Origin of the sequence: Streptomyces sp. NPDC001828 (assembly GCF_042892175.1) — a bacterium.
Lineage (GTDB): Bacteria > Actinomycetota > Actinomycetes > Streptomycetales > Streptomycetaceae > Streptomyces.
Window position 1 is genome coordinate 280,736 of the sequence record NZ_JBIATV010000010.1, and the last position, 56,176, is coordinate 336,911.

The window sequence follows — 56,176 nt, forward strand, 5'->3', positions numbered from 1 at the left end:
TGCCGGAGCGGCCGCCGCGCGCGACCCACCGCTTGTTGCCGTACCAGACGGCGACGAAGACACCGATGATGATGCAGAAGGCGTAGCCGCGCAGCGGGATCGGTCCGAGGTGGATCACGCCGGTCGACGGGCTGGGGATGAAGGCAAGTTCCATGGCAGGGACGACGCTACCGTGCCGGGCGGGCGCAGCGGCAACCCGCCCGGCAACTTATGAGTAACGAGAGGCCCCGGACCTCAGGAGGCCGGGCTCGCCTTCCCGGCCGGCTTGCCCTTGTTCGCCGCGGCCACCCACTTCTTCAGGTTGGCCGGAGTAATCTGCTCGGTGCCCTTGGCGGGGAAGACCGCCTCGCCGTTGAGCTGCACGGTCGGCGTGCCGTTGAACTTGCCCGCCTGGAACGCCTCGTTGGACTTCACGACCCAGCTGTTGTGCGTGCCGTTCTCCACGCAGGAGCGGAAGGCGGGCGTGTCCAGGCCCGGCACCTTCTTGGCCAGATCCAGCAGCTTGGCGTTGTCCGCGTACGCGTCGTCCATCTCGTCGGGCTGGTTGGTGTAGAGCACGTCGTGGTACGCGGAGAACTTCCCCGCGTCCTGCGCGCAGCCCGCCGCGTTGGCCGCGTGGAGCGAGCCGCTGCCACGGGTCTTGTCGTCGATGAGGGTGGCCAGGTGGTACTGGACGCGGATCTGGCCGCTGTTCTCCAGCTCGTGGATGGTCGAGCGGAAGCCGTTCTCGAACGCGGCGCAGGCCGGGCAGCGGAAGTCCTCCCACACCGTGAGGGTGGACGGGGCGTCGGCGGCGCCGACCGGGATGGCCAGCTTGTCCTTGTCGTCGGCGCCGGTGGGCGCCACGACCGGGCCGCTGGTGGCGGAGCTCTTGGCGCTGTCGCCACCGCCCGCGTTGGCCGCGATCACGCCGATCACGGCGGCCAGGGCCAGGACGCCCACCACGGCGCCGGCCACGATCAGCTGCCGTCGGCGGCGCTCGCCCGCCTTGTGCTGCTCACGTTCTTGGACGAGCCGGTCGCGCGCGGCCCTTTTCGCATCGGGGTTCTTGTCACTCACACCCGCAGCAACGAACCGGGGAGGCACGCCCGTGCCTCCCCGGTCCCACTTCCACCCGTACGGGTTAGCTGTGCGAAGCCCGCGCTACGGCGCCCTGCGAACGCCTTCGGCCAGCTCGGCCGCCAGTTCCCGTACGGCGGTGAGGCCCGCCGCGTGGTCAGAGGCGTCCAGCATGCGCTTGACGAAGGCCGAGCCGACGATCACGCCGTCGGCGAAGGCCGCGACCTCCTTGGCCTGGGCGGCGTTCGAGACGCCGAGGCCCACGCAGACCGGGAGTTCGGTGGTGGCCCTGGTCCGGGCGACCAGGTCCTCGGCCGAGGCGCCGACCGACGCCCGGGTGCCCGTGACACCCATCAGCGAGGCCGCGTACACGAAGCCGGAGCCGGCCGCCGTGATCGTGGCGAGGCGCTCGTCGCGGCTGCTGGGGGCGACCACGAACACCGTGCCGAGGCCGTGCTTGTCCGCGTGCTCGCGCCACACCCCGGACTCCTGGACCGGCAGGTCGGGCAGGATGCAGCCGGCGCCGCCCGCATCGGCGAGCTCGGCGGTGAAGCGCTCCACGCCGTAACGGTCGATGGGGTTCCAGTACGTCATGACCAGGACCGGCTTGCCGCTGGCCGCGTGGGCCTCGCGGACCGTGCGCAGCACGTCGGCGATCTTCACGCCGCCCTTGAGGGCGATGTCGTCGGCGGTCTGGATGACCGGGCCGTCCAGAACCGGGTCGCTGTGCGGCAGACCCACCTCGACGATGTCGGCGCCGCCGTCGAAGACGGCCCTGGCCGCCTCGATGCCGCCGTCGACGGTCGGGAACCCGGCGGGCAGATAGGCGATGAGCGCGGCCCGGCCCTCGGCCTTCGCCTTGGCGAGCGTCTCGCTCAACAGCTGTACGTTCCCGCTCACTTGGCGTCTCCCTCGATCTCGGCGAAGCCCGCCGCGTCGGCGGCGACCTCGGTGTCGGCGTCGCTGCCGTACAGGCCGAAGTAGCGCGCGGCCGTGTCCATGTCCTTGTCGCCGCGGCCGGACAGGTTGATCACGATCAGCCCGTCCTTGCCGAGCTCCTTGCCGACGTCGAGCGCGCCCGCGAGCGCGTGCGCCGACTCGATCGCCGGAATGATGCCCTCGGTGCGCGAGAGCAGCCGCAGGGCCTGCATCGCCGCGTCGTCGGTGACCGCCCGGTACTCGCCGCGGCCGATGTCCTTGAGGTAGGAGTGCTCGGGGCCGATGCCCGGGTAGTCGAGGCCCGCCGAGATCGAGTAGGGCTCGGTGATCTGGCCCTCCTCGTCCTGGAGGACGTAACTGCGCGAGCCGTGCAGGATGCCCGGCTCGCCCGCGGTCAGGGTCGCCGCGTGCTCGCCGGTCTCGACGCCGTGGCCCGCGGGCTCACAGCCGATGAGGCGGACGGAGGCGTCCGGGATGAAGGCGTGGAACAGACCGATCGCGTTGGAGCCGCCGCCCACGCAGGCCACGGCCGCGTCCGGCAGGCGTCCGGCGCGCTCCAGGATCTGGCGGCGGGCCTCGACGCCGATGACGCGGTGGAAGTCGCGGACCATCGCGGGGAAGGGGTGGGGGCCCGCGACCGTGCCGAAGAGGTAGTGGGTGCGGTCCACGTTGGCGACCCAGTCGCGGAACGCCTCGTTGATGGCGTCCTTGAGGGTGCGGCTGCCGGAGGCGACCGGGATGACCTCGGCGCCGAGCATCCGCATCCGGGCCACGTTCAGGGCCTGGCGCTGGGTGTCGATCTCGCCCATGTAGATGGTGCATTCGAGGCCGAACAGGGCGCAGGCGGTGGCGGTGGCGACGCCGTGCTGGCCGGCGCCGGTCTCGGCGATGACGCGGGTCTTGCCCATGCGCTTGGTGAGCAGGGCCTGGCCGAGCACGTTGTTGATCTTGTGCGAGCCGGTGTGGTTGAGGTCCTCGCGCTTGAGGAACACGCGGGCGCCGCCCGCGTGTTCGGCGAAGCGCGGCACCTCGGTCAGGGCGCTGGGCCGGCCGGTGTAGTTGACCATCAGGTCGTTGAGCTCGGCGGCGAAGGCGGGGTCGTGCTTGGCCTTGTCGTACTCGACGGCCACCTCGTCCACGGCGGCGACCAGCGCCTCGGGGATGAATTTGCCGCCGTAGGCGCCGAAGTACCCTTCGGCGCTGGGGACTTGACCCTCGGGGTCGGGTACGAAGAACTCGTTCTCGGGCATGCGGATACCTCGCGGGGGCAGTGGTGCCCCGGTCCTGGGTTGGCTGGTTGGCGGGATGTGCCCAGGCGGCGCAGGTGATCGGGGAAGCGCGCGACTACAGCCCGTACGGGGCTGCTCGCGCCCGTGCGACGGAGTCGCACATGTCGCTCTTCCTCGCGCCCCGGTGGGGCGCGGACTCACGCGGCGCTCGGGCCGCCGCGCCATCGCATGCCGTTGACCTGGCCCGGCTCCGAGCCGATCACATAGCGCACGCGCCGTCCGTGCACCCGGCGCGCCGGAGCGCGGCAGCCGCGCGGGCGGCAGCCGGGTGCGAGGCGGACGGAGATGGCCATGGGTCAGCCGCGCCCGTGACGCAGGGCGGGGTGGGCGCCCGCGGCGACCAGGTCGGCGACGGCCGCGCGGGGGTCCTTGCCGGTGACCAGGGACTCGCCGACCAGGACGGCGTCGGCGCCGGCGTTGGCGTACGCGATGAGGTCGTGCGGGCCGCGGACGCCGGATTCGGCGATCTTCACGATGTGGTTCGGGATCTCCGGGGCGACCCGCTCGAAGGTGGTGCGGTCGACCTTGAGGTCCTTCAGGTTGCGCGCGTTGACGCCGATGATCTTGGCGCCCGCCTCCACGGCCCGGTCGACCTCGTCCTCGTCGTGCACCTCGACCAGCGGGGTGAGCCCGATCGACTCGGCGCGCTCGATCAGCGACTCAAGGGCCGGCTGGTCCAGGGCCGCGACGATGAGCAGCGCCAGGTCGGCGCCGTGCGCACGGGCCTCCCACAGCTGGTAGGCGGTGACGATGAAGTCCTTGCGCAGGACCGGGATGTCGACCTTGGCCCGGACGGCCTCCAGGTCGGCGAGCGAGCCGCCGAAGCGGCGCTGCTCGGTGAGCACGGAGATGACGGACGCGCCGCCCGCCTCGTAGTCGGCGGCGAGGGCCGCGGGGTCGGCGATGGCGGCGAGCGCACCCTTGGAGGGGCTGGAGCGCTTGACCTCGCAGATGACCTTCACGCCGTCGCCGCGCAGGGCCGCGACGCCGTCACGGGCCGCGGGCGCCTTGGCGGCGCGCTCCTTGAGCTCGTCGAGGCTGACGCGCGCCTGCCGCTCTGCGAGGTCGGCGCGGACGCCTTCGATGATCTCGTCGAGCACACTCACGCGAGCGGCCCCCTTCCGGGACGGTGATGTCGGTCAGAACGAGGGTGACCCCGGGTAGCGGTCACGATCAGCCATGACGATGGTATCCGCCTCGGGCCGAAGGGGTCGCATCCGGTTGCACGGCGTCCCAATAATTGGGACGTCACCTGCGGTTTTATCAGTCAGTCATGGCGCGAGTACGGAGCCGAACGGCAGGTTCCGGACCACCGAGAAGATCAGTACGGCGGATCCGATCAGCCACCACTGGCGGTCGCTCGGCGCGATCCGCAGGGGCAGGCCGCGGGCCGAGCGGACGGCCCACAGGACCCAGAGCACACCGAAGAGCAGATAGCCGGCGACGGCGAGCGCGTTGGAGTGGACCGCCGCCGCGAAGTGCCCGGTGATGAAGTCGTGGGCGCTGCGCAGCCCGCCGCAGCCCGGGCAGTAGACGCCGGTGAGCCGGAACAGCGGGCAGACCGGGTAGTGGCCGGGCTCGTTGGGGTCCACCAGGCCCACGTACGCGAAGGCGGAGCCCACCGCCGCGAGCGTGCCGAGCGGCACCAGGAGCCTGCGGATCGGGGCGTCGGCGGCCGGGGCGGCCGGGAGGGCCGGGGCGCCGGGGGGCGCAGGGCGGGCCGGGGCGGGGTTCGGCTGGGCTGGGTCCACTGGGCGATTGTGCCCGTTCAACTGGAAAGGCGCAGCCCTTGGCGGGCTGCGCCTCGCGCGGTGGCCTTCGGGTCAGCCGACCTGGGCCTCGAGGCGGGCGCGCACCTTGGCGGCCGCGTCCTCGCGCATGCGCTGGATCTCGGGCGTGTCCTTCGGGGTGCCGAGGCCGGCCATCTTCATGATCCCGCCGACGACGGCGGAGATGCCGAGGAGTGCGATGCCGGCCCAGAAGCCCACCGGGTTGGCGGCCACTATGAAGACGCAGGTCACGCAGAATCCGATGAAGGCAATGATGACACCGGTCCAGGCTGCCGGGGTGTGGCCGTGGCCGCTCTTCGCCATGGGGGTTGCTCCTCGTAGGTGTTTCCGTGTTGCCGTCGTTGTCGTCGTAGCTGTCGGCGCTGTCGGCGTTGTCACCGGCTCGGTTTCGGCGACGTGTCGCTTCGGCAACGGTCGTCGAACCCGACGCTCGCTGCCATTGTCCCGCACCGGGGAGGGTGGCTGAGTGCGGGGGTCAGCTCTCGCGCGTCGGGTCCTCGCCGCAGTCGAGCGCCTTCCAGAGTTCCTCGGGGCGCTCCGGGTCGGGCGCGGTGCGCGGCTTGCGCGGGCGGGGGGTGCCGTCGCGCTCGTAGCGGCCGCCCATCGCGGGCCAGGCCGCGCCGAAGCGGAGCGCGAGGAGCCCGGCGAGCAGCAGCAGGACACCGCCCACGACGGCGACGTACGGCCAGCCGGTGTGGGTGATCGTGCCGACGGTGGCGGCGGCGTCGCCGCTGACCTTGGCCGCCCGCTCGTTCAGGGCCGCGCTGTCGTCGATGCCGAGCCAGGCGGTCGCGGCCGCGCCGACGCCGCTGAGCGTGAGCAGCGCGGAGACCACGACGCGGCCGGCCCGGCGCACCGCGAAGACCGCGACCAGGGCCGCCAGCCCGACGATCGCGAGGGCGGAGGGCACTCCGGTGATGTCGCCGCCGGAGGCGACCAGCGGCAGCGCGCCACCGCCGACGGAGGCGTTGCCGCGGACCCACGTCTGCCCGGAGGCCAGGAGGACGACGGCGGCGCCGACGGCTCCGGCGAACAGTGCGGCGGCCAGGCTGCGGTGGCCGCCGCCACGGGCGGACGGCGCGGCGGCTTCGGCACGGGGCTGGGGTACGGATGCGGCACTCACGTACTCCACTATCGCCTGCGCGCGGCCCGGAGTGTCACCCGGGGCCCACCTCCCGGCCGCCTCACGGCCCCGGGGAGGCGGGCTCCGAGGGGGCGGACGGGAGGCGCCGGGGAACCAAGGGCGGGCAAGCGCTCGGCCATCGAACACCCATCGGGCACCCCCGAACTGTTCCCGAACGGCCCGCGAAGGCAAAGCGGCGATAGAGATTCCGGCGCGCTTCTTGTTGGCATGGCCCAGTCAGCCTAGGTTCACCGCCGGTCCGGGTCGCGCACCACGCGGCGCGGCCGGCCCAGCGCACCCGCACGACTCCTGGTTCACCCACCACACGGAGGCAGTAAGTTGCGCAGATCCCTTTCCCCCACCGCCCTGGCCGCCACGTTGGCCGCGGCAGCGCTCGCCCTGGCCACTCCCCTCGCCCAGGCAGCGACCCCTTCCACCGACGCGCACGTCACCACCGTGCGCTCCTGTGCGGCCCCGACGCGACTGGACGTCATGGCCTGCAAGGCGCTGAAGGTGACCGGCGGCACGGTGAAGTCAGCCGACGCCGAACGCGCCCTCACGGGCGCCGCCGCACCGTCGGGCTTCGGCCCCTCGTCGCTCCAGTCCGCGTACAAGTTGCCGTCCTCGACAGCCGGTTCGGGCCGTACGGTGGCGATCGTCGACGCCTACGACGACCCCAACGCGGCGGCCGACCTCGCCAAGTACCGCTCCCAGTACGGACTTCCGGCCTGCACCGTGGCCAACGGCTGCTTCAAGAAGGTCGGTCAGACCGGCACGTCGACGCTGCCGGGCGCGGACGCCGGCTGGGCCGAGGAGATATCCCTCGACCTCGACATGGTCAGCGCGGCCTGCCCCAACTGCAAGATCCTGCTCGTCGAGGCCAAGTCGGCGTCGATGGCGAACCTCGGCACGGCCGTCAACACGGCGGTCTCGCTCGGCGCGAAGTACGTCTCCAACAGCTACGGCGGCGGCGAGTCGTCCTCCGACACGTCGTACGACAGCCAGTACTTCAACCACCCGGGCGTCGCCATCACGGTGAGCTCGGGTGACGGGGGCTACGGCACCGAGTACCCGGCGGCCTCCCGCTATGTCACCGCGGTCGGCGGCACCTCGCTCAAGTCGGCCTCGAACAGCCGGGGTTGGACCGAGAGCGTGTGGAGCGGCGCCGGTTCCGGCTGCTCGGCGTACGACGCGAAGCCGAGCTGGCAGAAGGACACCGGCTGCTCGAGGCGGACCGTCGCGGACGTCTCGGCGGTCGCCGACCCGGCCACGGGTGTCGCGGTGTACGACACCTACGGCGGCGACCCGGGCTGGGAGGTGTTCGGCGGCACCAGCGCCTCCTCGCCGCTGATCGCCGCGGTGTACGCGCTGGCGGGAGTCCCCTCCTCGGGCTCCACGCCGGCCTCGTTCCCGTACGCCCACACCGGTTCGCTCAACGATGTGACGAGCGGCTCGAACGGCAGCTGCTCGCCGGCCTACCTGTGCAAGGGAGGCAGCGGCTACGACGGCCCGTCGGGGCTCGGCACCCCGAACGGGACCGCCGCGTTCACCGGCTGAGCCGGTTGGCCGTGTTGACCGCGCGCAGGACGGCGGCCGCCTTGTTGCGGCACTCGTCGTCCTCCGCCACCGGGTCGGAGTCGGCGACCACGCCGGCTCCGGCCTGCACGTAGGCGGTGCCGTCCCGCAGCAGTGCGGTGCGGATCGCGATCGCGGTGTCGGAGTCCCCGGCGAAGTCGAGGTAGCCGACACAGCCGCCGTAGAGCCCGCGGCGGCTGGGCTCCAGCTCCTCGATGATCTGCATCGCGCGGGGCTTGGGGGCACCGGAGAGCGTGCCGGCCGGGAAGCAGGCCGTCAGGACGTCGAACGCGGTGCGTCCCTCGGCGACCCGGCCGGTCACCGTCGACACGATGTGCATCACGTGGGAGTACCGCTCGATCGACATGAAGTCCACGACCTCCACCGAACCCGGCTCGCACACGCGGCCCAGGTCGTTGCGGCCGAGGTCGACGAGCATGAGGTGCTCGGCGCGCTCCTTGGGATCGGCCAGGAGCTCGTCGGCGAGCGCCTGGTCGCGCTGCGGGGTGGCGCCGCGCGGCCGGGTCCCGGCGATCGGATGCAGCATGGCCCGGCCGTCCTCCACCTTGACGAGGGCCTCGGGGCTGGAGCCGACGACGTCGAAGCCGTCGAAGCGGAACAGGTACATGTACGGCGACGGGTTGGTGGCCCGCAGCACCCGGTAGACGTCCAACGCGCTTGCGCGGCAAGGGGTTTCGAAGCGCTGCGAGGGAACGACCTGGAAGGCCTCGCCGGCCCGGATGCGCTCCTTGATGTCCTCGACGGCGTCCTGGTAGGCCGCCCCGCCCCACAGCGCGGTGTACTCGGGCAGTTCCGAGGCGGGCAGGGCGACCGGCGCGTACTCGGCGGGCTTCGCGAGGTCGGCCTCCATCGCGTCGAGCCGGGCCACGGCGTCCTCGTAGGCCTCGTCCACCCCGGTGTCGAGGTCGTTGTGGTTGATCGCGTTGGCGATGAGCAGGACCGAGCCGTCCCAGTGGTCGAGCACCGCGAGGTCGGAGGTGAGCAGCATGGTCAGCTCGGGCAGCCGGAGGTCGTCGCCCCCGTGCTCGCCGATCTTCTCCAGGCGCCGCACGATGTCGTAGCCGAGGTAGCCGACCATCCCGCCGGTGAAGGGCGGCATTCCGGCGACCAGGTCGCGCGGCGTGTGCAGGGCCTCGACGGTGGCCTTCAGGGCCGCCAGAGGATCACCCGAAGTGGGGACCCCGACCGGCGGCGTGCCGAGCCAGTGCGCCTCCCCGTCGCGCACGGTGAGGGTCGCGTCCGACCGCACGCCGACGAACGAGTACCGCGACCAGGACCGGCCGTTCTCGGCCGATTCGAGCAGGAAGGTGCCGGGCCGCTCGGCGGCGAGCTTGCGGTACAGGCCGACCGGGGTGTCGCCGTCCGCGAGGAGGCGGCGGTGGACCGGGATGACGCGGCGGTCGACGGCGAGCTTGCGGAAGGTGTCGAGGTCCATGACTACTTCCCGAGGTCGAGTACGTCGGCGTCGAAGCAGGTGCGGTCCCCGGTGTGGCAGGCCGCTCCCACCTGGTCCACCTTGACCAGGACGGTGTCCGCGTCGCAGTCCAGGGCGACCGACTTCACGTGCTGGACGTGGCCCGAGGTGTCCCCCTTGACCCAGTACTCCTGACGGCTGCGCGACCAGTACGTGCAGCGGCCGGTGGTCAGGGTGCGGTGCAGGGCCTCGTCGTCCATCCAGCCGAGCATGAGCACCTCGCCGGTGTCGTACTGCTGGGCGATGGCCGGGACCAGACCATCCGCGCCGCGCTTGAGGCGGGCGGCGATGGCGGGGTCGAGATTGCTGGTCATGCCCCCATTCTGCCGTGGTCGCGAGGGCTTCCGGGCGGTGCGTCCACTGTCCGGACGACCCCGGCGGCCGTACGCTGGCGGACATGTCGACCCATGCAAAGCGTGAACGGCTTCTGCTCGCCGACCTGTTGGAGGCGGCGGGCCCCGAGGCGCCGACCCTCTGCGAGGGCTGGACGGCTCGCGAACTCGCGGCCCACGTGGTGGTGCGCGAGCGCCGCCTGGACGCCGCGGGCGGGATCCTGATCGGCGCGCTCAGGAACCGCCTCGACCGGGTGCAGGCGGAATTCGCCGCCAAGCCGTACGAGGAACTGATCCAGCTGATCCGCACCGGCCCGCCGAAGTTCTCCCCGTACAGCCTCAAGCAGGTCGACGAGGGCGCCAACGCGGTGGAGTTCTACGTGCACGCCGAGGACGTCCGCCGGGCTCAGCCGGACTGGACGCCCCGCGAGCTCGACCCGGTGTTCTCGGACGCGCTGTGGTCCCGCTTGGAGAAGGCGGCCCGGCTGATGGGCCGCAAGTCGCCGGTGGGCATCGTGCTGCGCCGCCCGGACGGCCAGACGGCGGTGGCGCACAAGGGCACCCCGGTGGTCACGGTCACCGGCGAGCCGGGCGAGCTGACGCTGTTCGCCTACGGGCGCCAGGAGGCGGCCCAGGTCGAGATCGAGGGCGAGAAGGAGGCCTCGACGCGGGCTCTGGAGGCGAAGCTCGGGCTCTAGGGTCGGTCCGGCGGATCAGGTCGCCGTCGAGATGCCTCGGCCTTGCGGTCCTGGTGGGCGTGCCAGGCCCCCGCGTCCCAGACAGGATCCGCCGGACAGGCCCTGGCCCGCGAGGGGTCTCAGCGCGGGAGTTCGGCGCGGCGCAGGTGGCCGGAGGCGAGTCCGGTCAGGGCGCCCGTCGCGCACACGCCCGCGCTGGCCAGGAACACCGGTGTGGTGCCCCACAGGCCGATGGCCGTGCCCGCCAGCGGATAGCCGAGCGGCGCGATGCCCATGGTGAACAGGGAGGCCACCGCGGTGACCCGGCCCAGGTAGGCGGGGTCCGTGGCGGTCTGCACCAGGGCCCCGCACAGGGCGCCGCTCAGGCCGGCGAGCAGGCCGATGAAGACCCCGGCGACGGCGGCGAGCGCCACCGAGGGGGCGTACGCGAGGCCCGCGATGGCCGTCGTGCCGCCGATCAGGGACACCGGCAGGACGAGTCCCGCGCGCGGCACCCGGCCGCGTACGGAGAGCAGCAGTGAGGCGGCTCCGGCGCCCGCCCCGAACGCCGCGACGATCCAGCCCATCCCGGCCGCGCCCCAGCCCCGCTCCTTGGCGAGCAGGGTGAGCCCGATGTTGAGCGGGGCGGCGAAGCCGAGCTCGCCGACGGCTATGACGAGCATCAGCGGGGCCAGCAGGCGGTGGCGGCGGATGTAGCGCAGGCCGTCGGTGAGCTCGCGCAGCGGGGGCTCCTTCGCCCGGTGGCCGTCGCCGTCGAGCCGGGCCATGCGGACCCGGACGAGCAGGGCGGTCGACAGCGCGAACAGGGCGCCCGCCGCGGCGAAGGTGGCCGCGGTCCCGCCGAGCGCCACGGCGAGCCCGCCGAGCGGGGCCCCGGCGATGTTGGCGATCCGCCCCGCGAGCCCCTTGAGCCCCTGCACCCGGGCGAGTTCGCCGGGTCCGGTGATCCTGGGCGGCAGGGCGCCGAGCGCGGGAAGCAGCACCGCGTCCACGGCGCCGAACACGAGGGCCAGCACGATCAGGAGCCACAGGTGCGGGCCCGTGAGGAGCAGGGCCGCGGCCATGCCCAGGATGATCAGGCTGCGGGCGGCGTCGCTGCCGATGACGACCCGGCGCGGCCCGAACCGGTCGGCCACGACTCCCCCGCCGAGCATGAGCAGCGCCCGGGGCACCGCGCCGACCGCGAGCACGAGCCCGGCCTGCCCAGCGCTCCCCGACCGGGCCGCGGCCCAGGCCAGCGCCATGTAGTACACGCTGTCGCCGACGAGCGAGGAGGTGTACGCGGCGAGCCACCGCAGGACGTTGCCGTCCCGGTGGGCGGGGCGGGCGGAGGCCGGCGGGGCGAGGGCTGTGGTGGACATGGCGGGGCCTCTCGGACGCGGAAAGGGGGTCAGACGCGGAAGGGGAAGCCGTACAGGTGGACCGCGGCGTTCTCCCTGCCTTCGGTGTCGCCGGCCTTGACCGCCGCCTCGCCGCGCTCCTTGAACTTCCCGAGCACGGCGTCCAACTCGGCCTCCATCTCCCGCACTTCGGCCGGCGTGAGGTGGAGGGCGTACTCGCTGCTGAAGGCGGCACCGGTCCACTCGGCGCTCCAGCCGGACAGCTCGTCGAGGAAGGCGCGGTACAGCTCCATCCGCTGCTCGACCAGGAGCCGGGTCACCGAGGTGTGGGCGGCCACCTTCTCGGGGGCGTCCTTGAAGTCCTCGTGCCGGTAGCTCACCCCCTCCGAGGCCGGCTGCCACCACCGCTCCCGGCCGTCCTTGCCCTGCGCCTCGGCCTCCTCGATGAGGCCGTGGTCGGCGAGCTTGCGCAGGTGGTAGCTGACGAGGGAGACGGCCTCGTCCACCTGGTCGGCGAGCTGCGAGGCGGTGGCGGTGCGGGCGATGTAGAGCGCGCGGTAGAGCTTCATGCGCAGGGGGTGGCCGAACGCCTTGAGCGTGTCGAGGTCGGTGATTCTGCGGTTGCCCTGGGGTGCCATGCCATCCACGGTAGTCAGGAAAGAAATCTTGCGCAATAAAAGTTGCGCAATAAAAGCTGCGGATTACGGGACGAAGAAGGGCCCGGGGCCGCGCCCCGGGCCCTTCTCGCAGGTCAGCGAACCGGGTGGCCCGCCTTGGCCAGCGCGTCCTTGACCTCGGCGATGCGCAGGTCGCCGAAGTGGAAGACCGAGGCGGCCAGGACCGCGTCCGCGCCCGCCGCGATCGCCGGCGGGAAGTGCTCGAGGCGGCCCGCGCCGCCGGAGGCGATCACCGGCACGGTGACATGGCGGCGGACCGCCGCGATCATCTCCGTGTCGTAGCCGTCCTTCGTGCCGTCCGCGTCCATGGAGTTGAGCAGGATCTCCCCCGCCCCCAACTCCGCGGCCCGGTGCGCCCATTCGACCGCGTCGATGCCGGTGCCCTTACGGCCGCCGTGCGTCGTCACCTCGAAGGAGCCGGAGGCCGTACGCCGTGCGTCGACCGAGAGGACCAGCACCTGGCGGCCGAAGCGCTCGGCGATCTCGCGGATCAGGTCGGGGCGGGCGATGGCGGCCGTGTTCACGCCCACCTTGTCCGCGCCCGCCCGCAGCAGCTTGTCCACGTCGTCGGCGCTGCGAACGCCGCCGCCGACGGTGAGCGGGATGAAGACCTGCTCCGCCGTGCGGCGCACCACGTCGTACGTGGTCTCGCGGTTGCCGGAGGACGCCGTGATGTCGAGGAACGTCAGCTCGTCCGCGCCCTCGGCGTCGTACAGCTTGGCCATCTCGACCGGGTCACCGGCGTCGCGCAGGTTCTGGAAGTTGACACCCTTGACGACCCGGCCGTTGTCCACGTCCAGGCAGGGGATCACCCGTACCGCGAGGGTCATGACGCGGCCGCCGTCCGCCGGTAGGCCTCGACCTCGACCTCGACCACCAGGCTGGGGTCGACGAAGCCGGACACGATCAGCATCGTGGCCACCGGGCGTACGTCGTCGAACAGCTCCTTGTGGGCGCGGCCCACATCGTCGACGTCCCGGGCATGGGTGATGTACATACGGGTGCGGACCACGTCCTCGCGCCCGAGGCCCAGGGACTCCAGTGCCTTGATGGCGACGCCGAAGGCGGTGACCGCCTGCTCGTAGGGGCCGCCCTCGTCGATGCGGCCGTTGACCGTCGACGTACAGCCCGCCACCAGGACGAGACCGCCCGGGAGCTCCACCGCGCGGGAGTAGCCGAAGCGCTCCTCCCAGGGGGCGCCGGAGGAGATCTTGCGGACCTCGTCGCTCATGCCGAGACCGCCTTGAGCGCCTCTTCCAGCGTGAAGGCCTTCGCGTACAGCGCCTTGCCGACGATCGCGCCCTCGACGCCGAGCGGGACGAGCTCGGCGATGGCCCGCAGGTCGTCCAGGGAGGAGACGCCGCCCGAGGCGACGACCGGCTTGTCCGTGGCCGCGCAGACGTTCTTCAGGAGCTCCAGGTTGGGGCCCTGGAGCGTGCCGTCCTTGGCGATGTCGGTGACGACGTACCGCGCGCAGCCCTCGGAGTCCAGGCGGGCGAGCGTCTCGTACAGGTCGCCGCCGTCGCGGGTCCAGCCGCGGCCGCGCAGCGTGGTGCCGCGCACGTCGAGGCCGACCGCGATCTTGTCGCCGTGCTCGGCGATGACCTTGGCGACCCACTCGGGGGTCTCCAGGGCGGCGGTGCCGAGGTTGACGCGGGTGCAGCCGGTGGCGAGGGCGGCCGCCAGGGAGGCGTCGTCGCGGATGCCGCCGGACAGCTCGACCTTGATGTCCATGGCGCCCGCGACCTCGGCGATCAGGGCGCGGTTGTCGCCGGTGCCGAAGGCCGCGTCCAGGTCGACCAGGTGCAGCCACTCGGCGCCCGAGCGCTGCCAGGCCAGGGCCGCCTCCAGGGGCGAGCCGTAGGAGGTCTCGGAGCCGGACTCGCCGTGGACGAGACGCACGGCCTGGCCGTCGCGGACGTCGACGGCGGGGAGGAGTTCGAGCTTGGGGGCCATCACAGGGTTCCGATCCAGTTGGTGAGCAGCTGGGCTCCGGCGTCGCCGGACTTCTCGGGGTGGAACTGGGTGGCCCACAGGGCACCGTTCTCCACCGCGGCGACGAACGGCTCGCCGTGGGTGGCCCAACTGACCCTGGGGGCACGGATCTTGGGGTTGGTGACTTCGAGGCTCCAGTCGTGCACGGCGTAGGAGTGCACGAAGTAGTAGCGGGCCCCGGCGTCCAGGCCCGCGAACAGGTCGCTGCCCTCGGGCGCCTCGACGGTGTTCCAGCCCATGTGCGGCACGACCGGGGCCTTGAGCGGCGAGACGACGCCGGGCCACTCGTCGAGGCCCTCGGTCTCCACGCCGTGCTCGATGCCGCGCTCGAAGAGGATCTGCATGCCGACGCAGATGCCCATGACCGGGCGGCCGCCGGAGAGCCTGCGCCCCACGATCCAGTCGCCCCGGGCGTCGCGCAGCCCCTTCATGCAGGCGGAGAACGCGCCGACGCCGGGCACGAGCAGCCCGTCCGCGTTCATGGCCCGGTCGTAGTCGCGGGTGATCTCCACGTCGGCGCCGACGTGGGCCAGGGCCCGCTCGGCGGAGCGGACGTTGCCGAATCCGTAGTCGAAGACGACGACCTTCTTGGCGGGTGCGCTCATGACCAGACGTCCAGTCGCAGAATGCCGGCGGCCAGGCACATCACGGCGCCGAACGACAGGAGGATGATCAGGCTCTTCGGCATCCCCTGCTTGACGAAGGAGATGATTCCGCCGATCAGGAAGAGGCCGAGCACGATCAGGATGGTGTTGAGACCGTTCATGCTTTACAGGGCACCCTTGGTGGAAGGAAGGATTCCGGCAGCGCGCGGGTCACGCTCGGAGGCATAGCGCAGGGCCCGGGCGAGCGCCTTGAACTGGCACTCCACGATGTGGTGCGCGTTGCGTCCGTACGGTACGTGGATGTGCAGCGCGACCTGCGCCTGGGCCACGAAGGACTCGAAGATGTGCCGGGTCATCGTCGTGTCGTACTCGCCGATCATCGGCGCCATGTTCTCGGGCTCGGTGTGCACGAGGTAGGGGCGGCCCGACAGGTCGACGGTCACCTGGGCGAGCGACTCGTCCAGCGGGACGGTGCAGTTGCCGAAGCGGTAGATGCCGACCTTGTCGCCGAGGGCCTGCTTGAAGGCGGCGCCGAGCGCGAGGGCGGTGTCCTCGATGGTGTGGTGGGTGTCGATGTGCAGATCGCCGTCGGTCTTGACCGTGAGGTCGAAGAGGCCGTGCCGGCCGAGCTGGTCGAGCATGTGGTCGTAGAAGCCGACGCCCGTCGACACATCGACCTTTCCGCTGCCGTCGAGGTCGATCTCGACGAGGACGGACGTCTCCTTGGTGGTGCGTTCCACCCTGCCAACGCGGCTCATGCGCTCTGCTCCTTCTTGAGTTGACGGACCGCGTCGAGGAACGCGTCGTTCTCGGCCGGGGTGCCCGCGGTGACCCGCAGCCAGCCCGGTACCCCGTTGTCCCGGACCAGGACGCCCCGGTCGAGCATCCGCTGCCACGTGGCGTGGCTGTCGTCGAAGCGGCCGAACTGGACGAAGTTGGCGTCCGACTCGGTCACCTCGTAGCCGATCGCCCGCAGTTCGTCGACCAGCCGGTCCCGCTCGGTCTTGAGCTGCTCGACATAGCCGAGCAGGGTGTCCGTGTGCTCCAGGGCCGCGAGCGCGGTCGCCTGGGTGACGGCGGACAGGTGGTAGGGAAGGCGGACCAGCTGCACCGCGTCGACCACCGCGGGGTGCGCGGCGAGGTAGCCAAGGCGCAGTCCCGCCGCGCCGAAGGCCTTCGACATGGTCCGCGAGACCACCAGGTTCGGGCGGCCCTCGATCAGCGGGAGCAGCGAGTCGCGGTGGCTGAACTCGACGTACGCCTCGTCCACGATCACCATCGAGGGGCCGGCGGCCTGGGCCGCCTCGTACAGAGCGAGGACCGTCTCGGCGGCGACCGCGGTGCCCGTCGGGTTGTTGGGCGAGGTGATGAAGACGACGTCCGGCGTGTGCTCGGCGATGGCCCGCTCGGCCGCCGCGAGGTCGATGGTGAAGTCCTCGCGGCGGGGGCCCGAGATCCAGCCGGTGCCGGTGCCGCGGGCGATCAGGGCGTGCATCGAGTACGAGGGCTCGAAGCCGATCGCGGTGCGGCCGGGGCCGCCGAAGGTCTGGAGCAGCTGCTGGATGACCTCGTTGGACCCGTTGGCCGCCCACACGTTCTCGGCCGCGACCGGGTGCTTGCCGGTGCGGGTGAGGTACCGGGCCAGCTCGGTGCGCAGCTCCACCGCGTCGCGGTCCGGGTAGCGGTTGAGACCCCGGGCCGCCTCGGCGACCCGCTCGGCGATCCGCTCGACCAGCGGCTCGGGCAGCGGGTAGGGGTTCTCGTTGGTGTTCAGCTGGACGGGGGTGTCCAACTGGGGCGCTCCGTAAGGGGACTTGCCGCGCAGCTCGTCCCGTACGGGGAGGTCGTCGATGGTCGTCGCGCGATCGGCGACCTGCGTCTGCTCCGCGTCCGTCATGCTTTCGGCGTTCGTCATGCGTTCGGCACCTTCCATCCGAAGCGTGCCTTCAGGGCCGCACCGTGTGCCGGCAGGTCCTCGGCCTCGGCGAGGGTCACCACGTGGTGGGCGACCTCGGCGAGCGCGTCGCGGGTGTAGTCGACGATGTGGATGCCGCGCAGGAAGGACTGCACGGACAGGCCCGAGGAGTGGCAGGCGCAGCCGCCGGTGGGCAGGACGTGGTTGGAGCCCGCGCAGTAGTCGCCGAGCGAGACCGGGGCCCAGGGCCCGACGAAGACCGCGCCCGCGTTGCGCACCCGGTCGGCCACGGCGGCGGCGTCCTCGGTCTGGATCTCCAGGTGCTCGGCGCCGTACGCGTCGACGACCTTGAGGCCGTCCTCCAGGGAGTCGACGAGGACGATCGCGGACTGCCGTCCGGCGAGCGCCGGCTTGATCCGGTCCTCGATGTGCTTGGTGGCCGCGACCTGCGGCTCCAGCTCCTTCTCGACCGCCTCGGCGAGCGCGAGCGAGTCGGTGACCAGGACGGCGGCGGCCAGCGGGTCGTGCTCGGCCTGGCTGATCAGGTCGGCGGCCACGTGCACCGGGTCGGCGGTGTCGTCCGCGAGGACGGCGATCTCGGTCGGGCCCGCCTCGGTGTCGATGCCGATGCGGCCCGTGAAGTAGCGCTTGGCGGCGGCGACCCAGATGTTGCCGGGGCCGGTCACCATGTTGGCGGGCGGGCATCCGTCGGGGCCCGAGGTCCCGTACGCGAACATCGCGACGGCCTGGGCACCGCCGGCCGCGTACACCTCGTCGACGCCGAGCAGCGCGCAGGCCGCCAGGATCGTGGGGTGCGGAAGGCCGTCGAACTCCGCCTGCGGCGGCGAGGCGAGCGCGATGGAGCCGACGCCGGCCTCCTGCGCCGGGACCACGTTCATGATCACGGAGGACGGGTAGACCGAGCGGCCGCCGGGCGCGTACAGGCCCACGCGCTCGACCGGCACCCACTTCTCGGTGACCGAACCGCCGCGCACGACCTGGGTGGTGCGGGTGGTGCGGCGCTGGGCGCGGTGGACGATCCTGGCCCGCCGGATCGACTCATCCAGGGCGTCCCTGACCTGCGGGTCGAGCTGGTCGAGCGCGTCCCTGAGCGCCTTGGCGGGCACCCGCACCCGCTCCAGCTTCACTCCGTCGAACTTCTCCGCGTACTCGATCAGCGCCGCCGTGCCGCGATGATGCACGTCCTCGCAGATGGGCCGCACCTTCTCCAGGGCGGCTTCCACGTCGAACTCGGCACGGGGCAGCAGGTCGCGCAGGGCGCCACCCTCGGGGAGGGTGTTGCCGCGCAGATCGATTCGGGAGATCACGTATCCAATTCTCTCAGACGCCTCCGGAGCACTGGACGCCTGTATCAGTGGCTGATACGCAACACGGGCGTCACCCCCTGTCACCCAGGGCCACTAGCGTTCCTCCTGTCAGGGTGGACGGCGAGGGGGACGGCATTGACCGAGGCGCCCGATCTGGGTGAGGCACCGGACTGGCTCAGTCCGGCGGAGCTGGGCATGTGGCAGGCCTTCCGCAACGGCAGTACCTACGATCTGCGCACCCGCAATCCGGTGCGCGACGACCCGTTCGCCGCCCGCCCCTGGGGCCCCGAGCGCAGCGTGCGGGCCCGGGTGGTGGCGCTGCTCCTGCTCAGCGGGCCGCCCGCGCTGCCGGGCCGGGTCGCGGCCCTGAAGCTGAACGGCGTGCAGATCACCGGGACGCTCAATCTGTCCGGCGGCACGGTCACGCCGTACGTCGAGCTGAACAACTGCCGGTTCGAGAACGAAGTCCTGCTCCCCGAGGCCCACTTCACGACCGTACGCATGGTGAGCTGCGCGATTCCGCGGCTGGAGGCGGCCCGGCTGACCACCGAGGGCGACCTGCATCTGCCGCGCTGCCGGGTCGCGGGCGGCATCCGGCTCACCGACGCGCACATCGGCACCGACCTGCTGCTCAGCCAGGTCGTGGTGCACGCCGACCGCAACGGCCGCTCGATCGCGGCCGACGGGCTCTCGGTCGCGCAGGACCTCCAGGCCGACCTCATCGAGTCGTACGGGGAGCTGAGCCTGCGGGCCGCGAAGGTGGGGGTGACGCTGAGCCTGCGCGGCAGCCGGCTGATCAACCCGGACGGCCAGCGCGCGCTCAACGCCCCGCAGCTGACCGTCGAGCGCACCCTGTACCTGACCTCGGCGGCGGTCTACCCCGGCGGCAACCAGGAGGGCACCACTCCCCCGTACGGGACGAACTACACCAACACGCCCGTGCGGGGCACCCTGATCCAGCCGTTCGAATGCCGGGGCGGGCTGCGTCTGGACGACGGGCGGTTCGGGGACGCGGTGGACCTGGCGCAGTCCCGGGTGGTGATGACCGACACCCAGGAGCTGTCGCTGCGCCGCATCCAGACGCCGGAGCTGCGCTTCACCGGGCAGCGCCCCGAGCGCGGCAAGGTCGTGCTCTCCGGGGCGCGGGTGGTCAACCTGGTGGACATGGCGGCCAGTTGGCCCGGCCCCGGGCACCTCACGATGAACGGCTTCGCCTACGAGAACCTCATCCCGATCGGCACCTTCACCCTGGCCGAGCGCCTGGGCTGGGTGACCGCGGCGACCCCCGAGTACGCGCCCGAGCCGTACGAGCGGCTCGCCGCCGTGCTGCGGGGCAGCGGCGAGGACGCGGACGCCCGGGAGGTACTGCTCGCCAAGCAGCGCAGACGCCGCGAGACGCTGCCGCTGGCCGCGAAGGCGTGGGGCGTGCTCCAGGACCTGACGGTGGCGTACGGCTACCGGCCGGGCCGGGCCGCGCTGTGGATGGCGGTCCTGTGGGCGGCGGGCACGCTCGCCTTCTCGCACTACGACCCTCAGCCCATCAAGGCCGACGAACACCCGGACTGGAACGCGGCGCTCTACGCGCTCGACCTCCTCATCCCGGTGGTCAACCTGGGCCAGGACGGCTACTGGAAGCTCTCCGGCGCCTGGCAGTGGGCGGCCGCCCTGCTGATCATGCTGGGCTGGATCCTGGCGACGACCGTGGCGGCGGGTGCCTCCCGGCTGCTGCGCCGGGGCTGACCCGCCGGAGGGCGGATCCCCAGGGGTCGCGGCCGGGCCTCGCTCCGAGGGTGTCTCCGGGGCCCGGACGGGGTGTTTTCGCGAGCTCCGCGCGAGTTCTTCACGGGCTCCTCGCGAGGCGCCGACGGCTGAATTTGCCGGGCCTTGACCCCGGGTCGTACAACCCTCACCACCGATACAGAAGCTTCACAGTGGACCCCCTGGCGCCGCCCCCACCTGCGGATTTCAATGGTCCACACCATGACATTCGTATCCGCGCTGATCCGCACCGCACGGCGGGCCAGGCATACGCCGCTTCTCGCCACGGGGCTGCCCGATGGCCGAGAAGTGCTGTTGGATGCCCCCGACGCCCGGCTCGCCCCCGCGCTGGTCTCGGCCGCGCTCGGCGAGTACGGGGTGGCGGCGAAACTGCTCGCCACCACCCGCGAGCTGGCCGAGTGGGAGAACCGCGACCGCTACACGGTCCGCCTCGCCGCCTTCGCGGTGAGCAGACCCGAGTGGCTCGCCAACTGGCTGGCCGCGTCCCCACGCGACCCGGACGCGCTGCTCGTCAAGGCCGAGCTGGCGATCGTCCGGGCCTGGGGCTCGCCGGCCCGGGCCGAGCGGCTGCGCGAGGTGGCCCCGCTGATCCACTCGGCGGCCGAGGGCGACCCGGCCGACCCGGTGCCCTGGCGGATCGCCCTCGATCACGCCCGTGGCACCCATGCGCCGCACACCGTTTTCGAGGAGTTGTGGGGCGAGGCCATACACCGCTCCTCACACCACTACGGCTGCCATGTGGCCGCACTCCAGTACCTCTCGGCGCAGTGGTACGGATCGCACCGCGAGTGCTTCGACTTCGCCGAACGGGCCGCCGAGGACTCCCTGCCGGGCTCCCTGATCCGGGCGCTCCCGGCCCGCGCGGCCTTCGCGTATCTGGTGGGCGGCGGCGGCCACACCATCCCGTACGAGCGGATCGACGCGGCGGCCGACCTCGGCATCGAGCTGTCCGCCGCCTACGAACCGGGCGACCCCTGGCCGGCCGAGGTGCGCAATCTGCTCGCCTACGTCCTCGTCGTGCGCCGGCGCTGGCCCGAGACGCTGGAGGAATTCCGGCGTATCGGGCCGTACGCCACATCCTTCCCGTGGCTGCATCTGGCCGCCGATCCCCTGGGCCAGTACCTCGAACTGCGCGAGTTCGTACGAACCGAGGTCGCCGCGGGCACGCCCTGGGGGCGCGACCGCCCCAAGCCAGGACGAGCCCGCTCCGGCGGCCATTACGCTTGAGCGTTGTGACCACCGCACGCCTCCCACTCTTCCCGCTCAACTCGGTCCTGTTCCCCGGCCTCGTCCTGCCGCTGAACATCTTCGAGGAGCGCTATCGCGCCATGATGCGCGATCTGCTGAAGACCGGCACCGACGCGTCAGGCCCCTCCGGCTCCGAGGGCGAGGACGACGACGAGCCGCGCCGCTTCGCCGTCGTGGCCATCCGGGACGGGCGGGAAGTCGCGCCGACCTCGCCCGGCCTGCCCGACCCGACCGCCACGGCCGAGAAGGGGCCCGCGGCGGGCTTCGGCGCCGACCCCATCCAGGCCTTCCACCGGGTGGGCTGCATCGCGGACGCGGCCACGATCCGGGAGCGCTCGGACGGCAGCTTCGAGGTGCTCGCCACCGGCACCACCCGGATCCGCATCCTGTCGGTGGACGCGAGCGGGCCGTATCTGACGGCCGAGGTCGAGGAGCTCCCGGAGGAGCCGGGCGAGGAGGCGGGCGCGCTCGCCGAGGGCGTCCTGCGCGCGTTCCGCTCGTACCAGAAGCGGCTCGCGGGTGCCCGGGAGCGCTCGCTCGCCGGCACCGCGGACCTGCCGGACGAGCCCTCGGTGGTGTCCTACCTGGTCGCGGCGGCGGCGGTCCTGGACGTCCCGGCCAAGCAGCGGCTGCTCCAGGCCCCGGACACGGCGACCCGGCTGCGCGAGGAACTGCAGCTGCTGCGCGCGGAGACCGCGGTCATCCGTCATCTGCCGTCGCTGCCCGCGGTGGATCTGACGCGCTCCCCGACCAGCCCCAACTGACCGACCGGAGGGCCGCCTTGGCCAAGAAGAAGCAGCAGAGCGGGGGCACCCCGGCGACGGTGGCCCTGACGGCGGCGGGCACCGCCTTCACCGTGCACGCCTACGAGCACGACCCGGCCTCCGCCTCGTACGGCGAGGAGGCCGCGCAGGCCCTCGGGGTGAGCGCGGAGCGGGTGTTCAAGACGCTGGTCGCCGATGTGGACGGCGAGCTGACGGTGGCGGTGGTCCCGGTGGCCGGCTCGCTCGACCTCAAGGCGCTGGCGTCGGCGGTCGGCGGCAAGCGGGCCGCGATGGCCGACCCGGCGGCCGCCGAGCGCACCACCGGCTATGTGCGGGGCGGCATCTCTCCGCTGGGCCAGCGCAAGAGGCTGCGTACGGTCCTGGACGACTCGGCGTCCGCGCACCCCACGATCTGCGTATCGGCGGGCCGCCGGGGCCTGGAGGTCGAGCTCGCCCCCGCCGATCTGGCGGCCCTCACCGGGGCGCTGCTCGCCCCGATCGGGCGCGTTTAGCACCTCGACGTACCTCCCGTCCTCGGCTAGAACCCGAGGACGGGAGGTACGCCCATGTCGAAGCGGACCCGCAAGCGGAAGTGGCGCGTCAAGAAGGGCCGGGCCAACCACGGGAGGCGCCCGGCCTGAGCGGACCTAGAGGCCGGATCGTGAGGCGCCCGGCCCGAGCCGCTCCGGAGGCCGGTACGTGAGGCGTCCGGCCCGAGCGGACCTAGAGGCCGGAGGAGTCCGGCCTTCCCGGTCCCGGGTCCATGGCGGGTACCTGCCACACCGGATCCGGGTCCCGGGGGCCGAACAGGGCCGTGAGGCCCAGGTGGACGGCCATGGCGGCGATCGGCCAGGCGAGCAGCGCTCCCTTGGCGTCGAGCTTCAGCGGCGCGTCGAAGGTGACGCCCTGCCCGGCCGCCTTCGCCGCGGCCACCACGTCCTGGTTCGGGCCGAGCCAGATGCCCAGGCGCCAGGCCAGGACCGAACCGAGCAGGCTGCCGGCCGCGAGGCCGACGACCAGGGCGATGCCGCCCTTGCGGCGGAACAGGAAGACCGCGGCCGCGCTCAGCGCGCCGAGCCCGAGCGCCAGCAAGATGAACGTTCCGTCACCGCCGATCGCCTCCTCCCCCTCGGTGTCCTTGAGGAAGACGGCCTTGTCGTCGGCGATCAGCGGCACGCGCGGGGCGAGCCACAGCCACAGCAGTCCGAGCGCCACCCCGGCCACCGTCACCGCGACGGCGACGATCACCGCGTCCCGCAGGTCCTTCTTCATGGCGGGCGCCTCCTCGACGGTTCCGGGCGTTGCGCCCCCGGCGTGCGTCTGCCACGGGTCGTTGCCCGAGGGCTGCTGATGGGGCGGTGTCAGAGGTGCGGTCACCCTGACATCGTGCCAGGCGTGTCTGTGCGCTGCCTCACCGGACCGCCGCCCGGCGGTAGGCCCACGCCGCTACGGCGAGCGAGACGACGCCGACGGCCGCGCACACACCGAGGTCGAGCCCGATCAGGGCCCAGTCGGGGTGCGCGTCGAAGCTCCGCGCGAAGGCCTCCACGCCGTAGGTGGAGGGCAGCAGATCACGTGCGTACGCGATCGGCCCCGGCATCCTGGACGCCGGGAGCACGCCGAGCAGCAGCGCCGCCGACATCCCCAACTGGCCGAACAGCGTGGCGAGTTCCTGCCGGGGGGCGAGGAGCCCGAGGGCGGCGCCGAGTCCGGAGAGCGCGGCCCCGGCGAGCGGGATCACCGCCGCCAGGATCCACAGGTGCGCCATCGGAAGCCCGAACAGGACGCAGCCGAGGACGGCGGTCACAAACGTGCCGGGCACGGTGAAGGAGGCGTACGCGGCGGCCGTGCCGAGGACCACGGAGGCGGGCGGTACGGGCAGTGTCGCGTAGTGGTCGAGGCCGCCGCCGGCCCGGAGCTGGCCGAAGTACTGGGCGAGCAGGTTGAGCGCGACGAAGGCCACGACGAGCACGCTCGACCCGGCCACCACCGCACGGGCCTCGCTGCCGCCGTCCACCACGCCCCGCATCAGGATCATGATGCCGACGGACTGGAAGGTCGCGACGAAGAGCAGCGGGATCCGGGCCACCCGGGCCCGCGAGAGCTGGGCGCGGTAGACCGCGGCGAGCGCGGGCAGCAGCCGGGCGCGGGGGGCCAGCGGGGCGGCGTGCGAGGCGTCGGGGCGCTGGGTGGCACCGCTCGCCGGGGCCCGCCCGGGCACGGCCTCCACGCTGCTCTCCAGCGGAATGGCGCTCACGCCTTCACCAGCCCTTCCGTGCGACCGCCGAGGGCGAGGTAGACGTCTTCGAGGCTCGGCGTGGCCAGGGTGAAGTCGTCGAGGGCGGCGAATGCGGGGCCGCCGGTGACGGTGGCGACGGCGGCCCGGGCCCGCTCGGGGCTGAGCCGCAGCGTCCAGCGCCGGCCGGCCTCCTGGGCCTCGGCGCGCAGCGCGGCGACCTCGGGCACCTCGACGGGGGCGCGGTCGCGCCACACGAGGTCGACCCGCACCTCGTCGGCTACGCGGGCCTTGAGACCCGCGGGGGTGTCGCAGGCGATGACCCGGCCGCGTTCGACGACGGCGACCCGGTCGAGCACGGTCTCGGCCTCGATGACGTTGTGGGTGACGAGCAGGACGGTCGCGCCGCGCTCGGCGCGCCGCCGGTCGACGGCCGCCCAGACCGCACGCCGGGCCACCGGGTCCATGCCGGTGGTGGGCTCGTCCAGGACGAGGACGGGACGCTCCCCGACGAGGGCGGTGGCGAAGCAGGCCAGGCGCCGCTGGCCACCGGAGAGCTTCTTGAGCGGGCGTCCGGCGATCTCGTCGAGGCCGAGTTCGCCGAGGACGGCGTCGCGTTCGGCCCGGGCCTCGCGCAGGGTGAGTCCGCGCAGGCGGCCGGTGGTCTCGGCGGCGAGCGAGACGGTGAGCTCGTCGAGCGCGGTGGACTCCTGGCCGAGGTAGGCGATCAGGCGGGCCGCGCGTTCGGGGTGGCGGACCAGGTCGTGCCCGAGGACGTCGACGGAGCCGGCGTCGGGCCGCATGAGCCCGGTCAGCTGGCGCACGAGCGTGGACTTGCCGGCGCCGTTGGGCCCGAGCAGCCCGAAGATCTCGCCGCGGTGCACATCGAGGCTGATCCCGTCGGTGGCCCGCACCTCGGGCGTACCGGGCGCACCGCGCCTGCCCCGGGTCGCGGGGTACGTCTTGACCAGGCCCCGCACCGCGCAAACGGTGCCGGCCCGCGCCGCTGCTGTGCCGGTACTCACGGAGAACGAGCCTAAGGGGTCGAAGGACCCACCCGGCCCCGGGGGCGGCTTAGCGGAACTCCTCGCGCCGCCCCCGCCGCCGCGCTATTCGCCGGCCGGCTGGCGCTCGGCGGCGGCGCGTACGTCGATCTCGCGCCAGAAGCCGGCCCGGATCGCGTACCGGTCGTGCTCGTCGATCTGGTCGTCCTTGTGCGCGAGGAGGCCGAACCGGGCCGCGTAGCGCAGGAGTTCACCGTCGATGCGGTGCGGGATGCGCGGGTACATGGTGGACAGCTTCTGTACGTGCGAGGGCTCTGGCAGGCGTTCCATCCAGCGCCGCGCGAAGACCTGGCCCACCTCGTAGGGGTCGCCGCCGACCGTGGTGATGTCCTCCTCGCGGTCGGCCCAGCGCTGCTCGGCGCTGGTGAGCTGGGCCAGCGTCGGCAGCGAGGCGGTCTCGGGGGACTCGCCGAGCGCGGAGCCGGGCCGCTCCACCCAGCCCTTGTCGGAGGACCAGCGCAGGGTGGCGGAGGCGGGCGGCGCGGGGGCGGCCGGGGCGCTGCCGGGGCCGCGCAGGGACGCCAGGTCCTTGGGGGTGGGTACGCCCTTGGCGCCGGTCGGGGCGGGCACGGAAGCCCCGTTCTCGCCGGGGGCCTCCGGCGGCGCGGTGCCGTTGCGCACGGCGGCGGCCTGGGCCTCGGCGGCCCGCTCGGCGGAGGCGGCGAGCGCGGACTCGGGCAGCGGCGCGGAGAGGATCGCGGCGATCTCGGGCCGGGGCGCGGGGGCGGGGGCGCAGATTCCGGTGAGGTCGCGGGCGCGGACGGCCTGGGTGATCCAGGCGCGGTCGAGGACGCGGCGCTCGTCCGCCTCGGCGACCAGGTCCTCGGACTGGTTGTAGTCGCCGTCGGCGGCCTGGACGGCCCACAGGTGGACGGCCACGCCGTGCTCCTTGGCGGACATCAGGCCCGGCAGCAGGTCGCCGTCGCCGGTCACCAGGACGACGTCCGAGCAGGCGCGGTTGCGGGCCAGTTCGGTCAGCTCGGCGTGCATGGCGGCGTCCACGCCCTTCTGTGCCCAGCGGCCGTCGCTGCGGGTCAGGGCGCCCAGGCGGACCGTGACCCTGGGCATCACGCGCAGCCGCCGGTGTTCGGGCTGGGGCACGCGGTCGGGGGCGCCGTCGAACCAGTAGATGCGCAGGAGCGGCTGCTGGGTGTCGGCCTCAGCCCGCTCGCGGAGCCCCTGGATCAGGGCGGCGTGGTCGACGGTGATGCGGGAACGGGCCGGTTCTCCGGCGAGCAGACTCGCGGCGGCACCGAGCAGGTAGCCGGCGTCCACCAGGACGACGCAGCGGTCCATGCGTTCCACCCTCTTTCGGGAACGGAAAAGCCGAAGAAACAAAGAAATCAGGAGCGGGGTGCGGGAGATCGCCGAATGAACTTCGGGTTTCCTTCGAGTCTGCCCGACCGCGCAAGGGTTGAGCACCGGAACTCGATCATCGGCGTGGCGGATTGGGGCGTCACGGCCCGCTCACGCACGGTAATGATCCGAAATGCGACCTTTGTCCATCTGTGTGAGTCTGACAGCGGCCCTGGCCCCGAGTTCCCCCACAGGAGGCAGCACCATGGCCAAGAACAAGAACCGCAAGTCCGGCAGTCAGCAGGAGCGTTCCGAGGCCGCCGAGCGCGGCCAGGAGCAGTCGAAGTCGACCGCCTTCGAGTCCCAGGCCATGCCCCAGTCGCAGGCCCAGGGCAGCCCGGCGGATGTTGCCCGTAAGCACCAGCGTCGCTTCGGTCATAACTAGCCGTCATTGAGAGAAGAGGGGCGCACCCCATGGGTGCGCCCCTTTCTCGTGCGATGCCGTACCGGAAAGGACTCCGCGCGGCTCAGCCGGCCAGGCAGGACGGGCCGAGCAGCACCTTCAGGTCGCCGAAGAGGGCCGGATCCGGCTGGACCCGGTGCCGGTCGAGCCGCAGCACCGTGGTCGAGCGCGGCCCCTGGAGCTTGATCCGCACCTCGGTGTTGCCCCGGTGGTGCCCCAGGATCTCGCCGAGCCTGCTGACCATGGGCGGGGTGACCTTCACGGTGGGGATGGTCAGGACGACCGGCGCGTTGGTGCCCGCCGAGGAGAGGTCGGGGACCATCAGCTCCATCGCGACCAGACGCGGGACGTCCTCGCGCTTGTCGAGGCGGCCCTTGACGAACACCACGGCATCCTCGACGAGCTGCGTCGACACCAGCTGGTAAGTCGCCGGGAAGAACATGCACTCGATGGAGCCGGCCAGGTCCTCGACGGTGGCGATCGCCCACGCGTTGCCCTGCTTGGTCATCTTGCGCTGGAGGCCCGAGATGATGCCGCCGATGGTGACGATCGAGCCGTCCGAGTAGTCCCCGCCGGTGAGCTGGCCGATGCCCGCGTCCGCCTTGTCGGACAGGACGTGCTCCAGGCCGAAGAGCGGGTGGTCGGAGACGTACAGGCCGAGCATCTCGCGCTCCTGGGCGAGCAGGTAGGACTTCTCCCACTCCACGTCACCGAACTCGACGTCGAGACCGAAGCCCGGCTCGCTGCTGTCCTCGTCCATGCCGCCGAAGAGGTCGAACTGGCCCTCGGCCTCCTTGCGCTTGACCTGCACCACGTTGTCGATCATGGGCTCGAACTGGGCGGTCAGGCCCTTGCGGGTGTGGCCCATCGTGTCGAAGGCGCCCGCCTTGATCAGCGACTCCGTGGTGCGCTTGTTGCAGGCGGCGGCCTCGACCTTGTCGAGGTAGTCGGGGAAGGAGGCGAACTTACCCTTGGCCTTGCGGGAGCGGATGATCGAATCCACCACGTTGGTGCCGACGTTGCGGACGGCCTCCAGGCCGAACAGGATCACGTCGTCGCCCTGGGCGGCGAAGTTGTGCACCGACTCGTTGACGTTCGGCGGCAGCACCTTGATGCGCATCCGCCGGCACTCGTTGAGGTAGATGGCCGACTTGTCCTTGTCGTCCTTCACCGAGGTGAGCAGCGCCGCCATGTACTCGGCCGGGTAGTTGGCCTTGAGGTACGCGGTCCAGTAGGTGACCAGGCCGTACGCCGAGGAGTGCGCCTTGTTGAACGCGTATCCGGCGAACGGGACCAGCACGTCCCACAGGGCCTGGATCGCCGCGTCCGAGTAGCCCTTCTCCTTGGCGCCGCCCTGGAAGAGAACGAAGTTCTTCGCCAGCTCCTCGGGCTTCTTCTTGCCCATCACGCGGCGCAGGATGTCGGCCTCGCCCAGCGAGTAGCCCGCGATGATCTGGGCGGCCTTCTGCACCTGCTCCTGGTACACGATGAGGCCGTAGGTGAGGCCCAGGGTCTCCTTGAGCGGCTCCTCCAGCTCCGGGTGGATCGGAGTGATCTCCTGGCGGCCGTTCTTGCGCTCGGCGTAGTTCGTGTGCGAATTCATGCCCATCGGGCCCGGCCGGTACAGGGCCGAGACGGCGGAAATGTCCTCGAAGTTGTCGGGCTGCATCTGGCGCAGCAGCGAGCGCATCGGGCCGCCGTCGAACTGGAAGACGCCGAGGGTGTCACCGCGGCAGAGCAGTTCGAAGGTCTTCGGGTCGTCGAGCGGGAGCGAGAGCATCTCCAGGTCGATGCCCTTGTTGGCCTTCACCATCTTGACGGCGTCGTCCATGATGGTCAGGTTTCGCAGACCCAGGAAGTCCATCTTCAGCAGGCCGAGCGACTCGCACTGCGGGTAGTCCCACTGCGTGATGGTGACGCCGTCGGTGTGCCGGACCCAGATCGGCGCGTGGTCGACGATCGGCTCGCTGGACATGATGACGCCGGCCGCGTGCACGCCCATCTGCCGGACCAGGCCCTCGACGCCCTTGGCGGTGTCGATGACCTTCTTCACGTCCGGCTCGTTCTCGTACATCCCCCGGATCTCGCCCGCCTCGCTGTAGCGCGGGTGCTTGGGGTCGGTGATGCCGGAGAGGTCGATGCCCTTGCCGAGGACGTCGGCGGGCATCGCCTTGGTGAGGCGGTCGCCCATCGCGTACGGGTAGCCGAGGACGCGCGCGGAGTCCTTGATGGCGTTCTTCGCCTTGATCTTTCCGTAGGTGCCGATCATGGCGACCTTGTCGGAGCCGTACTTCTCCGTCACGTACCGGATCACCTCGACGCGCCTGCGCTCGTCGAAGTCGATGTCGACATCGGGCATGGAGACGCGCTCGGGGTTGAGGAACCGCTCGAAGATCAGGCCGTGCGTGATCGGGTCGAGGTCGGTGATGCCCATCGCGTACGCCACGATCGAGCCGGCCGCCGAACCACGGCCGGGGCCGACCGCGATGCCGTTGTTCTTGGCCCACATGATGAAGTCGGCGACGACCAGGAAGTATCCCGGGAACCCCATCTGGATGATGATGTCCATCTCGTACTCCGCCTGCTTCTGGCGGTCGTCGGGGACACCTCCCGGATAGCGGCGCTCCATGCCGACCCGGACTTCCTCCTGGAACCAGGTGACCTCGGTGTAGCCGTCGGGGATCTCGAACTTCGGCATGAGGTTCTTGGCCTCGAACATGCCGCTCGTGTCGATCTGCTCCGCGACGAGCAGGGTGTTGCGGCAGCCCTCCTGCCAGGCGTCCGAGGAGTCCACCGCGTACATCTCGTCGGTCGACTTCAGGTAGTAGCCGGTGCCGTCGAAGCGGAAGCGGTCCGGGTCCGAGAGGTTCTTGCCGGTCTGGATGCAGAGCAGGGCGTCGTGCGCGGTCGCCTCGTGGGCGTAGGTGTAGTGCGAGTCGTTGGTGACGAGCGGCGGGATGCCGAGCTTCTTGCCGATCTCCAACAGGCCGTCGCGCACCCGGCGTTCGATCTCGATGCCGTGGTCCATCAGCTCCAGGAAGTACTTGCCCTCGCCGAAGATGTCCTTGTAGTCGGAGGCCGCCTGCACCGCCTCGTCGAACTGGCCGAGCCGCAGCCGGGTCTGGACCTCGCCGGAGGGGCAGCCGGTGGAGGCGATGAGCCCCTCCGACCACTGCGAGATCGTCTCCTTGTCCATCCGCGGCCACTTCTGCAGCCAGCCCTCGGCGTAGGCGTCGGAGGAGAGCCGGAAGAGGTTGTGCAGACCGGTCTTGTTGTGCGCCCAGATCGTCTTGTGCGTGTAACCACCCGAACCGGACACGTCGTCGCGCTTCTGGTGCGGCTGGCCCCACTGGATCTTGCGCTTGTTGCGCCGCGACTCGGGGGCCACGTACGCCTCGATGCCGATGATCGGCGTGACGCCCGCCTTCTTCGCCGAATGGAAGAAGTCGTAGGCACCGTGGAGGTTGCCGTGGTCGGACATCGCGATGTGCGACATGCCCATTTCATTGCAGGCGTCGAACATGTCCTTGAGCCGCGCGGCACCGTCCAGCAGCGAGTACTGGGTGTGGACGTGAAGGTGCGTGAACGGTGTCTTGGACGTGCCAGTCACGGCTGTGGCCTCCAGCGGCAGGGGGGTTCGCAGAGCGAGGGGGGACAGCCTTGGAGTCTACGTCGCCCCACTGACAGCCGACGGGGGAACCCGCGGCGCGAGGCACCCCGGCGGGGCGCGACGGGCGGGACGGCGGGCAGGGCGGCGGGCGGGCACTCCGGGGTACGGTCGCGCGTTGGAAGGGGCATACCCTGCCCCGATCGTGACGCAGGCAGTACGCACCAGGAGGCACCCAGCGATGTCGGCTCAGCAGCCCAGCGCCCAGACGCGCGGCGACGAGATACTCGCCGTTTTCGACACGGCGTTCGGCCAGCTCCTGGCCGCCGACCCGGCCGCCTTCCGGGTCAAGTTCCGCAAGATGGCGGCCTCCGCGTTCGCCTTCTACCGGGGCACGGCCTGCCTGTTCTACTCGGACCTGGAGAAGGAGCGGCACGGCGGTCCCTACCTGGACGAGCGCACCGGCCGGGTCTGGATCCACGGCGACCTGCACGCCGAGAACTTCGGCACCTACATGGACGCCAACGGCCGCCTGATCTTCAACGTCAACGACTTCGACGAGGCGTACGTCGGCCCCTTCACCTGGGACCTGAAGCGGCTCGCCGCCTCGCTCGCGCTGATCGGCTACACCAAGGCGTTCAGCGACGAGCAGATCAGCGCCCTGGTGCGCACCTACGCGGCCGCCTACCGGGAGCGGATCCACGCGCTCGCCTCCGGCGCCAAGGACGACGAGGTGCCGCCCTTCACCCTGGACACGGCCGAGGGCCCGCTGCTCGGCGCGCTGCGCGACGCCCGCGCCCGCACCCGGTTCGCGCTGCTCGACTCGATGACCGAGATCCGCGAGCACGAGCGCCGGTTCACCGAGGGCGACGGCTCGATCGAGCTGGACGCCGCGACGCGGTACAAGGTGCTGGCGGCCTTCGACGGCTATCTGGAGACGCTGCCCGAGGAGAGCCTGGTGCGGCCGGACTCCTACCGCGTGAAGGACGTGGTCGGGCGGCGCGGCATCGGGATCGGCTCGGCCGGTCTGCCCTCGTACAACATCCTCCTTGAGGGGCACAGCGACGCCCTGGAGAACGATGTGGTGATCTACATCAAGCAGGCGCAGACCCCGGCGGTGTCCCGGCACATCACGGACCCGGCGGTGCGCGGCTACTTCGAGCACGAGGGGCACCGCACGGTGATCTCGCAGCGGGCGCTGCAGGCCGCCGCCGACCCGTGGCTTGGCTGGACCGAGCTGGACGGGGCGGGCCAACTGGTCGCCGAGGTCTCGCCGTACGCGGTGGACCTGGACTGGTCGGACATCGACGACCCGGAGGAGATCGCGGCGGTCGTCGCCGACCTGGGCCGGGCCACCGCCGCGATGCACGCGGCGGCGGACGACGAGAGCGGCCACTCGGAGCTGGTGCCCTTCTCGACCGAGCGCGCCATCGACGCGGCGATCGCCGGCGACGAGGAGGGCTTCGCCACCCTGCTCGTCGACTTCGCCCACTCCTACGGCGCGCGGGCCCGGGCCGACCACCAGATCTTCGTCGACCTGTTCCGTAACGGTCGGATTCCAGGTCTTCAGAACCAGCCGATCTCACCGAACCTTTAGGCACGCCGGACAGCCGGACATGGCACACTCACCCGCGATGGACATATCGGGGACGCAGCTCAGGGCGGCACGCGCGGCGCTTTTCACAGCGCTCGTCGTGACGCTCTCGGCCGCGTCCCACGTGCTGCTCTCGCAGGTCCCGCTCCCGCTCCCGCTCGTGGCCGCCGCGGCCGGCGCGGTGTTCGTCATCGCGTACGCCCTGGCCGGGCGCGAGCGCGGGTTCTGGGCGATCGCGGGGGCGCTCGTCCCGCTCGAACTGGCCGCCGACACGCTGTTCACCACCGGCCAGCACGTCTGCTACGGACCGGCCGGGGGACCCGTCGCGGGCGCCCTGCGCGCGGTCGGCTTCGACCTGCTGTGCGGCGGCGGCACGCTGGGCGCCGTGCACACCCCGGCCGGCGCGGCCACGCTGCTCACCCACCCGGGCCCGGCCGTGCCCTGGCTGCTGCTCGGCGCCCATCTGACCGTCGGGCTGCTGGCCGCCCTGTGGCTGCGCCGCGGCGAGGCGGCCCTGGCCCGGCTGCTGCGCGCGGTCGGGGCGTTCGCCTTCCGGCCGCTGCTCGTCGCGGTCGCCGTGGTGCGGGCCACCGCCGACCGCACCCGCACGCCCGCGCGCCCGGCGCACCCCGGGCCCGGCGTCTCGCGCACGCGCCTGCTGGTGCACTCCGTGGCACGAAGGGGACCGCCCCGCCCGGCGCTCGGGCTCCGCTGAGCCCCGGGCACCCGCGGTCCCCCTCACATTCCCCACCTGCCATCCGGAGTAAAAAGATCATGAGTTCCCGCAACAGCCAGGCCAACAAGGCGGCCGCCCGCGAGCGGCTGCGAGCGGAGCGCGAGCGCGAGGCCAAGAAGGCCAAGACCCGGCGCCAGATCATCGTGGCCGCGTCCATCGTCGCCGTCCTCGCCGTGGCCGGCGGTGCGAGCTACGGGATCATGCAGGCCATGAAGCCCACCGCGTGGGACGCCGCCAAGGACAAGGCCCTGGTGAAGCCCGCCAACTCGGGCAGCGACGGCACCACCGTCGTCATCGGCAAGGCGGACGCGAAGAAGACCCTCGAAATGTACGAGGACCCGCGCTGCCCGATCTGCTCGCAGTTCGAGCAGGCCGTCGGGCCGACGATCAAGAAGGACGTCGACGCGGGCAAGTACAAGATCCAGTTCATCGGCGCCACCTTCATCGACAAGGGCAGCCCGGGCACCGGCTCCAAGACCGCGCTGAGCGCCCTCGGCGCGGCCCTGAACGTCAGCCCCGAGGCCTTCCTCGACTACAAGTCGGCGCTCTACTCGGCGAAGTACCACCCCGAGGAGACCACCGACAAGTTCAAGGACCGCGACTACCTGATCGAGATCGCGGACACCGTCCCGGCGCTCAAGGGCAACGCGGCCTTCGACAAGGCGGTCAAGGACGGCACCTACGACAAGTGGGCGCTCGTCATGTCGGACAAGTTCGACAAGAGCGGCGTCCAGGGCACGCCGACGCTGAAGATGGACGGCAAGAAGATCACCGCGGAGGGCTCGGACAACGCCCCGTCGGACCCGGCCTCCTTCACGGCCGCACTCGACAAGGCGCTCAAGGGCTGATCCCCGACGCCCGTGGACGGGCGGTCCTGACCCCCGGGTCAGGACCGCCCGTCCGGCGTCGCGGGGCCTATTCCTCGGCGTCGAGCCCGTCGAGGAATCCCAGGGCGGTGCGCCAGGTCAGCTCCGCCGACGCCTCGTCGTAGTCCGGCAGCCCCGGGTCGGTGTAGAGGTGCCCGGCGCCCGGGTAGCGGTAGATCTCCACGTCCGCGCCGGCCCGCCGCATCTGCAGGTACCAGGAGTTGAGCCAGTCCCCCGACTCGAACGGGTCCGGGTCGGCGACGTGCAGCTGGACCGGGAGCTCGTCAACGGACGTGTTCTCCGCCATGTCCGAGGTGCCGTGGAACAGCAGCAGACCGCGCGCCTTGCTGTCGCCGAGCGCCAGGTTCTGCGCGATGGAGCCGCCGAGGGAGAACCCGGCGTAGACGAGACCGCGCTCCGAGTACGGGGCGGCGGCGAGGATGGCTCGTTTCAGGAGCTCGTCGGCGCCGATCTCGTCCTTGACCTCGCTGCCCTCCTCGACGGTCTCCGCGGTGCGACCCTCGTACAGGTCGGGGACGTGCACCTCGTGTCCGGCGGCCCGCAGCCGCTCGGCCGCCTTCTGTACGGCGGGACGCAGACCGTAGACCGAATGGAAAAGCATGATGTTCATGGGGCCATCGTGCCAGTTGCGGCCGAGGGTGCCCTGCCGGTTACGGTCGGGGGCATGGAGAACGTACTGCGTCCGTTGATCGTCATCGGCGGCTCGGTCGTGCTCACGCTCGTAGTGGGGTGGCTGGCCGACCGACTGCTGCGCCGAGCCGACGCACGCCAACACGACACCCCGCTGTGGGGTCTGCTGCGCCGATGCCGCGTCCCGCTGAACCTCGTGCTGCTCACCGCGATACTGCGCGGCTCCTTCGACGAGATCAAATGGAAGCCGGTCCAGGACCACGAGGCGGGGCTGGCCCAGACCCTGACGCTGGTCCTGATCGGCGCGAGTTCCTGGCTGGTGGTGCGGATCGCGACGGCCGTCGTGGAGTCCTCGTACACCCGCTACGCCGCCTCGACGCGCGATCCCGCCCGGGTCCGCCGGGTCCGTACCCAGGTCACGCTCATCCAGCGGGTGGTGAGCGCGATCGTCATCGTGGTGGCGGTCGCCGCGATGCTGCTCACCTTCCCCGCGATGCGGGCGGCGGGCGCGTCCCTGCTGGCCTCGGCGGGCATCGTGGGCATCGTCGCCGGTGTGGCGGCCCAGTCCACGCTCGGGAACCTCTTCGCCGGGCTCCAGATCGCCTTCGGCGACATGGTGCGGATCGGCGACACGGTGGTCGTGGACGGCGAGTGGGGCGTCGTCGAGGAGATCACGCTCACCTTCCTCGCGGTGCGCACCTGGGACGAGCGCCGCCTGACCATGCCGGTGTCGTACTTCACCAGCAAGCCCTTCCAGAACTGGTCGCGCGGCGGCGCGCAGATGACCGGCACGGTCTTCTTCCACCTGGACCACTCGGCGCCGCTCCCCCTGATGCGCGAGCGGCTCGCCATGATCCTCAAGGAGTGCCCGGCCTGGGACGGCCGCGCCTTCTCGCTCGCGGTCACCGACACGACCCCGTCCACGATCCAGGTGCGGGCGGTCGTCACGGCCAAGGACGCGGACGACATCTGGACGGTCCGGGTGACGGTCCGCGAACAACTGGTGGCCTGGCTGTACGAGGAGCATCCCCACGCCCTGCCGAGGGTCACCACCACACAGGCCGAACCGCCAACTCCCCCTGTCAGCCCGGCCGTTGAGGACGAGCGCCGCATCAAGGACGAGCACCGCATCGAGGGCGACCGCCACTGAGGCGCGCGGGGCCGGGGCGGGCGGGGCCGGGGCGGGCGGTCACCGCAGGCTGCGTACGTCCAGCTGGCGCAGCACCCGGTCCACGATCTCCGGGTCGGCGCCGGGCTCGCTGCGCGCGGAGAGCACCTCGTGCCGGGCGGCGGACATCATCTCGCGCTGGATGCGCTGCACCGCCCGGATCCGCTCCACCCGCTTCGCATAGGACTCCCGGCGCTCCTCGTCGACCATGTCGGGGCTGATCCGCGCGCCCACGTCGTAGGCCCGCCGGTGCAGCTGCTCCATGACGTCCTCGGGCAGCTCCTCGACGTCCTCGATCTCCTTGAGGCGTCGCTTGGCGGCCTTGGCGGCCCGGATCGCGAGCGCCCGCTCCAGGTCGCGTTCGGCGTCCGTGTCCGCCCGTACGCCCAGCTTCTTGACCAGCCAGGGCAGGGTGAGGCCCTGGAAGACCAGGGTGGTCATGATCACGGCGAAGGCGATGAAGACGATCTCCTCGCGGCCGGGGAAGGGCGCGCCGTCGTCCGTCTTCAGCGGGATGGCGAGCGCGAGGGCCACCGAGGCCACGCCGCGCATCCCGGCCCACCACATGACGATGGTCTCCCGCCAGGACGTCGGGATCTCCTCGTCGTAGTCGCGCTTGGTGTGCAGCCGTTTGGCGAGCCAGGTCGCCGGGAGCAGCCACAGCAGCCGTACGCCCACGACCACGCCGACCACGGCCGCCGCCCAGCCGAACATGTGCGCCTCGCGGCCGGACGCGGTGCCGAAGACGTGGTGGAGTTCGAGCCCGATGAGGCCGAACGCGACCCCGGTGACCAGGGTGTCGACGATCTGCCAGAACGTGTCCCCGGCGAGGCGGCCCTGTACGTCGTCGGCGTCCATCATGTGCTCGGCGAGGAACAGCGCCACGGTCAGTACGGCGAGAACGCCCGAGCCGTGGAACTCCTCGGCCAGGACGTAGCTCACGAAGGGCACGAGGAGGGTGAGGCCGATCTGGAGGGTGGGGTCGCCGAGCAGGCTCATCAGCTTGTTGGCGGCCCAGCCGAGCGCGACGCCGACCGCGACGGCGACGACGGCCGACAGCACCAGCTGACCGGCCGCCTCGGCCCACGAGAAGGTGCCGCTCACGGCCGCGGCGATCGCCACGTGGTAGAGCACGATCGCGGTGACGTCGTTGAACAGGCCCTCGCCCTCCAGGATCGACACCAGGCGGCGCGGAAGACCGAGCGAGCCCGCCACGGCGGTGGCCGCGACCGGGTCGGGCGGGGCGACGAGTGCGCCGAGCGCGACGGCGGCGGCGATCGGCAGACCCGGCACGAGGGAGTTGGCGACGGCCGCGACGGCGGCCGTCGTCACGAAGACGAGCGCGACCGCGAGCAGGAAGATCGGCCGGACGTTGGCCGTGAACTGCCGCCAGGAGGTGCGCTGCACGGAGGCGTAGAGCAGCGGCGGCAGCACCAGCGGCAGGATCAGCTCCGGCTCGATGTCCACGTTGGGCACGAACGGCAGCAGCGCCATCACGATCCCGCCGAGCGTCATGAGCACCGGCGCGGGCAGCCCGAGCCGCTCCCCCAACGGGACCGTCACCACCGCCCCGAGCAGGAGCACGAGCAACAGGGCGAGCTGGTCCACGGGATGCCCTCCGGGCGGTGCGGGCCTGGACGGCCTTGACGATCAAGACCTCAAGCGTGCCACGCAACCGGCCCCAACCGCCCATCGGGGGGCAAAACGGTTCAGGAAGAAATGCCGGGGTACCCGGCCACGGGATCCTGGGCGAGCGCCCTTCGCATCGCCCGGTGCGCGATCCCCGCGTCCGGGAACTCCGGGCCGTACGCCGCGTACCCGAGGCGCTCGTAGAAACCCAGGGCATGGGTCTGCGCGTGCAGGTCGACCGCGCTCAGACCGCGCGCACGCGCGGCGTCCTCGATCGCGCGCACCAGGGCCGCGCCGACGCCGAGCCCGCGGGCCGCCGGGGTGACCGCGAGCCGGCCGAGCGAGCCGATGTCCTCGCCCCCGGTCCTGGCCAGCGCCTCGGGGCCGTACAGGAGCCGCCCGGTGCCGAGCGGTCCTTCGGCGCCGACGGCCAGCACATGCAGGGCGCCCGCGTCGTACGCGTCGTACTCGATCTCCTCGGGCACCCGCTGCTCGACCACGAACACCTGCCGGCGCACGGCGAAGCAGGCCTCCCGGTCGGCCTCGCCCTCGGCGACGCGGACCTGGAACTCCGTCATTCGCTCTCGGCCCGGATGACGTCGAGGGCGCGCTGGAGGTCGGCCGGGTAGGTGCTCTCGAACTCGACCCACTGGCCGTCGGAGGGGTGCTCGAAGCCGAGCCTCACCGCGTGCAGCCACTGGCGGGTCAGGCCCAGGCGCTTGGCGATGGTGGGGTCGGCGCCGTAGGTGAGGTCGCCGACGCAGGGGTGGCGGTGGGCCGACATGTGGACGCGGATCTGGTGGGTGCGCCCGGTCTCCAGCTTGATGTCGAGCAGCGAGGCGGCGCGGAACGCCTCGATCAGGTCGTAGTGCGTGACCGACGGCTTGCCCTCGGCGGTCACGGCCCACTTGTAGTCGTGGTTGGGGTGGCGCCCGATCGGGGCGTCGATGGTGCCGCTCATCGGGTCCGGGTGGCCCTGGACCAGGGCGTTGTAGCGCTTGTCGACGACGCGCTCGCGGAACTGCTGCTTGAGCGAGGTGTAGGCGCGCTCGGACTTGGCGACGACCATCAGGCCGGAGGTGCCGACGTCGAGGCGGTGCACGATGCCCTGGCGCTCGGCGGCACCCGAGGTGGAGATGCGGTAGCCGGCCGCGGCGAGGCCGCCGATGACCGTGGTGCCGGTCCAGCCGGGGCTCGGGTGGGCGGCGACGCCCACCGGCTTCATGATCACGACAATGTCGTCGTCGTCGTGCACGATCTCCATGCCCTCGACGGGCTCGGGGACGATCTGCACCGGCGACGCCGCCGCGGGCATCTCGACCTCCAGCCAGGCCCCGCCGTGCACCCGCTCGGACTTGCCGACCACGGCGCCGTCGACCTGGACCTTCCCCGCCGCCGCGAGCTCGGCCGCCTTGGTACGGGAAAACCCGAACATGCGGGAGATGGCGGCGTCGACGCGCTCGCCTTCGAGGCCGTCGGGAACGGGCAGGGTGCGGATCTCGGGAATCGTGCTCACCCGTCGAGTATGCCTTGCCCCACCGACATCGCCCGCCGCGCGTCCGGCGGGCGGACCCCGGCGGACCCCGTGGCGGGCTCGGTCCTCAGTGGTGGCGGGCTCAGTCCTTGTGGACGGTGCCGTCCGGGTCGAGGCCGCGGAAGGACAGGATCACGATCAGGATGCCGCCGCAGACGATCGCCGAGTCCGCGAGGTTGAAGACCGCGAAGCCCTTGGGGGCGATGAAGTCGACGACCGCGCCCTCGAAGATCCCGGGCGAGCGGAAGACGCGGTCGGTGAGGTTGCCGAGCGCCCCGCCGAGCAGCAGGCCGAGCGCGATCGCCCACGGCAGGCTGTAGAGCTTGCGCGCGAGCCGCGCGATGACCACGATCACGGTCGCCGCGATGATCGTGAAGATCACCGTGAAGGCCTCGCCGATCCCGAAGGCGGCGCCCGCGTTGCGGATCGCGTTCAGCTGGAGCAGGTCACCGATGACCTCGATCGGCTCGTGGTGCTCCAGCCTGGCCACCACGAGCATCTTGCTGCCGAGGTCGAGAAGGTAGGCGACGACCGCCACCGCGAACAGCACGGCGATCTTCCGCTTGCCCTTCGGCTGCTCGGCAGGGGCCGCCTGCTCGTCGGCCCCTTCCACATCCGGCGTACCGATGACGCTCTCCGCCTCTGCCACGTGAGTCCCTCGACCGTCTAGGTTCCTGACTGAGCACGAGAGTACGGCACACCTGTGCGGACTCAGCCCCGCCGTTCCTGCTTCTGCTTGTCCTCCACGCAGAGGGTGGCGCGCGGGAACGCCTGCATCCGGGCCTTGCCGATCGGGTTCCCGCAGATCTCGCAGTATCCGTACGTCCCCGCGTCGAGCCGCTCCAGGGCGTGCTCGGTCTGCTCCAGGGTCTCGCGGGCGTTGGCGGCGAGGGACATCTCGTGCTCGCGGGTGATGTTCTTGGTGCCGGTGTCGGCGTCGTCGTCGCCCGCGCCGTCGCCGGAGTCACGCATCAGGCCCGTCAGGGCCGCCTCCGAGGCCTCGATCTCGCTGCGCAGCCGCAACACCTCGCTGGACAGCTCGTTGCGGGCCTCGGCGACCTCCTCCGGGGTCCAGGGGTCCTCGCCCGGCCGGACCGGAAGCTCTCCCGGGGCCGTCGCGGCGACGGCACGGGCCGCCGGCACCGCCGACGCCGCGGCGGTCCTGCCCGCCGTCGCCCTTGCCGCGGTCTTCTTCGCAACCACCTTGTTGGCTCCCGTCTGTTCCGCGGCCGCAGCCGCCCCCTGGGCCGCGGTCGCGGCCTTCTTGGCGCCCGCTCCGGCAGCCTTCGCCGGAGCCGTCGTGCCGGTCGCCCCGTCCGTGCCGTCGTTGCCGGTCGCCTTGTCGGACGCGGCCCGCGCCGTCCCGGTTGCCTTGGCGGCCGCGGTCTTCTTGGTGACGGCCTTCTTCGCGACAGCCTTCTTGGCCACGGCCTTGGTCGCGCCCTTGGGCTCGGTCCCGGTCGCGGTCTTGGTCGCGGTCTTGGTCGCGGTCTTGGTCGCGGTGGCCTTCTTGGCAGGAGCCGCCTTCTTGGCGCGTGCGGTCTTCTTGGCGGCCCCGGTCTGCTCGGCCGACGCCTTTTCGGCTCCGCCCGCCTTGGCCGACGCGGTCTTCGCGGCGGGTGCGGCCGAGGCCGCCTTCCCGGCCGCGGCGTCGGCCGCGGCACTCTTCGTGCCGGTCGTCGCCTCGGCCGCCGAGCCCGTCCCGGCGGCTGCGGCGGCACTCGTGGCGTCGGCTCTCGCGGACGCCGTTGTGGTCTCTACGGCGGTCTTCTTCGCCACCATGGCCGCGGCCCCTTCACATATTGTGATCTTGCTCGCGAATCGTGCTGGGACGATAAATCGACCCCAGGCCCGCGGCAACGGGGCACGCCGCCGATTCGCCCCGCCCCGGACCGGCGGCAAGACGAACCTGCATCGGTTGTGCCCAGCTCCCGCCCCGGTGAATCCGCCGGACGGGCGGCGCCGGAAGCCCGCCGGCGGCCGTGTGGCCATTCGGGTCACGCGAACGCCCCCGTGCGGGGCCGCCGTAAACCGGTCGGCCGCCCTTCGCCGGGCCCCGTACACTGGCCGCAGCGAGAGGCGTGGACGGGACGAGTAGCGGCGTACGCGGCCAAGAGCGATCCGGGGACGGTGTGAGCCCGGAGGCGAGCGCGCGGTGAAGATCACCCCCGAGCCGTCGGAAGAAAGACCCCGGGTTCCCGGGGTCCGGTAGAACCGGCTTCGCGACCCCAATGAGGGGGCGGTGTTCCGCACACCGCCAAGGAGGGTGGTACCGCGGGAGCGCCCCACGAGGGCAGGCTCTCGTCCCTCCGACGGAACCGCACGACGATCCGCCGGAGGATGACCGGATGTCGCAGTACCGCCAGGTGCCCGCCCAGGTAGACCTGCCCGCCCTCGAGCACGCCGTGCTCGACTTCTGGGAGCAGTCCAAGGTCTTCGCCAAGAGCCTCGAACAGTCCGAGGGCCGCCCCGAGTGGGTCTTCTACGAGGGCCCGCCCACCGCCAACGGCATGCCGGGCGCCCACCACATCGAGGCCCGCGTCTTCAAGGACGTCTTCCCCCGCTTCCGCACGATGCAGGGCTACCACGTGGCCCGCAAGGCCGGCTGGGACTGCCACGGCCTGCCCGTCGAGCTCGCGGTCGAGAAGGAGCTCGGCTTCAACGGCAAGAAGGACATCGAGGCGTACGGCATCGCCGAGTTCAACGCCAAGTGCCGCGAGTCCGTGACCCGGCACACCGACGCCTTCGCCGACCTCACGACCCGGATGGGGTACTGGGTCGACCTGGACGACGCGTACCGCACCATGGACCCGCAGTACGTCGAGTCCGTGTGGTGGTCCCTGAAGGAGATCTTCAACAAGGGCCTGCTCACCCAGGACCACCGCGTCGCCCCCTGGTGCCCGCGCTGCGGCACCGGCCTCTCGGACCACGAGCTGGCGCAGGGCTACGAGACGGTCGTCGACCCCTCGGTCTTCGTGCGCTTCCCGCTCACCGGCGGCCCGCTCGCGGGCGAGGCGGCCCTCCTGGTGTGGACGACGACCCCCTGGACCCTGGTGTCCAACACGGCGGTCGCGGCCCACCCCGAGGTCACCTACGTCGTGGCGACGAACGGCGAGGAGAAGCTGGTCGTGGCCCAGCCCCTCCTGGAGAAGGCCCTCGGCGAGGGCTGGGAGGCCACCGGCCAGAGCTTCACCGGCGCCGAGATGGAGCGCTGGACCTACCAGCGCCCCTTCGAGCTGGTGGAGTTCCCGAGCGCAAGCGAGGGAACCAACGGGCACGGCCCGGCCACGGCCCACTACGTCGTCAACGCCGAGTACGTCACGACCGAGGACGGTACGGGTCTGGTCCACCAGTCCCCCGCCTTCGGCGCCGACGACCTCCTGGTCTGCAAGGCGTACGGCCTTCCGGTCGTGAACCCGGTCCGCCCCGACGGCACCTTCGAGGAGGACGTCCCGCTGGTCGGCGGCGTCTTCTTCAAGAAGGCCGACGAGAAGCTCACGGAGGACCTCAAGGAGCGTGGCCTGCTCTTCCGCCACGTCCCGTACGAGCACAGCTACCCGCACTGCTGGCGCTGCCACACCGCGCTGCTCTACTACGCGCAGCCGTCCTGGTACATCCGCACCACCGCCGTCAAGGACGCGATGCTGCGGGAGAACGAGAAGACCAACTGGTTCCCGGAGTCGGTCAAGGAGGGCCGCTTCGGCGACTGGCTGAAGAACAACATCGACTGGGCGCTGTCCCGCAACCGCTACTGGGGCACCCCGCTGCCCATCTGGCGCTGCGAGGAGGGCCACCTGACCTGCGTGGGCTCGCGCGCCGAGCTCACCGAGCTGACCGGCACCGACCAGTCCGCGCTCGACCCGCACCGGCCGTACATCGACGACGTGACCTTCACCTGCACCGACGAGGGCTGCTCCCTCGAAGCGGTGCGGGTGCCCGAGGTCATCGACGCCTGGTACGACTCGGGCTCGATGCCGTTCGCGCAGTACGGCTACCCGCACCAGAACAAGGAGCTGTTCGAGAGCCGCTACCCGGCGCAGTTCATCTCCGAGGCCATCGACCAGACCCGCGGCTGGTTCTACACGCTGATGGCGGTCGGCACCCTGGTCTTCGACAAGTCGTCGTACGAGAACGTGGTCTGCCTCGGCCACATCCTCGCCGAGGACGGCCGCAAGATGTCCAAGCACCTGGGCAACACCCTGGACCCGATCCCGCTGATGGACCAGCACGGCGCCGACGCGGTGCGCTGGTTCATGGCGGCCGGCGGCTCCCCGTGGGCGGCCCGGCGGGTCGGCCACGGCACCATCCAGGAGGTGGTGCGCAAGACGCTGCTCACCTACTGGAACACGGTCGCCTTCCAGGCCCTGTACGCCCGTACGTCCAACTGGGCGCCGAGCGCGGCGGACCCGGCCCCGGCCGACCGCACGGTCCTGGACCGCTGGCTGCTCAGCGAGCTCAACTCGCTGGTGGGACAGGTGACTTCGGCCCTGGAGGCGTACGACACCCAGCGGGCGGGCAAGGCGCTCTCCTCCTTCGTCGACGACCTCTCCAACTGGTACGTGCGCCGCTCGCGCCGCCGCTTCTGGCAGGGCGACAAGGCGGCCCTGCGCACCCTGCACGACGTGGTCGAGACGGTCACCCGCCTGATGGCCCCGCTCACGCCGTTCATCGCCGAGCGGGTCTGGCAGGACATGGTCGTGCCCGTGACCCCGGACGCCCCGGAGTCGGTGCACCTCTCGACCTGGCCGGTGGCGGACGCCTCGGCGATCGACCCGACGCTCTCGCAGCAGATGGCGCTGGTACGCCGCCTGGTGGAGCTGGGCCGGGCGACCCGCGCGGAGTCGGGCGTCAAGACGCGCCAGCCGCTGTCCCGGGCCCTGGTCGCGGTGGCGGGCTTCGAGGCCCTCTCCCCCGAACTGCACGCGCAGATCACGGAGGAGCTGAACGTCTCGTCCCTCGCCTCGCTTTCCGAGGTGGGCGGCTCGCTGGTCGACACCACGGCGAAGGCCAACTTCCGGGCGCTCGGCAAGCGGTTCGGCAAGGGCGTCCAGGACGTGGCCAAGGCCGTGGCCGCGGCGGACGCGGCCGCCCTTTCGGCCTCGCTGCGCGACACCGGCGCGGCGGCGGTGGAGGTGAACGGCGAGCAGATCTCGCTGGCCCCCGACGAGGTCATCATCACCGAGACCCCGCGCGAGGGCTGGTCGGTGGCCTCCGACTCCGGCGCGACGGTCGCCCTCGACCTGGAGATCACCCCGGAGCTGCGGCTCGCGGGCCTGGCCCGGGACGCGATCCGGCTGATCCAGGAGGCGCGCAAGAACAGCGGGCTCGATGTGGCGGACCGGATCGCGGTGCGCTGGGAGTCCGCCGACCCGGAGGTCTCCTCGGCCCTGTCGGCCCACGCGGCCCTGATCGCGGACGAGGTCCTGGCCACGGATTACGCCCCGGGCGCGGCGGACGCCTCCTACGGCTCGCCCTTCACGGACGAGCCCCTGTCCCTGACGTTCCGCCTCCGCAAGGTGTAACCCCGGCCAGCGGTTGCGACGGCCCGCCCCTGCGGCTGTGGGGGCGGGCCGTTGCTTTTCCCCACCCCGCCCCTTCCCGCTGTGACACTCTGCGGCTCCGCCGCGTGGCCTCCGGGGGTGGAGTAATTCGTCTACGGGCCGTGCGTGGCTGGTCGCGCAGTTCCCCGCGCCCCTAAATGCCTCGGTGCTGGGCAGCACCAGGGCACTTCAGCCCGTCCGGCGATTGAGGACGAGCGCCGTTCAGGCGCGAACGGGGGTCTGGGGGCGGAGCCCCCAGGGTCTCTTCAACCCCCCGGAGGGTTGCGGGAAGGGGCGGGGTGGGGGAACCGCCCGCCGCAGGCGACCCCCGCGCCGGGTACGGCGAAGGGCCGGTACCGGGGGAACCCGGTACCGGCCCTTGCAGCCTGCCGACGGCTACGCGCGGCGCACGCGCGTAGAGCCCGTCAGTTGTCGTCCTCGTCGATCAGGAACCCGCGCATCGGCGAAGGCGCCTGCTGCATCGGCGACGGCCCCTGCGGCCGCACCGGCGCCATCGGCTGAGTCATCGCCGGCGACATCTGCTGCTGGCCACCGTAGGACGGCCCGCCCGGCATGGACGGCTGCCCGCCCATGGACGGCTGGCCACCCATCGGGTGCCCCATCGCACCGGCACCGGCCGATGCCATGGAACCGCTCATCTGCGGAGCCGGCGGCAGCGACGCGGTCGCCGGGGTGCGCGGCGGCGCGAGCGAGTCGTCGGCCTGGGTCTCCAGCTGGCGCAGCTGCGACTCCAGGTAGGACTTCAGACGCGTGCGGTACTCGCGCTCGAAGCCGCGCAGGTCCTCGACCTTGCGCTCGAGCGTGGCGCGGGCGGACTCCAGGGAGCCCATCGCGACGCGGTGCTTCTCCTGCGCGTCCCGCTCCAGGGCGTCCGCCTTGGCACGGGCGTCGCGCTCCAGACCCTCGGCACGGGACCGGGCCTCGCCGACGATCTTGTTGGCCTCGGAGCGGGCCTCCGCGATCGCCTGGTCGGCGGTCTGCTGCGCGAGCGAGAGCACACGGGCGGCGCTGTCGCCACCGGGCGCCTGGGCCTGCTGTCCCATCTGCGGACCGTGGCCGCCCATGGGGCCGCCCATCTGCTGGCCCATGGGGCCCTGGCCGAGCTGGTTCTGGCCCATGGGGCCCTGGCCCAGCTGGTTCTGGGGGTGGTTCTGCTGGCCCATCGGACCCTGGCCCATGGGGCCCTGGCCCATCGGACCCTGGCCGTGCTGGCCCTGCGGGCCGTGGCCGCCGGGTCCCGCGGGCAGCTGCGGCGCGCCGCTGGGCAGCTGGGGCGGGCCCATCTGCGGCTGCTGCTGCTGGACCTGCGGCGGACCGGATATGGCGGCGGGTACGGGCGCGCCCGGGCCCCGGCCGTCCTGCGGCTCCTGCTTGCGCATGCCCTGCTGCTGCTGGTTCTGCGCGGCGGCGCGGGTGGCGGCGGCCAGCTTGGCGCGCAGATCCTCGTTCTCGCGCAGCAGTCGCGTCAGCTCCGACTCGACCTCGTCGAGGAAGGCATCGACCTCGTCCTCGTCATAGCCTTCTCGGAGGCGGACGGTCGTGAACTGCTTGTTCCGCACGTCCTCGGGGGTCAGCGGCATCTCTTCTTCACCTCTACGTAGTCGTCGGCAGTCGGCAGGACCGAATCGTTCACAACCTGACCACGATGCTGATCAGGATGTAGACGATGATCATCAGAACGAAGAAGGACAGGTCGAGTGCCACGCCCCCGAGACGCAGCGGCGGAATGAACCGCCGCAGAAGCTTGAGCGGTGGATCGGTGACAGTGTAAGTGGCCTCAAGAACGACCACCATCGCCTTGCCGGGTTGCCATGAACGGGCGAACTGGAAGACGTAGTCCATGACGAGCCGGAAGATCAGCACGATGAGGAAGCACATCAGCGCGATGTAGACCACCTGTAGTGCGACGCCCATCTCGCGCTTCCCTCTCCCCTTGCATCAAAGCTCCGGCCTGGTATTGGCCGGTTCGTTCCCGGTGTCGTGTCTCAGCTCTGGTTGAAGAATCCGCCCTCTGCGATGCGGGCCTTGTCCTCCGCCGTGACATCGACGTTAGCAGGAGACAGCAGGAACACCTTCTGCGTCACCCGTTCAATGCTGCCGTGCAGTCCGAAGACGAGACCGGCGGCAAAGTCGACAAGTCGCTTCGCGTCGATGTCGTCCATCTCGGTGAGATTCATGATCACCGGCGTGCCCTCGCGGAAGTGTTCCCCGATGGTACGGGCCTCGTTGTAGGTCCGCGGGTGCAGCGTGGTGATGCGGTAAGGCTCCCGCTCGGACACAACCTTGGGCATGATCACCGGTGCGTTCTTCTCCAGGCTCGGACGTTCAGGTGTGATGGACGCCACGGGTGCAATTCGTGCTGGACGTCCGCTTTCTACCGATAGCTGAACCGGTTCTCTCGGCGCTGGAGGCTGAGTTACTCGTACCGGTTCGTCCCGTTCGTCCTGGAGCGGGGACTGGTGCGGGGGCTGATGCCGCCGACGGTCGCGCTCCGGTTCGGGCTCGGGTTCGAAATCGTCGTCGGGGTCGAACCCCCGGCCGTCGTACCCATCGTCCTCCACGAGGCCGAGGTAGACCGCCATCTTGCGCATCGCGCCGGCCATGCTCAGATTCCTCCGCTCTGTGGTGGATCGCTCCTGTCGCCAAGTGGCAGCGTCACCAAGGGCCCACGATCCACGCGGTCTGCCCACCGAAGAGTGGGAATGACCATATTTTCTGCTGTGGTCCGACTTGCTTCGCGACGTTACCCGAGCCGGGGTCGGTCTCCGAGCACCGCCGTTCCGACGCGTACATGTGTCGCTCCGGCCGCGACGGCCTCTTCGAGGTCCGCACTCATCCCTGCTGACACCATGTTCGCAGCCGGATGGTCCGCGCGCAGGCGGGATGAGAATTCCAGCAGCCGCTCGAAGGCGGCCCGTTGCCGTCCGGCGAACTCGCCGGCCAGCGGCGCCACGGTCATCAGACCGTCGAGCCGCAGCCCCGGCGCCCCGGCGATCAGCTCGGCCAACTCCCCGATCCCGTCCGGGGCGACGCCTCCGCGCTCGCCCCGCTCGCCCGACTCCGCGTCGAGGGCGACCTGGATCAGACAGCCCAGTTCGCGCTCGGCCCGTACGGCCGCGGTGGAGAGCGAGGTGACGAGGCGGGCCCGGTCGACCGACTGCACGGTGGAGGCGTAACTCGCCACGGAACGCACCTTGTTCGTCTGGAGCTGGCCCACGAAGTGCCAGGTCAGATCGAGGTCGGCGCAGGCGGCGGCCTTCGGGGCGGCGTCCTGGTCGCGGTTCTCCGCGACCTCGCGCACACCCAGTTCGCGCAGCAGGCGCACATCGCTCGCGGGGTAGGTCTTGGTGACCACGATGAGGGTCACGTCCGCCCGCTCGCGCCCGGCCGCGGCGCAGGCGGAAGCGATACGTTCCTCCACCTGTGCCAGGTTCTCGGCGAGTTCGGTCTTGCGATCCGTCATGAGTCGTCAGTCCAGCCAGACATATCCGGCGAGCCGCCCAGTGGTGCGGTCGCGGCGGTACGAGAAGTGGTCGAGCGATTCGAGCGTGCAGACCGGCGAGGCCACGAGGTCGGTGACGCCGAGGGCGGCGAGTTGCGCGTGCACTCCCGCGGTCACGTCCACGGCGGGCGTCCCCCAGCTGGTCTCGGACCAGGCGGCGGGCTCGGCCTCGGCGACCTCGGCCCGCATGGGCCCGGGCACTTCGTAGCACCGGCCGCAGACGGCGGGACCGGTGCGGGCGACGATCCGGGCCGGATCCGCGCCGAGCGAGACCATGGCCCCGACCGCGGCGGGCACCACGCCCGCCACCATTCCGGGCCGGCCCGCGTGGGCCGCGCCCACGATCCCCGCCACCGGGTCGGCGAGGAGGACCGGGGTGCAGTCGGCGGTGAGCACGGCCAGCGCGGTTCCCCGGCGGCCCGTCACCACCGCGTCCACCGCGGCCGGGTCGCCCGGCGCGAAGGGGCCGTCGACGACGGCCACCTCGCGTCCGTGCACCTGGTTCATCCAGACCACCCGGGCCGGGTCGAGCCCGAGCTTCCCGGCGGCGAGCTCACGGTTGGCGCGTACCGAGGCGGGGTCGTCGCCGACCGCACCGCCGAGGTTGAGCTCCTCGTACGGAACGGCGCTCACCCCACCCCACCGGTCGGTGAAGGCGAAGTGCGCGCCGCTCACAGTGCCCTGCTCTCGTATCACTTCAAGAGATCGCTTCGAAACGTCGCTTCGCTCACTTGAGGAAGTCCGGAACGTCCAGCTCCTCGGCCTGGCTGTCCGGGTAGGGACGGGCCGTCGGAACGTGCGGCGGAGCCGCGGGGGCCTCGTTGACCGGGGCGGGCTCGACCGGAGCCGGAGCCGGGGCCGGGGTCTCCTCGCGACTGCCGACGGTGCCGAGTCCGCCGAGCGGGCGGGACGCCTCGGACGGGCGCGAAGGGGCGGGCTCGTCGCGCTTGTTGGAGGCGCTGCCGAGCACGGTGTCGCGGCGGGCCGGCGGCTGACCGCCGTCGAAGCCGGCCGCGATGACCGTGACGCGCACCTCGTCGCCGAGGGCGTCGTCGATGACCGCGCCGAAGATGATGTTCGCCTCGGGGTGGGCGGCCTCGCTGACCAGCTGGGCGGCCTCGTTGATCTCGAACAGACCGAGATCCGAGCCGCCGGAGATGGAGAGCAGCACACCGCGGGCGCCGTCGATGGACGCCTCCAGGAGCGGCGAGGAGATCGCCATCTCCGCGGCGGCCACCGCGCGGTCGTCGCCGCGGGCCGAGCCGATGCCCATGAGGGCCGAACCGGCCTCCGACATGACCGACTTGACGTCGGCGAAGTCGAGGTTGATGAGGCCCGGCGTGGTGATCAGGTCCGTGATGCCCTGGACACCGCTGAGCAGCACCTGGTCCGCGGACTTGAACGCGTCCAGGACGCTGACCTGGCGGTCGGAGATGGAGAGCAGCCGGTCGTTGGGGATGACGATGAGGGTGTCGACCTCTTCGCGGAGCTCGGCGATGCCGTCCTCCGCCTGGTTGGCGCGGCGCCGGCCCTCGAAGGTGAACGGGCGGGTGACCACGCCGATCGTCAGGGCGCCGAGCGAACGCGCGATGTTGGCCACGACGGGGGCGCCGCCGGTGCCGGTGCCGCCGCCTTCGCCTGCGGTGACGAAGACCATGTCGGCCCCCTTGAGGACCTCCTCGATCTCCTCACGGTGGTCCTCTGCCGCCTTGCGTCCGACTGCCGGGTTGGCTCCGGCCCCGAGGCCGCGGGTGAGTTCACGGCCGACGTCGAGCTTGACGTCGGCGTCGCTCATCAACAGTGCTTGTGCGTCAGTGTTGATCGCGATGAACTCGACGCCCTTGAGACCGACCTCGATCATTCGGTTGATGGCATTGACACCACCGCCGCCGACACCGATGACCTTGATGACTGCGAGGTAGTTCTGCGGTGCTGCCACGTCGAAGGCCTCTCGCCTCGAGTTACGGGTCGTCACTTCGCGGTTGCCGCAAGGTGACGACGAATGCCGATTGGGACGGTCCGTATCGCCGACCCGAACCCTAACGTTGAAGTTTAGGGTTACCAGTGTGTCTGTTCGCTGGACTCTTCCGAACAGGACACTAAGTCGACAAGTGGCGCGCGTTCAACGAACACGCCGAACCTCCCGTTTTTCTTTTCACCCTATGTGATCACCCGTGTCGCTGACCAACCAGGGTGCTGGCCAGCGCATATGTCCGTCAACTACCCGATACCGCAGGGGCGGTGGGGGCACTCACGTCGAAGCGGACCGACTTCGGCCGCGCTTTCATCAGTGCACTGAGGGTACGTCCCTTCAGCTCACCTTCCTCGTCACTTCCCCATCGGACGCTGCGGCCGCCGGTCAACTCGAGGGTGACGGAGTCGTACGAGGAAATCCTGACGGACCGCGTCTCCTTGGCCACCGCGGGCGGGAGTTCGCCCGTTACGCGCACCGCTTCGAGGACCAGCCGGTCGGTGCCGAAGCGGCGCAGACTCGGGGACTGCGAGACCGTCAATTCGAGCTGGGGGACGCCCTTCAGGGGCTGAGCGACCGTGGCGAAACGCACACCCTTCGCGTCCACTTCGTCGAACTTCGCGCCGTTCTTCATGACCAGAGCGGGCTTGCGTTCGGTCACTTGGAGACCGATCCCGTGCGGCCATGAACGAACGACTTCGACGGAGTCGATGCGCGGCAGCTTCTGTCGCAATCGCTCCTCGATCGCGTCCGTGTCGACGGAAACCAGCGGCGATCCGATCGGTACCGCGGCGACCGCTTCGACCTCACCGGGCGTCAGAACCCGTGTCCCGGTGGTCTTCACATGCTCGACGCGCAGCCAGGTCGAGCCGTACAACAGCCAGCTGACGCCCGCCCCGAGCAGTACGGCGACGATGGCGAGCACCAACAGGCCGCGTCGGCGGGGCAGCCGGAAGCGGCGCCCGCGCGCGGGACGGGGGCCGGACCGGCCGGACTTCGCGGACTTGTCGGTCCCTGCGCCACCGCGCTGAGCGGTCGCCTGTCCGGCCACGGTCCCTGCCTTCCGTCAGTTGATCAGCGTCCTGCGATGGCCTCGTACACCATCTGTACGAGGAGTTGGTCGGCGTCGCGCCGTCCGAACTCGGCGGCGGAGCGCGACATCTCGTACAGCCGGTGCGGGTCGGCGAGCACCGGGAGGACGTTGCCCTGCACCCACTCCGGGGTGAGTTCGGCGTCGTCGACGAGGAGGCCGCCGCCGGCCTTGACCACCGGCTGGGCGTTCAGCCGCTGTTCGCCGTTGCCGATCGGCAGCGGGACGTAGGCGGCGGGCAGCCCGACGGCGGAGAGTTCGGCGACGGTCATCGCGCCCGCGCGGCAGAGCATCATGTCGGCCGCGGCGTACGCGAGATCCATCCGGTCCACGTACGGTACCGGGACGTAGGGGGGCATCCCGGGCATGTTGTCGACACGCGGCAATTCGTTCTTCGGGCCGACCGCGTGCAGGATCTGGATCCCGGAGCGCTGGAGCACCGGGGCGACCTGCTGGATCACCTCGTTGAGGCGACGGGCGCCCTGCGAGCCGCCGGAGACGAGCAGCGTCGGCAGGCCGGGGTCGAGCCCGAACGCGGCGCGCGCCTCGGGCCGGACCCGCGCCCGGTCGAGGGTCGCGATCGAGTAGCGCAGCGGAATCCCGATGTAGCGGGAGTTGCGCAGCTTGCTGTCCGGGGTGGCGACGGCCACGCCGGCCGCGTACCGCGAGCCGATCTTGTTGGCGAGGCCGGGCCGCGCGTTGGCCTCGTGGACCACGATCGGCACCCCGAGCCGCTTGGCGGCCAGATAGCCGGGCAGCGCCACATAGCCGCCGAAGCCGACGACGCAGTCGGCCTTGGTGCGCTCCAGGATCTGCTCGGCGGCCTTGATGGTGCCGCGCAGCCGTCCGGGAACGGTGATCAGTTCGGGGGTGGGCCTGCGGGGCAGCGGGACGGCCGGGATGAGCGCGAGCTCATAGCCGCGCTCGGGCACGAGCCGGGTCTCCAGACCCTTCTCCGTGCCGAGTGCCGTGATCCCCACGGTGGGGTCCTGCCTGCGCAGGGCATCCGCGAGGGCGAGCGCGGGCTCGATGTGGCCGGCGGTCCCCCCACCGGCGAGTACGACATGCACCGAAATTCACCGCTCTCCGGACGGACGCTTCTTGACGCGCCGTCTCATCGACTTCCAACTCACCCGAGGCTGCCGCATGGCAAGCGCCGCCCGCGCCGCGGGGTCGTCCCGCGCGAACGCGATCAACAGCCCCACGGCGAACATGGCCGGCAGCAGCGCGGACCCTCCGTAGGAGAACAGCGGGAGCGGGACACCGGCGATCGGCAGCAGGCCGAGCACCGCACCGATGTTGATCACGGCCTGCGCCACGATCCAGGTGGTCACACCTCCCGCGGCGTACCTCACGAAGGGGTCCTCCGTGCGTCCGGCCACGCGGATACCCGCATAGCCTAGAGCCGCGAAGAGGGCGACGACCGACAGCGTCCCCGCCAGACCCAGTTCCTCGCCGGTCACGGCGAAGATGAAGTCCGTGTGGGGCTCGGGGAGTTGACCCCATTTCTCCACACTCGCACCCAGGCCGGATCCGAACCAGCCGCCCGACGCGAGCGCGTAGATTCCGTGCACGGCCTGCCAGCACTGGTCCTGTGGGCCGGGGTCGGTGGCGCCGATGCAGTTGAGCCGGCCCATCCGGTGCGGGCTGATCTTGATGAAGAGGGCGGCGAGCGTGCCCGCGACCGCGAGCACCCCCGCGAAGAGCCGGGTGGGGGCGCCGGCCAGCCAGAGCAGGCCGAACAGGATCGCGGTCAGGATGATCGTCGTGCCCATGTCGCCGCCGAGCATGATGAGCCCGAGCAGCACGAAGGCGACCGGCACGAGCGGCACCAGCATGTGCTTCCACTCGCTCAGGAGCCGCTTGTCCTGTTTGCGCGCGAGCAGGTCGGCGCCCCACAGGAGCAGCGCCAGCTTGGCGAACTCGCTGGGCTGGAGCTGGAAGGGGCCGCCGAGGTAGATCCAGTTCTGGTTGCCGTTGACGGATTTCCCTATCCCGGGGACCTGCACCAGGATCAGCAGGAAGACCGTGCCGGCCAGTATCGGGTAGGCGAGCGCCCGGTGGAGCTTGGCGGGCATCCGGGCGGCTGCGATCATGAGTCCGCCGCCGATGAGGGCCGCGAGGAACTGCTTGCGGAAGAAGTACGAGCCCGGCAGCGACAGTTCGAGCGCCTTGATCATCGAGGCGGAGTAGACCATCACGAGGCCCAGCACGGTGATGAGCAGGGCGCTGCCGAGGATCAGGTAGTACGCCGTCAGCGGCCGGTCCCAGGCCCTCCTGGCCTGCTCCACCAGGCGTCTGGGGCCGCGCGGGCCGGGCCGCCGGGGGGAACCGCTGCCGCCGCGGACGGCCGGGCCGCGCACGGGTCCCGCGGTGCGGCTGCGCAGGAGGAGACCGGCGAGTGCGGGCATCCCGCGCGCGCCGTCCCCGGAGCCGCCAAGAACATCGGCCGCCATGTGTGCTGTCCCCTCCAGTCGTGCCCGGCGCCGGCCGGTCCGTGGAACGGGTGGTCCGGCTAGGCGCGCCCTGCGGCGAGTTCGCGGACCGCTTCCGCGAAGGCCTCGCCGCGCTTGTTGTAGTTCGCGAACATGTCCATCGAGGCGCAGGCCGGGGCCAACAGGACGGTGTCCCCCGGCCGGGCGAGCCCCGCCGCCTCGCGGACCGCCGCCGACATCGCCCCAGTGTCGGTCCGCTCGACGTCCACCACCGGGACCTCGGGGGCGTGTCGCGCCAGGGCTTCGGCGATGAGGTGGCGCTCGGCGCCGATCAGGACGACCCCCCGCAGCCGCTTCGCCGAGCGCTGGACGAGCTCGTCGAAGGAGGCCCCCTTGGCCAGTCCTCCGGCGATCCAGACGATCGGGTCGTACGCCGCCAAGGAGGCCTCGGCGGCGTGGGTGTTGGTGGCCTTGGAGTCGTCCACATAGGCGACCTCGGCGACGTCCGCCACGTGCTCGATGCGGTGCGCGTCGGGCCGGAAGGCGCGCAGTCCGTCGCGTACGGCCCTGGGCTCGACGCCGAAGGCGCGCGCCAGGGCCGCGGCCGCGAGGGCGTTGGCGATGTTGTGCGGGGCCGGCGGGTTGACGTCGGCGACCTCGGCGAGTTCCTGGGCGTTCTTCTGCCGGTTCTGCACGAAGGCCCGGTCGACGAGGATGCCGTCGACCACGCCGAGCTGGGAGGGGCCCGGGGTGGCGAGGGTGAAGCCGATCGCCCGGCAGCCCTCCTCCACGTCGGCCTCGCGCACCAGGTCCTCGGTGGCCTTGTCCTGCGCGTTGTAGACGCAGGCGACGGTGTTGCCCTCGTAGACGCGGCCCTTGTCGGCGGCGTACGCCTCCATGGTGCCGTGCCAGTCGAGGTGGTCCGGCGCCAGGTTGAGCACGGCGGCCGAGTGGGCGCGCAGCGAGGGCGCCCAGTGCAGCTGGTAGCTGGAGAGCTCGACGGCCAGGACGTCGTACCGCGTCTCGCCGAGGACGACGTCGAGCAGCGAGACGCCGATGTTGCCGACGGCGGCGGTCCGCAGGCCCGCCGCCTCCAGGATCGAGGCGAGCATCCGGGTGGTGGTGGTCTTGCCGTTGGTGCCGGTGACCGCGAGCCAGGGGGCCGGCTCGCGGCCGTCCAGGCCGCGCAGGCGCCAGGCCAGCTCGACGTCTCCCCACACCGGCACGCCCGCCTCGGCGGCGGCCGCGAACAGCGGCTTGTCGGGCCGCCAGCCGGGCGTGGTGACGACGAGCTCGGTGCCCTCCGGCAGGGTGGCGCCGTCGCCGAGGCGCACGGTGACGCCCTGCGCCTCCAGCTCCGCGGCCTGGGCGCGCGAGCGCTCGTCGGCGCCCTCGCTGACGGCCGTGACGACGGCGCCGAGCCCGTTCAGGACCCGGGCCACCGGCATCCCGGAGACGCCGAGACCGGCCACCGTCACGCGCTTGCCCTGCCAGGTGGTGCTCACTTGTCGGCTGCCCATCCCGCGTAGAAGAGTCCGAGTCCCACGATCACGCACATGCCCTGGATGATCCAGAAGCGGACCACGACAAGGACTTCGGACCACCCCTTGAGTTCGAAGTGGTGCTGGAGTGGCGCCATCCGGAAGACCCGCTTGCCGGTCATCTTGAACGAGCCGACCTGGATGACCACGGACATCGTGATCAGCACGAACAGGCCGCCGAGCAGGGCGATCAGGAACTCCGTGCGGGAGCAGATCGCCAGGCCCGCCAGCGCGCCGCCGAGGGCGAGCGAGCCGGTGTCGCCCATGAAGATCTTGGCGGGCGAGGTGTTCCACCACAGGAAGCCGAAGCAGGAGCCCATCAGGGCCGAGGCGACGACCGCGAGGTCGAGCGGATCGCGCACCTCGAAGCAGGCGTTGGGGTTGGTCAGGGTCTGCGCGTTCGCGCAGGACTCCTGGAACTGCCACAGGCCGATGAAGGTGTACGCGCCGAAGACCATCACCGACGCGCCGGTGGCCAGGCCGTCCAGACCGTCCGTCAGGTTCACGCCGTTCGACATGGCGAGGATCATGAACAGCGCCCAGACCACGAAGATGACCGGGCCGACCGACCAGCCGAAGTCGTTGATGAACGACAGCTTGGTGGAGGCCGGCGTGTTGCCACGGGCGTCGGCGAACTGCAGGGCGAGCACCGCGAAGGCGATGCCGACGATCAGCTGTCCGGCCATCTTCGCCTTGGCCCGCAGGCCGAGCGAGCGCTGCTTGACGATCTTGATGTAGTCGTCGAGGAAGCCGACCATGCCCATGCCGGCCGTCAGGAAGAGCACCAACAGGCCCGAGAACGTCGGGTCCTCACTGGTGATCACCTTGGTCAGGGCGTACGCGATGAGCGTGGCCAGGATGAAGGCGATGCCACCCATGGTGGGTGTGCCCTTCTTCCCGGCGTGGCCGCGCGGGCCGTCGTCACGGATGAACTGGCCGTAGCCCTTGCGGGCGAGCAACTTGATGAGCAGCGGGGTACCGACCAGGGTCAGGAAGAGACCGATGGCTCCCGCGAAGAGGATCTGCCTCATCGGGCGGCGACCTCACCCTCGGCGGCGCCTTCGAGCAGCGCCAGTGCCACCCGCTCCAGGCCGATCGACCTGGATGCCTTCACCAGCACGACGTCTCCCGGCCGCAGTTCACTGCGCAGCAGGTCGACGGCCGCCTGTGCGTCGGACACGTGCACCGACTCCTCACCCCACGAACCCTCGTTATATGCGCCCAGTTGCAGCCAGGACGCCTCCCGGCCCCCGACTGCCACGAGCTTGCTGACGTTGAGC

Annotated in this window: 56 protein-coding genes (2 of these 56 cut by a window edge); 12 read left to right on the forward strand and 44 right to left on the reverse strand. The window is 71.5% G+C overall.

The genetic code is table 11. From position 1 onward, the window contains the following. The 9 genes from lgt to ACFYZA_RS27020 all read right to left on the reverse strand — a co-directional run. Positions 1 to 154: the 5' end (the start) of a prolipoprotein diacylglyceryl transferase gene (gene lgt / locus ACFYZA_RS26980; protein ID WP_388493161.1), read on the reverse strand. The gene continues 812 nt to the left of window position 1, outside the view; the window shows 154 of its 966 coding nt (coding positions 1-154); it begins with the start codon at positions 152 to 154; the stop codon falls past the left edge of the window. Positions 155 to 234: 80 nt separating this feature from the next. Further along, the gene (locus ACFYZA_RS26985; protein WP_382589122.1) at positions 235 to 1,059 is read right to left on the reverse strand and encodes a DsbA family protein; all 825 of its coding nucleotides are present in this window, start codon (positions 1,057 to 1,059) and stop codon (positions 235 to 237) included. Between the two features lie 84 nt (positions 1,060 to 1,143). Further along, positions 1,144 to 1,959, reverse strand: coding sequence for a tryptophan synthase subunit alpha (gene trpA, locus ACFYZA_RS26990; protein WP_388493162.1), 816 nt, complete (start codon positions 1,957 to 1,959; stop codon positions 1,144 to 1,146). Next, a complete protein-coding gene (gene trpB, locus ACFYZA_RS26995) occupies positions 1,956 to 3,248 on the reverse strand; it encodes a tryptophan synthase subunit beta (RefSeq protein WP_382589128.1) in 1,293 nt (430 codons plus the stop codon). Before trpB ends, trpA begins: the two co-directional genes overlap by 4 nt. Positions 3,249 to 3,424: 176 nt before the next feature. Further along, positions 3,425 to 3,580 (reverse strand): tryptophan biosynthesis modulator TrpM, encoded by a 156-nt coding sequence (trpM, locus tag ACFYZA_RS27000; protein ID WP_382589131.1) that lies wholly within the window; start codon positions 3,578 to 3,580, stop codon positions 3,425 to 3,427. 3 nt (positions 3,581 to 3,583) lie between these two features. Next, positions 3,584 to 4,393, reverse strand: coding sequence for an indole-3-glycerol phosphate synthase TrpC (gene trpC, locus ACFYZA_RS27005; RefSeq protein ID WP_382589134.1), 810 nt, complete (start codon positions 4,391 to 4,393; stop codon positions 3,584 to 3,586). A gap of 165 nt (positions 4,394 to 4,558) precedes the next feature. Beyond that, positions 4,559 to 5,038: a DUF2752 domain-containing protein gene (locus ACFYZA_RS27010; protein WP_388493163.1), complete on the reverse strand. Its 480-nt coding sequence runs from the start codon at positions 5,036 to 5,038 to the stop codon at positions 4,559 to 4,561. A gap of 72 nt (positions 5,039 to 5,110) precedes the next feature. Then, complete coding sequence (locus tag ACFYZA_RS27015; protein WP_190028109.1) at positions 5,111 to 5,380, reverse strand: HGxxPAAW family protein; 270 nt, start codon at positions 5,378 to 5,380, stop codon at positions 5,111 to 5,113. A 172-nt stretch (positions 5,381 to 5,552) separates the two neighbouring features. Beyond that, a complete protein-coding gene (locus ACFYZA_RS27020; RefSeq protein ID WP_388493164.1) occupies positions 5,553 to 6,209 on the reverse strand; it encodes a TIGR02234 family membrane protein in 657 nt (218 codons plus the stop codon). Positions 6,210 to 6,539: 330 nt separating this feature from the next. Here ACFYZA_RS27020 and ACFYZA_RS27025 point away from each other — a divergent pair, with 330 nt between their 5' ends. Continuing rightward, positions 6,540 to 7,757, forward strand: a complete 1,218-nt coding sequence (locus tag ACFYZA_RS27025) for a peptidase S8 (RefSeq protein WP_382589143.1) — start codon at positions 6,540 to 6,542, stop codon at positions 7,755 to 7,757. On the opposite strand, the gene ACFYZA_RS27030 is transcribed toward ACFYZA_RS27025, so the two are convergent. Beyond that, complete coding sequence (locus ACFYZA_RS27030; protein WP_388493166.1) at positions 7,747 to 9,231, reverse strand: anthranilate synthase component I; 1,485 nt, start codon at positions 9,229 to 9,231, stop codon at positions 7,747 to 7,749. The two genes, ACFYZA_RS27025 and ACFYZA_RS27030, sit on opposite strands and share 11 nt — an antisense overlap. Before the next feature lie 2 nt (positions 9,232 to 9,233). Beyond that, entirely contained in the window at positions 9,234 to 9,584 is a 351-nt protein-coding gene (hisI, locus tag ACFYZA_RS27035; protein WP_100574534.1) for a phosphoribosyl-AMP cyclohydrolase, read from the reverse strand. An 83-nt stretch (positions 9,585 to 9,667) separates the two neighbouring features. Here hisI and ACFYZA_RS27040 point away from each other — a divergent pair, with 83 nt between their 5' ends. Beyond that, positions 9,668 to 10,300, forward strand: a complete 633-nt coding sequence (locus tag ACFYZA_RS27040; RefSeq protein WP_382589148.1) for a TIGR03085 family metal-binding protein — start codon at positions 9,668 to 9,670, stop codon at positions 10,298 to 10,300. Positions 10,301 to 10,419: 119 nt separating this feature from the next. Here ACFYZA_RS27040 and ACFYZA_RS27045 read toward each other — a convergent pair whose 3' ends face one another. The 10 genes from ACFYZA_RS27045 to hisD form a co-directional block, all read right to left on the reverse strand. Beyond that, a complete protein-coding gene (locus tag ACFYZA_RS27045) occupies positions 10,420 to 11,661 on the reverse strand; it encodes an MFS transporter (protein WP_388493169.1) in 1,242 nt (413 codons plus the stop codon). Positions 11,662 to 11,690: 29 nt separating this feature from the next. Then, complete coding sequence (locus ACFYZA_RS27050; protein WP_382589154.1) at positions 11,691 to 12,278, reverse strand: ArsR/SmtB family transcription factor; 588 nt, start codon at positions 12,276 to 12,278, stop codon at positions 11,691 to 11,693. A 113-nt stretch (positions 12,279 to 12,391) separates the two neighbouring features. Next, positions 12,392 to 13,147 (reverse strand): imidazole glycerol phosphate synthase subunit HisF, encoded by a 756-nt coding sequence (gene hisF / locus ACFYZA_RS27055; protein ID WP_382589157.1) that lies wholly within the window; start codon positions 13,145 to 13,147, stop codon positions 12,392 to 12,394. Further along, positions 13,144 to 13,548, reverse strand: coding sequence for a RidA family protein (locus ACFYZA_RS27060; RefSeq protein WP_382589160.1), 405 nt, complete (start codon positions 13,546 to 13,548; stop codon positions 13,144 to 13,146). Before ACFYZA_RS27060 ends, hisF begins: the two co-directional genes overlap by 4 nt. Further along, complete coding sequence (gene priA, locus ACFYZA_RS27065) at positions 13,545 to 14,273, reverse strand: bifunctional 1-(5-phosphoribosyl)-5-((5-phosphoribosylamino)methylideneamino)imidazole-4-carboxamide isomerase/phosphoribosylanthranilate isomerase PriA (protein WP_382589163.1); 729 nt, start codon at positions 14,271 to 14,273, stop codon at positions 13,545 to 13,547. Before priA ends, ACFYZA_RS27060 begins: the two co-directional genes overlap by 4 nt. After that, positions 14,273 to 14,917 (reverse strand): imidazole glycerol phosphate synthase subunit HisH, encoded by a 645-nt coding sequence (gene hisH / locus ACFYZA_RS27070; protein WP_382589166.1) that lies wholly within the window; start codon positions 14,915 to 14,917, stop codon positions 14,273 to 14,275. Before hisH ends, priA begins: the two co-directional genes overlap by 1 nt. Continuing rightward, a complete protein-coding gene (locus tag ACFYZA_RS27075) occupies positions 14,914 to 15,078 on the reverse strand; it encodes a hypothetical protein (protein WP_199846383.1) in 165 nt (54 codons plus the stop codon). Before ACFYZA_RS27075 ends, hisH begins: the two co-directional genes overlap by 4 nt. A 3-nt stretch (positions 15,079 to 15,081) precedes the next feature. Continuing rightward, a complete protein-coding gene (gene hisB, locus ACFYZA_RS27080; protein WP_053727805.1) occupies positions 15,082 to 15,675 on the reverse strand; it encodes an imidazoleglycerol-phosphate dehydratase HisB in 594 nt (197 codons plus the stop codon). Then, positions 15,672 to 16,814, reverse strand: coding sequence for a histidinol-phosphate transaminase (locus ACFYZA_RS27085; protein ID WP_388493208.1), 1,143 nt, complete (start codon positions 16,812 to 16,814; stop codon positions 15,672 to 15,674). Before ACFYZA_RS27085 ends, hisB begins: the two co-directional genes overlap by 4 nt. 14 nt (positions 16,815 to 16,828) lie before the next feature. After that, positions 16,829 to 18,160 carry a histidinol dehydrogenase gene (gene hisD, locus ACFYZA_RS27090; RefSeq protein ID WP_388493171.1) on the reverse strand — a complete coding sequence of 444 codons (1,332 nt, stop codon included), beginning with the start codon at positions 18,158 to 18,160 and terminating at the stop codon, positions 16,829 to 16,831. A gap of 135 nt (positions 18,161 to 18,295) precedes the next feature. Here hisD and ACFYZA_RS27095 point away from each other — a divergent pair, with 135 nt between their 5' ends. From ACFYZA_RS27095 to ybaK, 4 genes are all read left to right on the forward strand, one after another. Further along, positions 18,296 to 19,900 carry an oxidoreductase gene (locus ACFYZA_RS27095; protein ID WP_382589176.1) on the forward strand — a complete coding sequence of 535 codons (1,605 nt, stop codon included), beginning with the start codon at positions 18,296 to 18,298 and terminating at the stop codon, positions 19,898 to 19,900. A gap of 228 nt (positions 19,901 to 20,128) precedes the next feature. Next, positions 20,129 to 21,166 (forward strand): hypothetical protein, encoded by a 1,038-nt coding sequence (locus ACFYZA_RS27100; RefSeq protein WP_382589179.1) that lies wholly within the window; start codon positions 20,129 to 20,131, stop codon positions 21,164 to 21,166. A gap of 5 nt (positions 21,167 to 21,171) precedes the next feature. Beyond that, positions 21,172 to 21,951: an LON peptidase substrate-binding domain-containing protein gene (locus ACFYZA_RS27105; protein WP_382589182.1), complete on the forward strand. Its 780-nt coding sequence runs from the start codon at positions 21,172 to 21,174 to the stop codon at positions 21,949 to 21,951. Positions 21,952 to 21,968: 17 nt separating this feature from the next. Beyond that, positions 21,969 to 22,463 (forward strand): Cys-tRNA(Pro) deacylase, encoded by a 495-nt coding sequence (gene ybaK, locus ACFYZA_RS27110; protein WP_382589185.1) that lies wholly within the window; start codon positions 21,969 to 21,971, stop codon positions 22,461 to 22,463. A 211-nt stretch (positions 22,464 to 22,674) separates the two neighbouring features. On the opposite strand, the gene ACFYZA_RS27115 is transcribed toward ybaK, so the two are convergent. The 4 genes from ACFYZA_RS27115 to ACFYZA_RS27130 all read right to left on the reverse strand — a co-directional run bounded on the left by ACFYZA_RS27115 (position 22,675) and on the right by ACFYZA_RS27130 (position 26,547). After that, positions 22,675 to 23,328: an ABC transporter permease gene (locus tag ACFYZA_RS27115; RefSeq protein WP_382589187.1), complete on the reverse strand. Its 654-nt coding sequence runs from the start codon at positions 23,326 to 23,328 to the stop codon at positions 22,675 to 22,677. 34 nt (positions 23,329 to 23,362) lie between these two features. Continuing rightward, complete coding sequence (locus tag ACFYZA_RS27120; RefSeq protein ID WP_388493209.1) at positions 23,363 to 24,181, reverse strand: ABC transporter permease; 819 nt, start codon at positions 24,179 to 24,181, stop codon at positions 23,363 to 23,365. Between the two features lie 23 nt (positions 24,182 to 24,204). Then, positions 24,205 to 25,212, reverse strand: a complete 1,008-nt coding sequence (locus ACFYZA_RS27125; RefSeq protein ID WP_382589190.1) for an ABC transporter ATP-binding protein — start codon at positions 25,210 to 25,212, stop codon at positions 24,205 to 24,207. 84 nt (positions 25,213 to 25,296) lie between these two features. Then, positions 25,297 to 26,547: an NYN domain-containing protein gene (locus tag ACFYZA_RS27130; RefSeq protein WP_382589194.1), complete on the reverse strand. Its 1,251-nt coding sequence runs from the start codon at positions 26,545 to 26,547 to the stop codon at positions 25,297 to 25,299. A 265-nt stretch (positions 26,548 to 26,812) separates the two neighbouring features. Here ACFYZA_RS27130 and ACFYZA_RS27135 point away from each other — a divergent pair, with 265 nt between their 5' ends. Then, entirely contained in the window at positions 26,813 to 26,992 is a 180-nt protein-coding gene (locus tag ACFYZA_RS27135) for a hypothetical protein (RefSeq protein WP_100574554.1), read from the forward strand. 82 nt (positions 26,993 to 27,074) lie between these two features. Here the strand turns inward: ACFYZA_RS27135 and dnaE are convergent, their stop codons facing one another. Beyond that, positions 27,075 to 30,620: a DNA polymerase III subunit alpha gene (gene dnaE, locus ACFYZA_RS27140; protein ID WP_382589197.1), complete on the reverse strand. Its 3,546-nt coding sequence runs from the start codon at positions 30,618 to 30,620 to the stop codon at positions 27,075 to 27,077. Positions 30,621 to 30,858: 238 nt separating this feature from the next. Here dnaE and ACFYZA_RS27145 point away from each other — a divergent pair, with 238 nt between their 5' ends. From ACFYZA_RS27145 to ACFYZA_RS27155, 3 genes are read left to right on the forward strand one after another with little or no spacing between them, the layout of a single operon-like run. Then, positions 30,859 to 32,214, forward strand: coding sequence for a DUF2252 domain-containing protein (locus ACFYZA_RS27145; RefSeq protein WP_382589200.1), 1,356 nt, complete (start codon positions 30,859 to 30,861; stop codon positions 32,212 to 32,214). A 37-nt stretch (positions 32,215 to 32,251) separates the two neighbouring features. Continuing rightward, positions 32,252 to 32,926, forward strand: a complete 675-nt coding sequence (locus tag ACFYZA_RS27150) for a hypothetical protein (RefSeq protein ID WP_388493174.1) — start codon at positions 32,252 to 32,254, stop codon at positions 32,924 to 32,926. A 59-nt stretch (positions 32,927 to 32,985) separates the two neighbouring features. Further along, positions 32,986 to 33,795, forward strand: a complete 810-nt coding sequence (locus ACFYZA_RS27155) for a thioredoxin domain-containing protein (protein ID WP_382589206.1) — start codon at positions 32,986 to 32,988, stop codon at positions 33,793 to 33,795. Between the two features lie 67 nt (positions 33,796 to 33,862). Here the strand turns inward: ACFYZA_RS27155 and ACFYZA_RS27160 are convergent, their stop codons facing one another. Beyond that, on the reverse strand, positions 33,863 to 34,444 hold the full coding sequence (locus ACFYZA_RS27160; RefSeq protein ID WP_388493175.1) for a dienelactone hydrolase family protein: 582 nt from the start codon (positions 34,442 to 34,444) through the stop codon (positions 33,863 to 33,865). Between the two features lie 54 nt (positions 34,445 to 34,498). Here ACFYZA_RS27160 and ACFYZA_RS27165 point away from each other — a divergent pair, with 54 nt between their 5' ends. Continuing rightward, a complete protein-coding gene (locus ACFYZA_RS27165) occupies positions 34,499 to 35,614 on the forward strand; it encodes a mechanosensitive ion channel family protein (RefSeq protein WP_388493176.1) in 1,116 nt (371 codons plus the stop codon). Between the two features lie 39 nt (positions 35,615 to 35,653). Here ACFYZA_RS27165 and ACFYZA_RS27170 read toward each other — a convergent pair whose 3' ends face one another. The 5 genes from ACFYZA_RS27170 to ACFYZA_RS27190 form a co-directional block, all read right to left on the reverse strand. Beyond that, complete coding sequence (locus tag ACFYZA_RS27170; RefSeq protein WP_382589215.1) at positions 35,654 to 37,240, reverse strand: Na+/H+ antiporter; 1,587 nt, start codon at positions 37,238 to 37,240, stop codon at positions 35,654 to 35,656. A 101-nt stretch (positions 37,241 to 37,341) separates the two neighbouring features. Continuing rightward, complete coding sequence (locus tag ACFYZA_RS27175) at positions 37,342 to 37,839, reverse strand: GNAT family N-acetyltransferase (protein ID WP_388493177.1); 498 nt, start codon at positions 37,837 to 37,839, stop codon at positions 37,342 to 37,344. Further along, positions 37,836 to 38,777, reverse strand: coding sequence for an RluA family pseudouridine synthase (locus ACFYZA_RS27180; RefSeq protein ID WP_388493178.1), 942 nt, complete (start codon positions 38,775 to 38,777; stop codon positions 37,836 to 37,838). Before ACFYZA_RS27180 ends, ACFYZA_RS27175 begins: the two co-directional genes overlap by 4 nt. A gap of 100 nt (positions 38,778 to 38,877) precedes the next feature. Then, the gene (lspA, locus tag ACFYZA_RS27185; protein WP_382589224.1) at positions 38,878 to 39,444 is read right to left on the reverse strand and encodes a signal peptidase II; all 567 of its coding nucleotides are present in this window, start codon (positions 39,442 to 39,444) and stop codon (positions 38,878 to 38,880) included. A gap of 62 nt (positions 39,445 to 39,506) precedes the next feature. Next, positions 39,507 to 40,577 carry a TraR/DksA family transcriptional regulator gene (locus ACFYZA_RS27190; RefSeq protein ID WP_388493180.1) on the reverse strand — a complete coding sequence of 357 codons (1,071 nt, stop codon included), beginning with the start codon at positions 40,575 to 40,577 and terminating at the stop codon, positions 39,507 to 39,509. A 566-nt stretch (positions 40,578 to 41,143) separates the two neighbouring features. On the opposite strand from ACFYZA_RS27190, the gene ileS reads away from it, so the two are divergent. Further along, positions 41,144 to 44,317 carry an isoleucine--tRNA ligase gene (gene ileS, locus ACFYZA_RS27195; protein ID WP_388493181.1) on the forward strand — a complete coding sequence of 1,058 codons (3,174 nt, stop codon included), beginning with the start codon at positions 41,144 to 41,146 and terminating at the stop codon, positions 44,315 to 44,317. A 443-nt stretch (positions 44,318 to 44,760) separates the two neighbouring features. Here ileS and ACFYZA_RS27200 read toward each other — a convergent pair whose 3' ends face one another. From ACFYZA_RS27200 to murF, 12 genes are all read right to left on the reverse strand, one after another. Further along, positions 44,761 to 45,936 (reverse strand): DivIVA domain-containing protein, encoded by a 1,176-nt coding sequence (locus tag ACFYZA_RS27200; RefSeq protein WP_382600418.1) that lies wholly within the window; start codon positions 45,934 to 45,936, stop codon positions 44,761 to 44,763. A gap of 49 nt (positions 45,937 to 45,985) precedes the next feature. Continuing rightward, positions 45,986 to 46,270, reverse strand: coding sequence for a YggT family protein (locus tag ACFYZA_RS27205; protein ID WP_114035728.1), 285 nt, complete (start codon positions 46,268 to 46,270; stop codon positions 45,986 to 45,988). A gap of 71 nt (positions 46,271 to 46,341) precedes the next feature. Next, positions 46,342 to 46,959 (reverse strand): cell division protein SepF, encoded by a 618-nt coding sequence (locus tag ACFYZA_RS27210; RefSeq protein WP_388493183.1) that lies wholly within the window; start codon positions 46,957 to 46,959, stop codon positions 46,342 to 46,344. A gap of 140 nt (positions 46,960 to 47,099) precedes the next feature. After that, complete coding sequence (locus ACFYZA_RS27215) at positions 47,100 to 47,819, reverse strand: YggS family pyridoxal phosphate-dependent enzyme (protein WP_382600415.1); 720 nt, start codon at positions 47,817 to 47,819, stop codon at positions 47,100 to 47,102. Positions 47,820 to 47,825: 6 nt separating this feature from the next. After that, a complete protein-coding gene (pgeF, locus tag ACFYZA_RS27220; protein ID WP_382600413.1) occupies positions 47,826 to 48,533 on the reverse strand; it encodes a peptidoglycan editing factor PgeF in 708 nt (235 codons plus the stop codon). 52 nt (positions 48,534 to 48,585) lie between these two features. Then, a complete protein-coding gene (gene ftsZ, locus ACFYZA_RS27225; RefSeq protein WP_382600411.1) occupies positions 48,586 to 49,797 on the reverse strand; it encodes a cell division protein FtsZ in 1,212 nt (403 codons plus the stop codon). 277 nt (positions 49,798 to 50,074) lie between these two features. Further along, positions 50,075 to 50,881, reverse strand: coding sequence for a cell division protein FtsQ/DivIB (locus ACFYZA_RS27230; protein WP_388493185.1), 807 nt, complete (start codon positions 50,879 to 50,881; stop codon positions 50,075 to 50,077). Positions 50,882 to 50,904: 23 nt separating this feature from the next. Then, entirely contained in the window at positions 50,905 to 51,990 is a 1,086-nt protein-coding gene (gene murG, locus ACFYZA_RS27235; protein WP_100574587.1) for an undecaprenyldiphospho-muramoylpentapeptide beta-N-acetylglucosaminyltransferase, read from the reverse strand. Between the two features lie 6 nt (positions 51,991 to 51,996). Then, entirely contained in the window at positions 51,997 to 53,331 is a 1,335-nt protein-coding gene (gene ftsW, locus ACFYZA_RS27240) for a putative lipid II flippase FtsW (RefSeq protein WP_388493211.1), read from the reverse strand. Positions 53,332 to 53,435: 104 nt separating this feature from the next. Continuing rightward, positions 53,436 to 54,875 (reverse strand): UDP-N-acetylmuramoyl-L-alanine--D-glutamate ligase, encoded by a 1,440-nt coding sequence (gene murD / locus ACFYZA_RS27245; RefSeq protein WP_382600406.1) that lies wholly within the window; start codon positions 54,873 to 54,875, stop codon positions 53,436 to 53,438. Further along, positions 54,857 to 55,927: a phospho-N-acetylmuramoyl-pentapeptide-transferase gene (mraY, locus tag ACFYZA_RS27250; RefSeq protein WP_100574590.1), complete on the reverse strand. Its 1,071-nt coding sequence runs from the start codon at positions 55,925 to 55,927 to the stop codon at positions 54,857 to 54,859. The genes murD and mraY overlap by 19 nt, the downstream gene beginning before the upstream one ends. Further along, positions 55,924 to 56,176 carry the 3' end of a UDP-N-acetylmuramoyl-tripeptide--D-alanyl-D-alanine ligase gene (gene murF, locus ACFYZA_RS27255; protein WP_382600403.1) on the reverse strand. Its footprint extends 1,169 nt past the window's final position, so the window shows 253 of its 1,422 coding nt (coding positions 1,170-1,422); the start codon falls outside the window, past its right edge; it ends in the stop codon at positions 55,924 to 55,926. The genes mraY and murF overlap by 4 nt, the downstream gene beginning before the upstream one ends.

Coding starts and splice junctions, on each gene's coding strand:
- trpB (WP_382589128.1), bottom strand. CDS start 3,248: ATGCCCGAGAACGAGTTCTTCGTACCCGACCCCGAGGGTCAAGTCCCC.
- trpM (WP_382589131.1), bottom strand. CDS start 3,580: ATGGCCATCTCCGTCCGCCTCGCACCCGGCTGCCGCCCGCGCGGCTGC.
- ACFYZA_RS27015 (WP_190028109.1), bottom strand. CDS start 5,380: ATGGCGAAGAGCGGCCACGGCCACACCCCGGCAGCCTGGACCGGTGTC.
- ACFYZA_RS27030 (WP_388493166.1), bottom strand. CDS start 9,231: ATGGACCTCGACACCTTCCGCAAGCTCGCCGTCGACCGCCGCGTCATC.
- hisI (WP_100574534.1), bottom strand. CDS start 9,584: ATGACCAGCAATCTCGACCCCGCCATCGCCGCCCGCCTCAAGCGCGGC.
- ACFYZA_RS27040 (WP_382589148.1), top strand. CDS start 9,668: ATGTCGACCCATGCAAAGCGTGAACGGCTTCTGCTCGCCGACCTGTTG.
- ACFYZA_RS27045 (WP_388493169.1), bottom strand. CDS start 11,661: ATGTCCACCACAGCCCTCGCCCCGCCGGCCTCCGCCCGCCCCGCCCAC.
- ACFYZA_RS27050 (WP_382589154.1), bottom strand. CDS start 12,278: ATGGCACCCCAGGGCAACCGCAGAATCACCGACCTCGACACGCTCAAG.
- hisF (WP_382589157.1), bottom strand. CDS start 13,147: ATGACCCTCGCGGTACGGGTGATCCCCTGCCTGGACGTGGACAACGGC.
- ACFYZA_RS27060 (WP_382589160.1), bottom strand. CDS start 13,548: ATGAGCGACGAGGTCCGCAAGATCTCCTCCGGCGCCCCCTGGGAGGAG.
- priA (WP_382589163.1), bottom strand. CDS start 14,273: ATGGCCCCCAAGCTCGAACTCCTCCCCGCCGTCGACGTCCGCGACGGC.
- hisH (WP_382589166.1), bottom strand. CDS start 14,917: ATGAGCGCACCCGCCAAGAAGGTCGTCGTCTTCGACTACGGATTCGGC.
- ACFYZA_RS27075 (WP_199846383.1), bottom strand. CDS start 15,078: ATGAACGGTCTCAACACCATCCTGATCGTGCTCGGCCTCTTCCTGATC.
- hisB (WP_053727805.1), bottom strand. CDS start 15,675: ATGAGCCGCGTTGGCAGGGTGGAACGCACCACCAAGGAGACGTCCGTC.
- ACFYZA_RS27085 (WP_388493208.1), bottom strand. CDS start 16,814: ATGACGGACGCGGAGCAGACGCAGGTCGCCGATCGCGCGACGACCATC.
- ACFYZA_RS27100 (WP_382589179.1), top strand. CDS start 20,129: ATGGTCCACACCATGACATTCGTATCCGCGCTGATCCGCACCGCACGG.
- ACFYZA_RS27130 (WP_382589194.1), bottom strand. CDS start 26,547: ATGGACCGCTGCGTCGTCCTGGTGGACGCCGGCTACCTGCTCGGTGCC.
- ACFYZA_RS27135 (WP_100574554.1), top strand. CDS start 26,813: ATGGCCAAGAACAAGAACCGCAAGTCCGGCAGTCAGCAGGAGCGTTCC.
- ACFYZA_RS27145 (WP_382589200.1), top strand. CDS start 30,859: ATGTCGGCTCAGCAGCCCAGCGCCCAGACGCGCGGCGACGAGATACTC.
- ACFYZA_RS27150 (WP_388493174.1), top strand. CDS start 32,252: ATGGACATATCGGGGACGCAGCTCAGGGCGGCACGCGCGGCGCTTTTC.
- ACFYZA_RS27155 (WP_382589206.1), top strand. CDS start 32,986: ATGAGTTCCCGCAACAGCCAGGCCAACAAGGCGGCCGCCCGCGAGCGG.
- ACFYZA_RS27160 (WP_388493175.1), bottom strand. CDS start 34,444: ATGAACATCATGCTTTTCCATTCGGTCTACGGTCTGCGTCCCGCCGTA.
- ACFYZA_RS27165 (WP_388493176.1), top strand. CDS start 34,499: ATGGAGAACGTACTGCGTCCGTTGATCGTCATCGGCGGCTCGGTCGTG.
- ACFYZA_RS27175 (WP_388493177.1), bottom strand. CDS start 37,839: ATGACGGAGTTCCAGGTCCGCGTCGCCGAGGGCGAGGCCGACCGGGAG.
- ACFYZA_RS27190 (WP_388493180.1), bottom strand. CDS start 40,577: ATGGTGGCGAAGAAGACCGCCGTAGAGACCACAACGGCGTCCGCGAGA.
- ileS (WP_388493181.1), top strand. CDS start 41,144: ATGTCGCAGTACCGCCAGGTGCCCGCCCAGGTAGACCTGCCCGCCCTC.
- ACFYZA_RS27200 (WP_382600418.1), bottom strand. CDS start 45,936: ATGCCGCTGACCCCCGAGGACGTGCGGAACAAGCAGTTCACGACCGTC.
- ACFYZA_RS27205 (WP_114035728.1), bottom strand. CDS start 46,270: ATGGGCGTCGCACTACAGGTGGTCTACATCGCGCTGATGTGCTTCCTC.
- ACFYZA_RS27210 (WP_388493183.1), bottom strand. CDS start 46,959: ATGGCCGGCGCGATGCGCAAGATGGCGGTCTACCTCGGCCTCGTGGAG.
- ACFYZA_RS27215 (WP_382600415.1), bottom strand. CDS start 47,819: ATGACGGATCGCAAGACCGAACTCGCCGAGAACCTGGCACAGGTGGAG.
- ftsW (WP_388493211.1), bottom strand. CDS start 53,331: ATGCCCGCACTCGCCGGTCTCCTCCTGCGCAGCCGCACCGCGGGACCC.
- murD (WP_382600406.1), bottom strand. CDS start 54,875: ATGGGCAGCCGACAAGTGAGCACCACCTGGCAGGGCAAGCGCGTGACG.
- mraY (WP_100574590.1), bottom strand. CDS start 55,927: ATGAGGCAGATCCTCTTCGCGGGAGCCATCGGTCTCTTCCTGACCCTG.